Source organism: Fontimonas sp. SYSU GA230001 (genome assembly GCF_040066175.1).
Lineage (GTDB): Bacteria > Pseudomonadota > Gammaproteobacteria > Nevskiales > Nevskiaceae > Solimonas.
On sequence record NZ_JBEAAM010000001.1, the window covers coordinates 1 to 55,403 of the forward strand.

Sequence of the window (55,403 nt, forward strand, 5' to 3'; positions counted from 1 at the left end):
ACAATGACGCCGCCCGACGCCTCAATCAGGCTCGGGATCAGTTGTTCCTTTCCATCAGCAAAGCCCAGCGTCCCGCCGCCTGACAGCCCCTCACTCAGATCCGCCCTTCAGGCTCATCTCTGGATTGGAAAGGACTGGCGGGAGACCCGCGCAGCCAGCGCCGCGGCGCCACGAGCCCGGCAGCGTCGGATTCGGCGAGTCCGAGAAGCCTCCCGTCCTCATCGAGCACCGCCAGGCGCGCGTTGCGTGCCGCCCCGGCGACCCGGACCGGCTGCCCTTGGGCCAGATAGGCGGCCCGGACCGGATCGACACGCAGCCGCGGCCAGTGGGCGAGTCCCGCTGCCGGATCGAGCAGCAGTGCGTCGATCGCCGCCAACCCGCCGTCGTGCAAGCTTTGTTCGAGCTGGTCGAGCGTGTACAGCCTCGACTCCGCGAAGGGCGCGACTTCCGTGCGCCGCAGGGCGGTCAGATGGGCACACTGGCCTGCCGCGCGGGCGATGTCCTCGACCAGCGTGCGGATGTAAGTGCCCTTCGAGCAGCGCACGAACAGGCGAAACCGATCCGGCGCGAAGTCTTCCAGTTCCAGCGCGTGGATGGTCACGTCGCGCGCTTCGCGCACGACCTCGGTGCCCTGGCGCGCCAGGACATACAGGCGCTGGCCCTGGTGCTTGAGCGCCGAGTACATCGGCGGCACCTGCCGGATCGGCCCGCGAAATCGGGGCAGGACCGCCAGCAGCGCGGCGCGCTCCAGCCTGCCGCTGGAGGTTTCGACGACCTCACCCTCCAGGTCGCCGGTGGACGTCCGTGTGCCGACCGCCGCATCGGCCCGGTAACTCTTGTCGGCATCCAGCAGCACGCCGGACAGCTTGGTGGCCTCGCCCAGGCAGATCGGCAGCACGCCGGTGGCCAGCGGATCGAGACTGCCGGTATGCCCGGCCTTGTCGGCCTGATACCAGCGCTTGACCTGCTGCAGCGCCTGGTTGGACGTGATGCCGGCGGGCTTGTCCAGCAGCAGGATGCCGGTGACCGACCGGCGCGGGCGTCTGACCGTGCTCATGTGCCGCACGCGGTCAGTCGTTGGACGGATCGTGATGTTCGGCGTCGCGGCGCACCGCGTCGCGGATCAGGGCGTTGAGCCGGTCGCCTTCCCGCAGGCCGACGTCTGCGGCGAAGCGCAGTTGCGGCACGTAGCGCAGGCTCAGGCGTCGCCCCAGCACGCCACGCAAGCGGCCGGCCGCATGCTGCAGGCCCTCAACGGCGTCCGCCAGACGCTGGTCATCACCGAGCAGGCTGACGAGCACGCGCGCATTGCGCAGATCCGGCGAGACATCGACCGACGTGATGGTGACATCCGCGACACGGGGATCCGACAGCTCGTCCCGCACCAGCGCTGCCAACTCGCTGTGAATCTGCGCACCGATGCGGAGCTTGCGTGGATAGTCCTTCATTCAGCCTCGGCCGGCGCGGCCGCACTCACGCGGCCGCGGATACCGTGCGGCGCACTTCGACGCGCTGGAAGCACTCGATCTGGTCGCCGGCCTTGACATCGTTGTAGTCCTTCACGCCGATGCCGCATTCCGTGCCGGCCTCGACCTTCTGCACGTCGTCCTTGAATCGACGCAGTGATTCGAGCACGCCTTCGAAAATGACCGTGTTGTTGCGCAGCACGCGGATCGGCAGGTTGCGCTGGACCGAGCCCTCGATCACGAGGCAGCCGGCGATGTTGCCCAGCTTGGAGCTGCGGAACACCTCGCGCACCTGGGCGATGCCGACGATCTGCTCGCGCGTCTCGGTGCCCAGCAGGCCAGAAATCGCGTCGGACACGTCGTCCAGGATCTCGTAGATGATCGAGTAGTAGCGCACGTCCACACCGGTGTCCTGGATGTGCTTGCGCGCCGCCGCGTCGGCACGGACGTTGAAGCCGATGATGATCGCCTTCGAGGCCAGCGCCAGATCGATGTCGGACTCGTTGATGCCGCCGATCGCGGTCGACAGCACGTTGACCTTGACCTCGCCGCTGGGCAGCTTGCGCAGCGCCTCGGCGATGGCCTCCGCCGAACCCTGCACGTCGGCCTTGACCATCAGATTGAGCTGCTTGACCTCGCCCTCGCCCATCTTGGCGAAGATCTGGTCCATGCGCACCGCCTGCGACTGCGCCATGCGCTGCTCGCGCAGTTTCTGCTCGCGCACGATCGCCAGCTCGCGCGCCTTGCGCTCGTCGGCGACGACGACGACATCATCGCCGGCATCCGGCGCGCCGGACAGACCCAGGACCTGCACCGGAATCGACGGACCGGCTTCCTTCACCGGACGCCCGTTCTCATCGAACATCGCGCGCACACGGCCGAAATGCGGTCCGCTGAGGATGACATCGCCCTGCTTGAGTGTTCCGGCGCGAACGAGCACGGTCGCGACCGGGCCGCGCCCCTTCTCGACGGACGATTCGAGGATGTTGCCGCGCGCGAGCGCCTCGACCGGCGCCGTCAGTTCGAGGATCTCCGCCTGCACGAGAATCGCGTCGAGCAGCGCATCGATGCCTTCGCCGGTGAAAGCCGAGACTCCGACCACCTGCGTGTCGCCGCCCCATTCCTCGGGGACGATCTCGTACTTGGTCAGCTCGTTCTTGACGCGGTCGATGTCCGCTTCGGGCTTGTCGATCTTGGTGATCGCCACGATCAGGGGCGCCTTGGCCGACTTGGCATGCTGGATCGCCTCGACCGTCTGCGGCATCACACCATCATCAGCGGCGACGACGAGAATGACGATATCGGTGACCTGCGCGCCGCGTGCGCGCATCTTCGTGAATGCCGCGTGGCCCGGCGTGTCCAGGAACGTGATGATGCCCTTGGGCGTCTGCACGTGATACGCGCCGATGTGCTGGGTGATGCCGCCGGCCTCACCAGCCGCCACACGTGTCTTGCGGATGTGGTCGAGCAACGAGGTCTTGCCGTGGTCGACGTGACCCATGATGGTGACCACGGGCGGGCGCAGTACGCGTTCGACATCGGCCTCGCTGCCGGCAACCGCCTGTTCCAGGCTTTCCTCGAAATCGGTGGCCTTGACCGCGCGTGCCTTGTGGCCCATCTCCTCCACCATCAGCAACGCGGTGTCCTGATCGAGCGTCTGGTTGATCGTCGCCATGATGCCGTTCTTCATCATGACCTTGATCAGCTCGGTGGCCTTGACCGCCATGCGGTTGGCCAGCTCGCCGACCGTGATCGCCTCCGGCACTTCGACCTCGCGGACGATCGGCGCTACCGGTTTCTCGAAGACGTGGACATTCTCGACCCGCACGCGGCCGGACGGCTTCTTCGCCTTCTTTTCGCGGCGCCCACCCTTGCCCTCGGCCAGATGCAGTTCGGTCCGGTGCTGGCGGTCTCCGGCGCCGCGCTCGCGGGCGACGCGTTCGGGCGCCTTCTTCGCCGGGGCCGGCACCGCGCCGGCCGCCGGAGCGGCCGGTACGACGGCTGCGGGCTGCGCCGCCAAAGCACGCGCCGCCTCGGCGGCGCGCCTGACGTTCTCGGCCGCACGCATCCGCGCACGCTCGGCCTCCCACTTGGCCCGATAAAGCGGATCCTCCGCCAGCGCGCGCTCATGCTGCTCCTTCGCACGCTGGACCTCGGCCTCCTGCTCCGCGCGCTGCCGCGCTTCTTCCTCGACGCGGAGCTTGCGCTCGAGCTCCTCCTGGTGCCGACGGGCGTCGGCCTCGGCTGCTGCACGGGCCGCCGCCTCACGCTCGGCCTCCGCGCGCGCAGCGAGCTCGTCGGCTTCGCGGGTCGCCTGCTCGTCGAGCGCGGGGGCGCCTTCTTCGGGCTTGACGTAGGTGCGCTTCTTTCGCACCTCGATGCTGACGGTCTTGGCCGGCGCCCCGCGTCCGCCACCGAGGCGAAGTTCCGTCGTCTCACGACGCTTGAGCGTGATCCGGCGCGGCTCACCCGCGGTGGCCGTACCCGTTTTCTGCTTGAGGTAATTCAACAGCGCGATCTTGTCTTCCGCTGTCACCGCGGCATCGGCCTTCGACACGGACACGCCAGCCTCGCGGAACTGCTCCAGCAGCTCCTCGACAGGCCGTCCCAGCTCTTTAGCGAAATCCTGAACGGTTAGCGTTGACATCTGAATCGTTCCCCGAAAATCGACAGCGGTGGTGCGCCGATCAGGCGTATGCCTTGGCGCGCGCAGCCATGATCAGCGCCGACGCACGTTGCTCGCCCACATCGGGCAGCAGTTCCAGCAGCTCATCCGTCGCGAGGTCGGCCAGCGCCTCGCAGGTGCTCACGCCCGCTTCGGCCAGCTGGTAGGCGGTGTCCTCGTCCATGCCGTCGAGCGTGACGAGATCGTCCGCCGGATGCGCATGCGCACGCTGCTCGGCCTTGGCGATGGCCTTGGTCAGCAACACGTCGCGCGCGCGGTTGCGCAGCTCCTCGATGATGCCTTCGTCGAACTCCTCGATCTTTGCCAGCTCCTGCGCCGGCACGTAGGCAATCTCTTCGAGCGTCGTGAAACCCTCCTGCACGAGGATGCTTGCGACCTCCTCATCGACATCGAGGTATTCCATGAAGTTGCGCAGAACCGACTGGTTCTCCTCTTCCTTCTTGGCTTCCGCATCGGCAGTGGTCATGACATTGAGCACCCAGCCGGTCAGCTCGGATGCCAGACGCACGTTCTGACCGCCACGGCCGATCGCCTGCGCCAGCTTCTCTTCCGAGACGCCGATCGTCATCGAATGCGACTCTTCGTCCACGACGATGGTTTCGACCTCCGCGGGCGCCATCGCATTGATCACGAACTGCGCGATGTTCTCGTCCCACGGCACGATATCGACACGCTCGCCGGCCAGCTCGTTGGACACGCTCTGCACGCGCGATCCGCGCATGCCGACACAGGCGCCGACCGGATCGATGCGGCGGTCCTTGGCCTGCACCGCGATCTTCGCGCGCAGACCCGGATCGCGCGCCGCGCCCTTGAGCTCGATCAGTCCCTGGGCGATCTCCGGCACCTCGAGCTTGAACAGTTCCATCAGGAACTTCGGCGACGTGCGCGACAGGAACAACTGCGGCCCCCGCACCTGCGGGCTGACCTCGTAGAGGTAGCCACGGATCCGATCGCCTGGGCGCACCGGCTCCCGCGGGATCATCTGATCGCGCAGGATGATCGCCTCGGCATTGCCGCCCAGATCGACGATGACGTTGCCGCGTTCGAGACGCTTGACCTGGCCGCTGATCAGCTCACCGACACGGCCGCGGTAAGCTTCGACCACGAGCGCCCGCTCGGCCTCACGCACTTTCTGCACGATGACCTGCTTCGCCTTCTGCGCGCCGATACGGCCGAAGTCCACGGACTCGACCTTGTGCTCGATCACGTCGCCGGGCTTCGCATCCGGCTTTTCCTTGAGCGCGTAGGACAGCTTGATCTGCCGCTCCGGGAACTCAAACTCCTCGCTGTCGTCCTCGAGGACGGTCCAGCGACGGAATGTCTCGTACTCACCCGTCTCGCGGTCGATGGCCACGCGCAGATCCGACTCGTCGCCGTACTGCTCCTTGCCGGCCGACGCCAGCGCGGCTTCGAGAGCCTGGAAGATCAGTTCCTTCTCGACGCCCTTCTCGTTGGAGACGACGTCCACCATCAACAGGATGTTCTTGTTCATGATCAGTTACTCTCGATCGTAATCTGGCACGAGGCGCGCACGGTCGATGTCCGCGAGCGGAATCTCGACCGCGCCTTCCTTGGTTTCCAGGTTCAACCTTCCGTCACGCACCCCGCGGATCCAGCCGACGAACCTGCGCCGACCACCGAGTGGCGCCAGCAGCTGCACGCGCGCCTGTTCGTTCACGAAGCGTTCGAAGTGAGCGGGCTTGACCAGCGGACGGTCCAGGCCGGGCGACGAAACCTCCAGCCGGTATCCGCTGCTGATCGGATCCTCGACGTCGAGCACGGCCGCGACCTCGCGGCTGACCCGCTCGCAGTCGTCGATCGTGATCCCGCCCGGACTCTCGCCCGGACCAGCCTCCGCACGATCGATGTACAGCCGCAGCAGCCCGCTCTTGGTGCTCGGCGCAAACTCGAGCAGCAACAGCTCATAGCCCAGGGCTTCCACCACCGGCTCGAGCATCTGCTGCAATCGCTCACGCAATACCGTCATTCCAGACTCGCACGCACTCGCACAGGCAAATCGACCAATAAAAAAGGCCCTCGCGGGGCCTTGTCGGGACCAAAATATTGGTAGCGGGGGCAGGATTTGAACCTGCGACCTTCGGGTTATGAGCCCGACGAGCTGCCAGACTGCTCCACCCCGCACCAGACAGACAATAAGTATAGCTTCTGCACCGTTGCGAAGCAACAAAACCGGTGCCGCCGCCGCCCCGAAAATCGAACCGAAAAGCCCCGAAACGGATCGTGTTTCCGAGACGGCTTCCTCGCTGGTGCCCACGGAGAGACTCGAACTCCCACGGCTTTCGCCACTACCACCTCAAGGTAGCGTGTCTACCAATTCCACCACGTGGGCCACGCAAGGGGCGCGAAGTTTACCGCCCAGAACCGCGCTTGTCTCTAGCCGGATGCCGGGCGGAGAAAAAATTACTCGGGAACCGCCGGCGCCTGAGGCTCGGGCGCGGCGCCGGTGTCGGCGGGCGCGGCCTGCTCGGCCGCGGCCGGCACGCGATCGACGATGGACTCGGCCTTGCGCTCGCCATGCACCCAGTAAGCCAGGGCCAGACTGGCGGCGAAGAACACCGTCGCCAGCCAGCCCGTGGTCCGCGACAGGAAATTGGCCGAACCGCGAGCGCCGAACACGGTGCCGGACGCACCGCTGCCGAACGCCGCGCCGGCATCGGCACCCTTGCCGTGCTGCAGCAGAATCAGCCCGATCAGGGCAACCGCGGCCAGAACTTGAACGATGACCAGAACCGTGTACATGCCAGACTCACTTGCTCCGCGATTGTGCGGCGGCACAGATCGCCATGAATTCACCCGACTTCAGCGACGCACCGCCGATGAGGCCGCCATCGACGTCGGGGCAGTTGAACAGGGACTCCGCATTGTCGGCCTTGACGCTGCCGCCGTAGAGGATGCGAAGCGAATTGGAAATTCTAGCATCGGCGCCGGCAAGCTGGCCACGGATGAACGCATGCGCGTCCTGTGCCTGGTCCGGTGTCGCGGTACGGCCGGTACCGATCGCCCACACCGGCTCGTAGGCGACGACCGCCTGCTTGAATGCCGCGATACCGCAGGCGTCCAGAACGGACTTGATCTGCCGTGCGAGCACGGCCTCGGTCTGGCCGGACTCGCGCTCCTGCAAGGTTTCGCCCACGCACAGGATCGGTGTCAGTCCGCAGGACTGGGCCGCACGAAACTTGGCGGCGACGACGGCATCGGTCTCGCCATAGAAGGCCCGCCGCTCCGAATGACCAACGATCACGTACGAACAACCGACGTCGCGCAGCATGCTGCCGTGGAGTTCACCCGTGTAGGCTCCCTGCTTCTCCTGTTCGGACAGGTTCTGGCCACCGAGCTGCACCGGACTGCCGTCCAACTGGCGGCCGACGGACTCGATGTAGATGGCCGGTGGGCAGACCAGTACGTCCACGTCCGGATATTTCCGGACCTCCAGAAGGATGTCGTGGATCAGGTGCGCATTGCTGTCGCGCGAACCGTTCATCTTCCAGTTGCCCGCCACCAGTGCCCGTCGCTGCATCGTTCTGCTCCCCGTCATCGCCTTCGTCGCGTTCGTCATCGGCACACCTCCCTCACGCAGTTCGCCAGATACTCCGCTGCGCGCCGGGTCTCGTCCGGATCTTCCGCCTCGACCATGACACGGATCAGCGGCTCGGTCCCGGACGCGCGCAACAGCACGCGGCCGCGGCCGCGCAGTTGCGCCTCGACCTCCGCGCGGGCCGCGGCCACGGCCGGCGCCTTGAGGGCCTGGTCGGCCGCGCCGGACACCGGCACATTGATCAGCACCTGCGGATACTTGTTCATTCCCGCCGCGGCGTCGGCGAGGCCGCGGCCTTCACGGACCAGCACCGTCAGCACCTGCAACGCCGTGACGATGCCATCCCCGGTGGTCGTCTTGTCCAGGCAGATGGTGTGGCCGGACGTCTCGCCACCGAGCACGCCGCCGTGTGCCTTGAGCATCTCCATGACGTAGCGATCGCCCACCTTGGCGCGCAACAGCGGCGCGCCCAGTCGCCCGAGCGCATGCTCCAGTCCGAGATTGGACATCTGCGTCCCGACCACCGGCCCGGCGAGCCCGCCATTGGCGACGCGGGAGCGCGCGATGATGTAGAGAATCTGGTCGCCATCGACCTCGTTGCCATGCTCATCGACCATCAGGCAACGATCCGCGTCGCCGTCCAGGGCGATGCCGAGCTGCGCGCCGCTGTCCCGGACGCGCGCGCGCAGCAGGTCCATATGCGTCGAGCCGCAGCCGAGATTGATGTTCAATCCGTCCGGTTGCACCCCGAGGGCGACGACGCTCGCACCGAGTTCCTCGAACACCGCCGGACCGACGCGATACGCCGCCCCGTTGGCACAATCGACCACGAGCCGCATTCCGTTGAGGCTGCGCTCGCCGAAGGTACCCTTGCAGAACTCGATATACCGCCCGGCGGCGTCGTCGATGCGCTTGGCGCGGCCGAGATCCTCGGGCGCAACGCAGGCCATCGGGACATCGAGCATCGCCTCGATCTCCTGCTCGACGGCATCGCTCAACTTGCCACCGTCGGCGCCGAAGAACTTCACGCCATTGTCGTGATGCGGATTGTGCGAGGCCGAGATGACGACACCCGCCTGCGCGCGCAACGCGCGGGTCAGGTAAGCGACTCCAGGCGTCGGCAAGGGCCCGAGCAGGTCCGATTCCACCCCCGCCGCCGCGAATCCGGCCTCCAGCGCCGACTCGAAGAGATAGCCCGAACGCCGGGTGTCCTTGCCGATCAGCACACGCGTGCCGGAACCGCCGCCGAGCACGCGCCCTGCGGCCCAGCCGAGCTTGAGCGCGAAGTCCGGGGTCATCGGCGACTGGCCGACACGTCCGCGGACGCCATCGGTACCGAAGTACTTGCGACTCACGATGGCGTCCTCCTCATTCTGATCTGGTATGCCGTGCGCACCGCATCCACCGTCTGCACGACGTCGTGGGCGCGCACTATAGCGGCCCCCTGCCAAACCGCAAGCGCCGCGCCGGCCAGTCCGCCGGCCAGACGATCCTGAACAGCGCGTCCGAGCAGGCTGCCGAACAGCGACTTGCGCGACAGCCCGATCAGCACCGGACGGTCGTCCATGGACAGCCGGTCCAGATGCGCCAGCAGCCGCAGATTGTGCTCGACGGTCTTGCCGAAACCGATCCCGGGATCGAGCACGATGCGACTGCCGGCGATACCGGCGGCGTGACAAACACGCACGCGCTGGTCGAGAAAGCCGCGCACCTCGTCGAGCACGTCGTCGTAGACCGGCGCCAGCTGCATGGTGCGCGGTTCGCCCTGCATGTGCATCAGGCAGACCGCGGCTCCCGCGGCGACGACCGCCTCGATCGCGCCGGGGATGCGCAGCGCGTACACGTCGTTGACGATCTCGGCGCCGGCGGCGCAGGCGGCGCGCATCACTGCAGGCTTCGAGGTATCGACGGAGATCACCACGTCCGAACGCTCGCGCAGCCGCTCGATGACCGGCACGACGCGATCGAGTTCCTCCTGCTCGTCCACGGGCGCTGCCCCGGGACGCGTCGATTCTCCGCCGACGTCGATGATCGCGGCACCCTCGTCCACCATCGCCAAGGCGCGCGCCAGCGCCGCCTCGACACCTCGGTAACGCCCGCCGTCGGAGAAGGAATCCGGCGTCACGTTGAGCACGCCCATGACGCAGGGCACGCTCAAGTCCAGTCTCCGGGCGGGCAGTTGCAGGTACACGGCGGCAACGCAGAAGGGCCGGCGTATGCCGGCCCTTCTAGTCTAGGTCAGCGGGTCAGGTCTGGCTTGCAGGCTTCGACGACGGCCCCGGCTTGGGCGCGGCCTCCGCGGCCGGCTTCGGCGTACCGCCGGATGGACGACTGCCGTCCGTCCAGCTTTCGGGCGGCCCCGGATTCTGGCCGGCCATGATGCGGCGCAACTGCTCGGCGTCGATCGTTTCGTACTTGATCAGCGCCTCGGCCATCACGTGCAGCTTGTCGAGATTGTCCTCGAGGATCTTCTTGGCGCGCTGGTAGTTCGACTCGATCACCTGGCGCACTTCCTCGTCGATCGCATGCGCGGTGTCATCGGAGACGTGCTTGGTCTGCGTCACGCTCTTGCCGAGGAAGACCTCGCCGTTGTCCTCGCTGTAGGCAAGCGGGCCGAGGCGGTCCGACATACCGTACTTGGTGACCATGTTGCGCGCGATTTCGGTCGCGCGTTCGATGTCGTTGGATGCGCCGGTCGTGACCTTGTCGGGTCCGAAGATGATCTCCTCGGCCAGGCGCCCGCCGAACAGCGAGCAGATCTGCGAGTTCAGCCGCTGCTTGGTGTAGCTGTAACGGTCCTCTTCCGGCAGGAACATCGTCACGCCCAGCGCACGGCCGCGCGGAATGATCGTGACCTTGTACACCGGATCGTGCTCGGGCACCGACAGTCCGACGATCGCGTGACCCGCCTCGTGATAGGCGGTGAGTTTCTTCTCGTCCTCGGACATCACCATCGACCGGCGCTCGGCGCCCATCATGATCTTGTCCTTGGCGCGCTCGAAGTCGTCGTGATCGACCAGGCGCTTGTTGGCACGCGCGGCGAACAGCGCGGCCTCGTTGACCAGATTGGCGAGATCGGCACCGGAGAAGCCCGGCGTCGCGCGCGCGATGATCTCCGGCTTGACGTTTTCGGCCAGCGGGACGGCGCGGATGTGCACCTTGAGGATCTGCTCGCGGCCGCGCACGTCCGGCAGCGGCACGACGACCTGGCGGTCGAAGCGGCCCGGACGCAGCAGCGCCGGATCGAGCACGTCCGGACGGTTGGTCGCGGCGATGACGATCACACCTTCGTTGCCCTCGAAACCGTCCATCTCGACCAGCAGCTGGTTGAGTGTCTGCTCGCGCTCGTCGTGACCGCCGCCCAGGCCGGCGCCACGATGACGGCCGACGGCGTCGATCTCGTCGATGAAGATGATGCACGGCGCATGCTTCTTGGCTTGCTCGAACATGTCGCGCACGCGTGAGGCGCCGACGCCGACGAACATCTCGACGAAATCGGAACCCGAGATCGTGAAGAACGGCACGCCGGCCTCGCCGGCGATCGCCTTGGCGAGCAGGGTCTTGCCGGTGCCGGGCGAGCCGACCATCAGCACGCCACGCGGAATCTTGCCGCCCAGCTTCTGGAACTTGGCCGGGTCCTTGAGGAAGTCGACCAGTTCGGCGACCTCCTGCTTGGCCTCCTCGCAACCGGCAACGTCATTGAACGTGATCTTCACCTGGTCGGCGTTGAGCATGCGTGCGCGGCTCTTGCCGAAGGACAGCGCACCGCGGCCGCCGCCGCCGCCCTGCATCTGGCGCATGAAATAGACCCAGACCGCGATCAGCAGCAGGATCGGGAAGGCGTTGAACAGCAGCTGTAGGATCCACGGCGTTTCCTTGGGCAGCTCGCCGCTGAACTTGACTTTGTTCTGCAGCAGGCTGCCGATCATCGCCCGGTTGTCCGTCTCGGGGCTGATGGTCACGAAGCGCGATCCGCCGCGGAGTTCGCCGCGGATCAGGGGGCCGTTGATGGCCACTTCGGCGACGTTGCCCTGCTCGACCTGGTTCATGAACTCGGAATACGCCAGCTCCGGCTGGCTGCGCGAGCGCGACGAGAAGCTCTGGAAGACACTCATCAGGACGACGAGGATCACCACCCAGAGCAGCAGATTCTTGGCCAGATCGTTCAATTCAGTTCCTCGATGGCCGCGCCTTCGAACGCGGATCCTGCACGCTGCGCACCCGGTCGGGTGCTCCCAGCTATCAGAACACTACACCGCATGAAAGTTGCGCGCCAGCAGATAAACCTCGCTGCTGCGCGGACGGGAGGCCTTCGGCTTGCGGATATGGACCGTCTCGAACGAGGCACGCAGCGTCTTGACATAGGGCTCGAAGCCCTCGCCCTGGAACGCCTTCACCAGCAGCGTGCCGCGCGGCTTGAGATGCGCCTTGGCGAACTCCAGCGCCAGCTCGCACAGATAGATCGAGCCGGCCTGGTCGGCCGCCTCCACGCCGCTGATGTTGGGCGCCATGTCGCTCATCACGACATCGACCATCTGGTCGCCCACGCGAGCCTCCAGCCGGTGCAGCACCGCGTCCTCGCGGAAGTCGCCGATGAGAATATCGACGCCGGGAATCGGCTCGAACGGCAGGATGTCCAGAGCGAACAGCTGCCCGCGGCTGCCCAGCAAGGGCCGTGCGACCTGGCTCCAGCCACCGGGCGCCGCGCCCAGATCGACGACGATCTGGCCCGGCTTGAGGATGCGGTCCTTTTCCTGGATTTCCTTGAGCTTGAACGCCGCGCGCGAGCGCAGACCGAGCCGCCGCGCTTCCTGGACGTAAGGATCGGTTTCATGTTCGGCCAACCATCGGGCCGAGCTGGGGCGGCGTTTCTGAGTCATCCGGTACGACGTGACGGGCCGGTCACGGTTAAAGAGCGGCAGGACGGGACTGCCCGCCGCCCGCTCGCTGCTATATGTAGTGCACCTTGACGATTTCAAGCTCGCGCGCCCCGGCCGGGGTCATCACCTGCACGATGTCGCCCTCGTTCTTGCCGATCAAGGCCCGGGCGATCGGAGAATTCACCGAGATCAGGCCGCTCTTGGCATCCGCCTCGTCCTCGCCGACGATCTGGTAGCGCATCTCGTCACCAGAGTCGGCGTCGGCCAGATCGACCGTCACGCCGAACACGATCCGGCCGGAGGCCGGCATCTGCGATACGTCGATGACCTGCGCGGAACCGAGCTTGGACTCGATTTCCTGGATACGCCCTTCGTTGAAGCCGTGCTGCTCGCGCGCCGCATGGTACTCCGCGTTCTCACGCAGGTCGCCCTGCTTGCGCGCCTCCTCGATCGCCGCGATGATCTTCGGACGCAGTTCGCCCTTGCGGTACTTCAGTTCTTCGCGCAGCTTGTCGGCGCCGCGGGCCGTCATCGGAATCTTGCTCATGAGTCGTTGTGGCGTGATTTGAAAGTCGTGGCCAGTGAGGCGGATCAGGAAACAGTCCAGTGAACTGTTTCCCCGCCGAACGGCCACGGCTTGCGCAGGACGCGCACCCAAAGGAATGCCCGCCGCGCCGGCGCGGCAGGCCCTATCGAATGGTGCCGCGAATGGTACCTATTGAATCGACGCGTGCAAACCCTGCAGGCGGTTGACATCCAGGCGGTCCAGGTGGTCCATGGCCGCCGCCGCCGCCAGCGCACCGGCGATCGTCGTGAAGTAGCAGACCTTGCCCTGGATCGCGGAAGCTCGGATCGAGCGGGACTCCTCGATCGACTGCTTGCCCTCGGTGGTATTGGCGATGAAGTGGATTTCGCCGTTCTTGATCATGTCCACGCAATGCGGGCGGCCTTCCTTGACCTTATTGACGCCTTCGCAGGGCACACCTGCTTTCTGGATCGCCGCGGCCGTCCCGTGTGTCGCGTACACCTTGAAACCCCTGCCGGCGAGGATGCGCGCGAGCTCGACCGCCTTCTTCTTGTCCTGATCGCGGACCGATATGAACGCGTTCCCCTTGCGGGGGATGTCCATGCCCGCGGCGAGGATCGCCTTGTGGAAGGCCTCGCCGAAGTGCGCGCCGGTGCCCATGACCTCGCCGGTGGAGCGCATCTCCGGCCCGAGCAGCGGATCGACCGCCGGGAACTTGCTGAACGGGAACACGGATTCCTTCACCGAGAAGTACGGCGGCAGAATCTCCTTGGTCACGCCCTGCGCCTTGAGCGACTGGCCGACCATGCAACGCGCTGCGATCTTCGCCAGCGGCCGGCCGGTGGCCTTGGACACGAACGGCGAGGTGCGCGACGCACGCGGATTGACCTCGAGCAGGAACACCTTGCCGTCCTGCACCGCGAACTGCGTGTTCATGAGCCCGACGACGTCCAGGGCCTTGGCCAGCTTGACGATCTGCCTGCGGATCTCGTCCTGGACCTTCTTCGGCAATGAATGCGCGGGCAGCGAGCAGGCCGAGTCGCCGGAATGCACGCCGGCCTCCTCGATGTGCTCCATGATGCCGCCGATGATGACGTCGCTGCCGTCGGCCAGCGCGTCCACATCGACCTCGATCGCATCGTTGAGGAAGCGGTCGAGCAGCACCGGCGAATCGTTCGACACCTGCACGGCCTCGCGCATGTAGCGCAGCAGGTCGGCATCGTCATAGACGATCTCCATCGCGCGGCCACCGAGCACGTAGGACGGGCGCACCACCAGCGGGTAGCCGACCTTCTTGGCCACCGCGAGCGCCTGCTTCTCGGAAGTCGCGGTGCCGTTGGGCGGCTGCAGCAGGCCGAGCTTGTCCACCAGCTTCTGGAAGCGCTCGCGGTCCTCGGCGAGGTCGATCGCATCCGGTGTCGTGCCGATGATCGGCGCGCCGGCGGCTTCGAGCTTCTGCGCCAGCTTCAACGGCGTCTGTCCGCCGAACTGCACGATCACGCCCTTGGGCTTTTCGAGCTCGATGATCTCCATCACGTCCTCGAACGTCAGCGGCTCGAAATACAGCCGATCCGAGGTGTCGTAGTCGGTGGACACCGTCTCCGGATTGCAGTTGACCATGATGGTCTCGTAGCCATCCTCGCGCAGCGCCAGCGCGGCGTGCACGCAGCAGTAGTCGAACTCGATGCCCTGGCCGATGCGGTTCGGGCCGCCGCCGAGGATCACGATCTTGTCACGCTGCGACGGCTGCGCTTCGCACTCCTCGTCGTAGGACGAGTACAGATAGGCCGTCGCCGTCGGAAACTCGGCGGCGCAGGTATCGACACGCTTGTACACGGGACGGACGCCGAGCTTGTGACGCGCCCGGCGCACGGAGTCTTCCTTGACCCCCATCAGCCGTGCCAGGCGGGCGTCCGAGAAACCCAGCCGCTTGTAGCGGCGCAGATCGACCGCCTCGAGCGTGCCGAGCTTCTGGCCGGCCACCTCGCGCTCGGTCCTGATCAGTTCCTCGATCTGTTCGAGGAACCAGGGATCGATCTTCGACGCCTGATGGACGTCATCGACGCTCATGCCGGCACGGAAGGCGTCGCCGACATACCAGAGACGTTTCGCGCGCGGGATCGCGAGCTCGGTGCGGATGCGGTTCAGCGACTCGCCCGTGTAAACGCCCTGCTCCGGCGCCACCTGCGGGTCGAAGCCGTCGGAGCTGACCTCGAGACCGCGCATCGCCTTCTGCAGCGACTCCTGGAAGTTGCGGCCGATCGCCATGACCTCGCCGACTGACTTCATCTGCGTCGTCAGCCGTGAATCCGCCTGCGGAAATTTCTCGAAGGTGAAACGCGGAATCTTGGTGACGACGTAGTCGATGCTCGGCTCGAACGAGGCCGGGGTGGCACCGCCGGTGATGTCGTTCTTCAGCTCGTCGAGCGTGTAGCCAACCGCCAGCTTGGCCGCGATCTTGGCGATCGGAAAGCCCGTGGCCTTCGACGCCAGTGCCGAGGAACGCGACACGCGCGGGTTCATCTCGATCACGATCATGCGCCCGTCCCTGGGGTTGATCGCGAACTGCACGTTCGAGCCGCCGGTATCGACACCGATCTTGCGCAGCACCGCGATGCTCGCGTTGCGCATGATCTGGTATTCCTTGTCGGTGAGCGTCTGCGCCGGCGCGACCGTGATCGAGTCGCCGGTGTGCACGCCCATCGGATCGAAGTTCTCGATCGAGCAGACGATGATGCAGTTGTCCTTGCGGTCGCGGACGACCTCCATCTCGTACTCTTTCCAGCCGAGCAGCGACTCCTCGATCAGCACCTCGGTGGTCGGCGACAGGTCGAGGCCGCGCGTGACGATCTCCTCGAACTCATCGACGTTGTAGGCGACACCACCGCCGGTGCCGCCGAGCGTGAAGCTCGGCCGGATGATCACCGGGAAACCGATGTCCGCCTGGATCCTGCGCGCCTGCTCCATCGTGTGCGCGACGCCGGACCGTGCCGACCCCAGCCCGATCTCGGTCATCGCGTCGCGGAACTTCTGCCGGTCTTCGGCGACGTCGATCGCGCGCTCCTTGGCGCCGATCAGCTCGACGCCGAATTTCTCGAGCACGCCGTGCTTGGCCAGGTCGAGCGCGCAGTTGAGCGCGGTCTGTCCGCCCATCGTCGGCAGCAGCGCGTCGGGGCGTTCCTTCTCGATGATCTTCTTGATCGCCTGCCAGCGGATCGGCTCGATGTAGGTCGCATCGGCCATCTCCGGGTCGGTCATGATCGTCGCCGGATTCGAATTGACCAGGATGACGCGATAGCCCTCCTGGCGCAGCGCCTTGCACGCCTGCGCGCCCGAGTAGTCGAACTCGCAGGCCTGGCCGATGACGATCGGTCCGGCGCCGATGATCAGGATGCTCTTGATGTCGGTACGTTTTGGCATGTCTTCGCTGCGGCTCAGTCGGCCATCATCTCGATGAAGCGGTCGAACAGTTCACCGACGTCGTGTGGGCCGGGACTCGCCTCGGGATGCCCCTGGAAGCTGAACGCCGGCGCATCCTTGACGCGCAAACCCTGCAGCGATCCATCGAACAGCGAGCGGTGCGTGGCAACGACGTTGCCGGGCAGCGTCGCCTCGTCCACCGCGAACCCGTGGTTCTGGCTGGTGATCATCACGCGGCCGGATTCCAGGTCCTGCACCGGATGATTGGCGCCGTGGTGGCCGAACTTCATCTTGATCGTGCGTGCGCCGACGGCCAGGCCGAGGATCTGGTGCCCCAGGCAGATGCCGAACAGCGGCAGCTTGCGCTGCATGAACGCGCGCGCGGCGGCGATCGCGTAATCACAGGGCTCGGGATCGCCGGGGCCGTTCGACAGCATGACGCCGTCCGGCTTGAGCTGGAGCACCTCGGCAGCCGGGGTCCGTGCCGGAACGACGGTCACGCTGCAGCCACGATCCACCAGCATGCGCAGGATGTTGCGCTTGACGCCGAAGTCATAGACGACGACGTGGCGATCGCCGCGCCCCGGTTCGGTCTCGCGGTTCGTGGCCAGTTCCCAGCTGCCCCGGGTCCAGCGGTAGGCATCCTTGACGCTCACGACCTTGGCCAGATCCATGCCCTTGAGGCCCGGAAATGCGCGTGCGGCGTCCAGCGCCTTCTTCTCGCTGATGCGTCCGCCGGCGACGATACAGCCGTTCTGCGCGCCCTTGTCGCGCAGGATGCGCGTCAGCCGGCGCGTGTCGATGCCGGCGATGGCGACGACCCGGTTGGCTTTCAGGTACTCGCGGAAGTCCTGCGTCGAGCGGAAATTGCTCGGCCGCCGCGGCACCTCGCGCAGCACCAGTCCGGCGATGTTGACGCGGTCGGACTCGGCATCCTCGGCATTGACGCCGACGTTCCCGATATGCGGATAGGTCAGCGTGACGATCTGCTCGCGGTACGAGGGATCGGTGAGGATCTCCTGGTAGCCGGTCATCGCGGTGTTGAACACCACTTCGCCGACCGTCTGGCCGTCGGCGCCGATCGAAACACCCTTGAATATGGAGCCGTCCGCGAGCGCGAGCAGGGCCGGTTTGAGTTCTGGCATGGGTGTCGTTCTAATCCGAGCGTTGCACACTAAAACGGGGGCATGCGCCCCCGTTCAGGATTAGGCGGGCATTATATTGGTGCAGCGCGTCATCGTCCACGTTTTTTTGGTCTTTTTCTTCAGATCTCCAGGCCGAGCTGGTCGCCGCTGCGCGGCGGCACGCGGAAGTGCGCAGTGGACAGGCCGGAGAAGCGCTCGGTGTTGAGCCCCAGCCGCCGGCAGGCGGCGCGGAAGCGCTGCGCGATGACGTCCGCCAGAACGCCCTGCCCGCGCATGCGCGTGGCGTAATCGCTGTCGTAATCCCGGCCGCCGCGCGTCTGCCGGACCAGACTCATGACGTGATCGGCGCGCAGCGGCAGATGGGTCTGCAGCCAGTCGCGGAACAGGTCCCTGACCTCGTAGGGCAGACGCAACATCGTGTAGCTGGCGTGCCGGGCGCCGGCGTCGCGCGCCGCTTCGAGCACCCGCTCCATCTCGGCATCGTTCACGGCCGGAATCACCGGCGAGAACATCACCATCACCGGCACACCGGCATCGGCGAGCCGACGCATCACGCGCAGGCGCGTCGCCGGCGCCGACTCGCGCGGTTCCAGCGTGCGCTTGAGTTCCGGATCGAGAGTCGTGATCGAGATCGCGACCATCACCAGCTGGTCGCGCGCCATCACGGCCAGCAGATCCAGATCGCGCTCGATGATCGCTGCGCCCTTGGTGACGATGCCGACCGGGTGACGGAAGCGCGCGAGCACTTCGAGAATGCCGCGCGTGATGCCGAGCCTGCGCTCGACCGGCTGCCAGGGGTCCGTATTGGCGCCCAGCGATATCCACTCGGGCCGGTAGCCGGGCTTGCGCAGCTCCTCTTCCAGCAGCGCTGCGGCATCGGGCTTGTAGAACAGCTTGGTCTCGAAATCGAGGCCCGGCGAGAGATTCAGATACGCGTGCGCCGGCCGCGCGTAGCAGTACACGCAGCCATGCTCGCAGCCCCGGTAGGGATTGACCGATTGCGTGAACGGAATGTCGGGCGAATCGTTGCGGGTGATGATCGTGCGCGCATGGTCGATGAAGAGTTCGGTCGTTGGCGGCGGCGCATCCTCGTCGTGCGGCCAGTCCTCGTCGAAGTCCTCGCGCCGGCGGCTCTCGAAGCGACCTTCGGGATTGAGGCGCGTCCCGCGCCCGCGGATGGGCTTTTCCGGGTCGCTCACGCCGACCTCAGCGCCGCTCCGCGGCCAGCGCACGCAGGGCGTCACCGCTGACGCGGTGCATGATCCAGTCCGTGAGCGGCCGTGCGCCCAGGCGTTGATAGAACGCGATCGCCGGGGCGTTCCAGTCGAGCACGGCCCATTCGAAACGACCGCAGCCGCGTTCGACCGCGACCGCAGCCACGGCAGACAGCAGCCGGCGCCCCAGTCCGCGGCCGCGGTGCTCCGGTCGCACGAACAGATCCTCCAGGTAGAGGCCCGGCTTGCCGAGGAAGGTCGAGTAGTTGTGGAAGTACAGCGCAAAGCCCAGTGCCTGCCCGCCTTCCCACGCAATCAGCGCCTCCGCGTAGCGGCGCTCGTCGAACAAGGACTGGCGCAACGCGTCTTCTGTGGCCGTGACCTCGTCGAGCAGCTTCTCGTACTCGGCCAGTGCGCGGATCAGCTCCAGCAGCACCGGCACGTCGGCCGCCGTCGCGGCGCGGATATCCACGGCCATCGTCACAGGCCCAGCACGTCGCGCATCGAGTACAGGCCCGGCGCACGACCCTTCAGCCAGGCCGCCGCACGCACCGCACCGCGGGCGAAATTCTGGCGGCTGCTGGCCTTGTGCGCAATCTCGACACGCTCGCCCTCGCCCAAAAACATCACCGTGTGGTCGCCGACGACGTCGCCGCCGCGCACGGTCGCGAAGCCGATGGCGCCCTTCGCGCGGGCGCCGGTGTGGCCCTCGCGGGCATAGACCGCATGCGCCTTGAGATCGATGCCGGCGCCGCGCGCGACCGCCTCGCCCATCGCCAGAGCCGTGCCCGAAGGCGCATCGACCTTTTGGCGATGATGGGCCTCGACGATCTCGATGTCGAAGTCGTCGGCGAGAACGCGCGCCGCCTCTTCGAGCAATTTCAGGCACAGATTGACGCCGACACTGAAATTGGCGGCGAGCACGATCGGGATGCGTTCGGCCGCCCTCTCGACCTGCGCCTTCTGCTCGGGGCTGAAGCCGGTCGTGCCGATGACCATCGCCTTGCCCGCCGCCGTGCAGACCTGCAGCGCGGCGAGTGTGCCATCCGGGCGGGTGAAGTCGATCAGCACGTCGAAGTCGGCCGCGCAGGCCGCCAGATCGTCGCGGATGGCTACTCCGGCGGGTGCGAGCCCCGCCAGCGCCGCCGCGTCGCGGCCCAGTTCGGAATGACCCGCCCGCTCGAACGCCACGCCCAGCCGTACCGCAGGGTTCTGCGCCGCGGCCTCGATCACGGATCGGCCCATGCGCCCGGTGGCACCGAGTACGGCGATACGAGTAGGCATGCGCGCTCCAGCTGGACGGGGGCGCATAGCTTACCCGCTGTCGGGCCAGCTACAGCTCGACTTCGTGCGGCTCCGCAGCGAACGCAAACGCCAGCGCGCCCTCGCCGACGTTGGCGCCGCCGGTGATGCTCATGATGCTCTCGAACACCTCGACGTTCTTGCGCCGGCAGGTGCGGATCAGCTCGTCGTAGCCGGGCAGCTTGCGCATGTCCGCGAGATCGCCGCCGTAGCACAGCGACACCGTGGGCGTCATCAGCCCCGCCGTCACCCGCTTCTCGATGTAGCCGAAGGCCTTCTGTGCCGCATCGTCGAAATGCCGCAGCTTGGCCACGGGACCGGTTTCGTTGCGGTAGGCACGCAGCAGCGGCTTGATGTCCAGCGCGGTGCCGAGCATCGCCCCGACCAGGCCGATACTGCGATCGCCGCGCTTCTGCGCCCGTTTGCGCAGGTGGTTCAGATCGCGCGGGATCATGTAGCCGTAGGTGTTCTGGATCAGCTGGTCGAGCCGCTCGCGGATCTTGTTCGGGTTGCCGACGCCGTCCTGGATCATGCGCACCGTCTCGACGGCCGTGATCGCCTGGCCGGCGAACAGGTTCTGCGAATCGATCACGCGCAGCGAGAACGGACCCGCGACGCCGGCAGCCGACCGCACCGGCTTGTATTCGCTCAGGATCGCGAACGACGCCTTCACCGCGTTCTCGTAGATCGGACTGCGGCTGCTGGCGATCGTCAGGCAGACGACGAAGTCGTACTGCGTGACCAAATCATTGAGGAAGAACTCCTTGATCTGCTCGGGCGAGAACGCCGACGTGCCCGCGTCCGCCGCGGCACTCATGTGGTTGCGGTAGAAGTCGAGCGTCGCCTCCGGCTCGCGCCGATCGACGAAATCGCGCCCCTCCAGATGGATCGTGATCGGCAGGATGCCGATGCGATGCTGCTCGATGTAGTCGCGCGGCAGATCACAGGCCGAATCGACGACGAGTCCAATGCGCATGCTTTCCCCCTCCTGCCCCGCCGGCGCCCCCGCACCGGCTCGATCTCGCGCCCGGATGCCGGGCGCTCAGAGTGCACCTTGCTTTTCGAGACGCTTGGCATCCTGCCAGAGCGCCTCCATTGCATCCAGGCGCCGCGCGTCCCCGATCGGCGGCAACGCTCCCAGCCGTGCCGTGATGTAGGCGAAGCGCCGGCTGAATTTTGCATTCGTCCGCGCCAAGGCCGATACCGGGTCAACCCTCAGGTGGCGCGCCAGGTTGACTGCCATGAACAACAGGTCGCCGAGCTCGTCCTCGGCTTCGTCACGGCTGCCGCATGCGGCCTGCTGCAACTCGCCGACCTCTTCGGCGAGCTTGTCCCACAGTTCGTCGAGATGGCGCCAGTCGAATCCCAGCGCCGCGGCGTCCCGCTGCAGGTCCATGGCCTCCTTCAGCGGCTCGTGCCCGCTCACCGGCGCGCGACCTTCTGCGCCAGATTCCACAACATGCCGGCGGTGGCACCCCAGATGCGGTGGCCCTGCCAGTTCAGCTCGAAGAACGGCACATTCAGGCCGTCGCGCGACAGCAGCCTGCGTTCGTAGCTGGCCGGATCGAGCAGGAACGACAGCGGCGCCTCGAATACCTCGGCCACTTCGTTTGCGTCGATGTGCAACTCCGGTTCGCCCTCGATCAGACCGACGACCGGGGTCACGACGTAGCGCGTCAGCGTCGGGTAATCGTCGAGATAACCGATGACCTCGACCCGCGCCGGATCGATGCCGACCTCCTCGCGCGCCTCGCGCAGCGCGTTGTCCACGGCGTCGCGGTCGGCGTCGTCGCGGCCGCCGCCCGGAAAACTGATCTGCCCGCTGTGCGCGCGCAGGTGGCGCGCGCGCACCGTGAACAGCATCGACAGTTCGCCGCGACGGCGGATCACCGGAGCGAGCACCGCCGCCGGGCGCAGGCTGCCGAGCACGGCCGGCGCCAGCAGCCGGTCGAGCTTGAACGGCAACTCCAGACCCGACAGCGGCCGCGGCGCTTCGAGCCCGGTACCCGCGAGCGCGCCGCGCAGGCGGCGCTCGATGTCGGTACTCGTGATTACCGGCAAGGTGGATGTCATGCCGCGAGTTTAGCGGATACGGCCCGGCGTTCCTTACAATCGCGCCATGGCCACGCCCACGTTCCACGACATCCTGCGCCGCCACTTCGTCGATGCGACCCCGCACGTCGCCGCCTGCGGAATGCAGATTACCCGGCTCGATGCCAGCGGGGCCGAGGTCCGGCTGCCGTTCCGCGAGGACTGGATCGGCGACGCCGAACGCGGCCTGATCCATCCGGGCATCGTCACGACGCTGGTCGATTCCGCCTGCGGTGCCGCAGTGATGGCGCGCATCGAACGCCTGGAGCCGATCGCGACCCTGGATCTGCGCATGGACTACCTGCGCGCCGGCCGTCGCGGACTCGACGTCCATTGCCTCGCGCAGTGTTACCGGCTGACCGCCAGCATCGCCTTTGCGCGCGCCACGGTCTGGCAGGACGATCGCAGCGAACCGATCGCCGTTTCACAGTCGGTCTTCATGCGCACGCAGCGGCGGCCCGCGCCCGAGGCACCGCGGTGAGCGCCGCGGCCCAGGCGCGGCGTGCGGCGCGCGAACACCACGATTGCGACGGACTGGTGGCACTGGTGCCGTATGCCCGCTTTCTCGGCGTACGCGTCGAACTGCACGACGGCGTGCTGCGTTCGCACCTGCCTTTTCGTCCGGGCCTGATCGGCAATCCCCGACTTCCCGCCGTCCACGGCGGCGTGACCGCCGCGTTCATGGAGAACGCCGCGATCCTGCAACTGCTGCTGCAGATCGACCAGGACCGCATCCCCAAGAGCATCGACTTCGCCATCGACTATCTCCTGCCGAACCGACCGGAGGACTCGTATGCGGAATGCGTGATTTCCCGCGCCGGGCTGCGCGTCGCGCAGACCATGATCCGCTGCTGGCAGAAGGACCCGGACCATCCCATCGCGATCGCGCGCGCCCATTTCCTGCTGGCGACACCGGCATGACGGCCGCAGCGGACTGGCTCGGCCTGCGCGAGATCGACGCCGCCGCGGGCACCTCCAAGGGCGCGGCATTCCGCGCGTTCAAGGCTCTGCAGGCGCAATTCACGGAAGGCCGCGACTATGTCGTCCTGCACGCCGAACGCGATCGCGCGACGATCGAGCAACTGCGCGCGAGCGGACGCATCTATCGCGGCAGCATCAACGTGATCCTGCTCAGCCCGGCCGCGGCCCGGCGCATCGGCTGCGCACTGCACATCGACGCACCGGTTCGGTAACGGTCGTTTCCACCGGCCTCCGCGACAGTTGCCCGTGGTGAGGGCGCTCGCTAGGATGCCGGACTCATCCTTCAGTTCACGACCCGGAGACTCCGATGTCCGCCGCAGCGTTTCTCAGCAAGCTGTCCACCGCCTTCAACCCGAACGAAGCTTCCGGCACGAACTGCACGATCCAGTTCATGTGCTCGACGCCGATGCACGCCGTGATCAAGGACGGCACCTGCGCCGTGAACAGCGGTCAGTCGCCCAGCGCCGATGTCACCATCACGATGGAAGACGACGATCTGGTCGCGCTGCTCAAGGGCGAGCTCAACGGCATGACCGCGTTCATGACCGGCAAGCTGCAGATCGAGGGCGACCTGATGCTCGCCCAGCGCATGGCGAGCTTCTTCGACGCCAGCAAGCTCTGAACTTGACCGCGTCGCACTCCGAAACCCCGGGCAGCGATGCCCGGGGTTTTTCGTTCGCGCTGGTCGAAGGCGACGGCGGCCTGCAACTGGTCGCCCGGCATCATCCGCGCTACGCGCCGCTGATCCTCGACTGGACCGGCGCGGCGATCCGCCGTCGCATCGGAGCAGGACGCGGCCAACTGCTCGGCCGCGCGATCGGATTGCACAAGATGTCGGCACCGCGCGTGCTCGATGCCACGGCCGGCCTGGGCCGCGACGGCTTCACGCTGGCCGCGCTGGGCGCAGAGGTGACGCTGGTCGAGCGCCAGCCGCTGCTCGCCGCGCTGCTGCGCGACGCGCTCGCAAGCCTGCACGGAGATCCCGCCTGGGCAGACGTGGCCGGCCGGCTGCGGCTCGTCGAGGCCGAGGCCCGGCAGGTCCTGCGCAGCGGAGAACGCTGGGATGTCGTGCATCTGGATCCGATGTACCCGCATCGCGGCAAGGACGCCCTGCCGCAGAAGGAAATGCAGATCCTGCGCGAACTGTGCGGCGCCGACGCGGACGCCCATGGATTGCTCGCGCCCGCACTGGCGGCGTGCCGGCAGCGCGTCGTCGTCAAGCGCCCGCTGCACGCCGAGTTTCTCGACGGCCGCGCACCGGCGTTCCAGCTCAGGGGCAAGCAGGCGCGCTACGATGTGTACGTCCCGGCGACCGCGGCAGAGGGCCAGACGACCGACCGGGCACAGCCGTCGGATCCACCATGCGCCTGCTGACTCTCGTGCGCCACGCCAAGTCATCCTGGGACTTCCCCGCGCTCGATGACTTCGACCGACCGTTGAACGAACGCGGCCAGCGCGACGCCCCGCGCATGGCGGAACTGGTCAAGCGCGCCGTGGGTGTACCCGACCGCCTGGTCTCCAGCCCCGCCACACGTGCAATCACGACCGCCCGGATCTTCGCCGAAGCGTTCGGCATCGCGGCGGGTGACATCCAAGAACGGGCGCGCATCTACGACGCCTCGCCGGAAACGCTGCTCGATCTGGTGCGGCTGCTCGACGACCGCGACCGCCACGTCATGCTGTTCGGTCACAATCCCGGCCTGACCGAACTGGCGCACCGCCTGGCGCGCTGCAGCTTCGACGACCTGCCGACCTGCGCCGTCGTGCAAATCGGTTTTGGCGCCGCCTCGTGGGGCGATGTGGACGAACGCGCCGGCACGCAGCGCTTCTACGCCTGCCCCAGGCAGTTCAGGCAGAAGACTTGAAGCCGGCGCGGTAGCGCGCGGCGTTGGCGACATAGTGCTGACCCATGCCGGCGATCATCTGCTTCTCCGCCGCGGTCAGTTCGCGCACGACCTTGGCCGGTGTGCCCATGATCAGAACACCGTCCGGGAACTGCTTGCCCTCGGTCACCAGCGAACGCGCGCCGACGATGGACTGCGCACCGATGCGCGCCCCGTTGAGCACCACCGCACCGATGCCGACCAGACTGCCGTCCCCGATCTCGCAGCCGTGCAGCATCACCATGTGGCCGACCGTGCAGCCCCGTCCGACGCGCAGCACGATCCCCGGATCGGTGTGCAGCACCGAACCGTCCTGGACGTTGCTGCCTTCGCCGACGACGATACGGTCGGTGTCGCCGCGCAGTACGCAGTTGAACCAGACGCTGGCGCCGGCCGCCAGCGTCACGTCGCCGATGACCGTGGCATTGGGCGCCACCCACGCCTCTTCCGCGATCCGTGGCATACGATCTTCGAGCGAGTGCAGCATGGGCAGAGGTCCGTCATGAGAGAGCGCGGCAGTGTGCCGTCACGGTTCGGCTGGCGGCAAGCCATCGTGGCCTTCGTCGTGGTCGCCGGCCTGATCGGCTGCAGAGACACGACGCCCCGGCTGCCGCGCCTGGACAGCGAGGCCGTGATCCTCGCCTTTGGCGACAGCCTGACCGCCGGGACCGGCGCGACGCCCGATCGTGCCTATCCGGCACGGCTGCAGGCGCTGGTCGGCCGGCGCGTGATCAATGCCGGGGTCCCCGGCGAAACCACGGCCGCCGGACTCCGCCGACTGCCCGACGTGCTCGACGCGACCTCACCGGATCTCGTGATCCTGTGCCTCGGCGGCAACGACATGCTGCGCCAGCAGGACCGCGGCACGATGCGCGCCAACCTCGCCGAGATGATCCGCGAGATCCGCAGCCGCGGCATCCCGGTCGTGCTGCTCGGAGTCCCGGAACCCCGGCTGCTCGGGCTGCGCGCAGAACCGGCTTACGGCGAACTCGCGGCCGAGTTCCGCATTCCGCTGGAGGCGCGGGTGATTCCCGAGGTCCTCGGCCAGCGCGGACTCAAGTCGGATCAGATCCACCCCAACGCGCAGGGCTATCAGCGGATCGCCCAAGCCGTCGCGCAGCTGCTCAAGGATGCCGGCGCCATCTAGGCGAACTCGGCCAGCCGCGGCCGCTCCGCCATGCCGAAGCCATGGCCGTGATCGAGCAGATACTCCAGCCACTTGTTGAGCATCAGGTTGCGCCGCCACTGCGCCGACAGGTACTGGTGAGCCGCCGGGTCGGCCTCGTCGATGGCCAGCCACGGCGGCCGTTCGTTGCATTCCAGGGCCTCGGCGACTGCGGCGTCGCGATACAGCCGCACCCACAAATCCGGCTGACGACGCACGCCGGCTTCGTCGGTGAACTCGTAGCTCAGGCGCAGGGTCACGGTGTAGCGGTCGCGCTCGGCGATCTGCAGATGCAGCGGACAGTCGCTCGGGCTGCGCGACACCGCCTCGCGGTACGGCGCATCGAGTTCGGGCACCAGACGCTGCAGGAGACGGTAGTTCTGCTCGTAGAGTTCGACGAGATGCGCGATGCGGCGCGGTTTGCCGCAGCAGGGACACAGATGCGTGTTGGCCAACATGGGCCGACTATAAGATAGGCTTCGACAGCTCCACAACGAGAAGTGGCCGACGATGAGCATCCGCGAGATCACGACCAAGCCTTATCTCGATCAGAAACCCGGTACCGCCGGCCTGCGCAAGAAAGTCGCGGTATTCCAGCAGCCGCACTACCTCGAGAACTTCCTGCAGTCGATCTTCGACTGCGTGCCCGAGCTGAAGGGCGCAACGGTCGTCATGGGCGGCGATGGCCGCTATCACAACCGTGATGCGATCCGTGCGGCGATCGGCATCGCCGCCGCCAACGGCGTCGCCCGCGTCGTCGTCGGCCAGGGCGGCCTGCTGTCCACGCCGGCGGCGGCGCATCTGATCCGCAAGCTCGGCGCCGCCGGCGGCTTCCTGTTCACCGCCAGCCACAACCCCGCCGGGCCCGACGGTGATTTCGGCATCAAGTTCAACGTCGCCGGCGGTGGCCAGGCCGGCGAAGGTCTGACCGAGCGCATCTACGGAGCCAGCAAGCGCATCACGCGCTATCGCAGCATCGACGAAGTCGAGATCGACCTGGACCGGCGCACGACCCAGCAGGTCGGGCCCATGCAGGTCGAGGTCGTCGATTGCGTCGAGGACTACGCGCAGCTGATGCAGAGCCTGTTCGATTTCGACCGCATGCGCGACTGGATCAAGCGCGGCAATGGCCTGCGGTTCGACGCGATGCACGCAGCCACCGGTCCCTACGCACAGCGCATACTCGTCGAGCAACTCGGCGCGCCACCTGCCGCAGTGCTCAACGGCAGTCCGCTGGAGGACTTCGGCGGCGGCCATCCGGACCCGAATCTCGTCCACGGCCAGCACCTGGTCGAGCTGGCCTTCGGAGAGGGCGCGCCGCAGCTGGTGGCCGCCAGCGACGGCGACGGCGACCGCAACATGATCCTCGGCCGCGGGATCTTCGTCTCGCCGGGCGACTCGCTCGCCATCCTCGCCGCTCACCTGCCCCGGCTGCCGGGCTACCGCGACGGCCTCAAGGGCATCGCGCGCTCGATGCCGACCTCGCGGGCGGCCGACCGCGTCGCCGCCGCGATGAACGTCCCCCTGTTCGAGACGCCGACCGGCTGGAAGTTCTTCTGCAACCTGCTCGATTCGGGGCAGGTGACGATCTGCGGCGAGGAAAGTTTCGGCACCAGCTCGGCGCATGCGCGCGAAAAGGACGGCCTGTGGGCGGTGCTGGCCTGGCTCAACGTGCTCGCACTGACCGGCAAAACCGTCGCGGAGATCGCCGACGAGCACTGGCGCCGTCATGGCCGCCACTATTTCCAGCGACTCGACTACGAAGAACTGGCCGGCCCCGCGGCCGAGGCCGTCATGCAGGCCTTCTCGGGCTCGCTGGCGAATCTGCAGGGACGCACGCTGGCGGATTTCGAGGTCACACTCGCCGACGAGTTTGGCTACCACGACAGGATCGACGGCAGCGTGGCGGTCGGCCAGGGACTGCGCGTCGTGTGCGGTGATCAGGCGCGCATCGTCATGCGTCTGTCCGGCACCGGCACCAAGGGCGCGACACTGCGCGTCTATCTGGAGCGTTACGAGCGCGACCCGACCGCACTGCACTGGCGGCCGGAGGACGCGCTCGCGCCGCTGGCCGCCGCGGCGGAAAAGCTCGGCCGCATCGGCGAACTGACCGGCCGACGTGCGCCGACGCTGGTGACGTGAGGTTCGCCCCGTCCGGCTTGGACAACGCCGTCCATGGCGGGACCCTGCTCCATTGCGCGGCCGGCGAATGTCCGCCGAATAGCCGTCAGCCCAGGCCCGCAAACCCCGGCGGCAGCTGCATGCCCGCCGTCGCCTGCGCCATCTTCGCCTTGCTGGCTTCTTCGAGCTTCTGCGCGGCATCGTTGATCGCCGCGGCGATCAGGTCTTCCAGGAACTCCCTGCCTTCCTGCATGGCCTCGGCGGCGATCTCGACGCGACGTGCCTGGTGCTTGCCGGACAGCGTGACCTTGACCAGACCGGCGCCGGACTCGCCGGTGATCTCCATCTGCGCGATCTGATCCTGCACGCGCTTGAGGTTCTCCTGCATCTGCTGAGCCTGGCGCATGATCTGGCCGAGGGCGCTTTTCATGGTGAGTTCTCCAAAGGCCCGCCGCGCCGGTCAGCTGTCGAGCGGGTGAATACTGCCGGTGCGCAGCTGCGCACCAAACTGTTCGCGGAAGGCGCGCACGACCGGGTCGGCGAGAATCGCCTCCTCCGCGGCACGCTGGCGTTCGGCTTCGCGCTGCTGCGCGAGTTGCGCCGGCGAATCGAGCGGTGCGGCATCGTCGGCCAGCTCGATGCGCAGGCGCACCGCCTCCCCGAGCTGCTCCGACAAGGCCTCTTCGAGCGCTGCACGCCGCTCTTCGAGCAACAGGTGCCGCGCCTTGGGATCGAGGCTCAGGCGCAGCGTCGCTCCGTCACGGTCGATCCACGCGCAGTGCCGGGCGAGCTGGCGCGTGAAGCCTTCGACGCGCAGCGCCTCGACGCGCTGCATCCAGGGTGCATCGGACGGCAGATGCGTCGTCGCGCCGCTGCGCGATGCGGCCGGCGCAGCGACCGCCGGACCACCGGCTGCGGCGGGGCCGGCATTCGTCCTGCGCGCCCCGCCCCCGCTCGCCGGCGGCGCATCCGGCGCCGGGTCCGGGTCCGGCACGAAGGCGAACATGCGCAGCAGCGTCATCTCGAAACCCAGGCGCGGATCCGGCGCCCACGGCAGGTCACGCCGACCCTGCACGGCGATCTGGTAGTGGAGCTGCACGTCTTCGGGCGTGAATCGTTCGCGCAGAGCGAGCAGCGCCGGGTCATCGTCCTCGGTCGATGCGGAGGGCAGGATCTGCAGCACGGCCAGGCGCTGCAGGTACGCGGCGAGATCGTTGAGCAGCGCCGCATAGTCCGGCGCCTGCGCCTCGAGACGCTGCAGGCACGAGAGCAGGACGTCGCCGCTGCGCGTGGCCAGCGCGCCGAGCAGTTCGAACAGGAGCTGGCGACCGCTGGTGCCGAGCATCTCGGCGACGGCGTCGCGCCTGAGCGCGTCACCGCCGGCGAACGCGATGGCCTGATCGACCAGAGACAAGCCGTCGCGCATCGAGCCGTCGGCGGCGCGCGCGATCTCGGCGATCGCGCCGGCGTCGTAGCCGACGCACTCGGCATCCAGCACCTTGGCGAGCTGATCGCGGATCACCGCGACGGGCAGACGCTTGAGATTGAACTGCAGGCAGCGCGACAGCACCGTCACCAGCAGCTTCTGCGGATCGGTGGTGGCGAGAATGAACTTCACGTGGGGCGGCGGCTCCTCCAGCGTCTTCAGCAGCGCGTTGAAGGCATTCTTCGACAGCATGTGGACTTCGTCGATCAGATAGACCTTGTAGCGGCCGCGCGCCGGCGCGTACTGGGCGTTGTCGATGAGCTGGCGCACGTCGTCCACGCCGGTGTTCGACGCGGCGTCGATCTCCAGCAGATCGACGAAACGGCCCTGGTCCACCTCGTTGCAGGCCGCACACTTGCCGCAGGGCTCGGCGCTGACACCCGTTTCGCAGTTGAGGCACTTGGCGACGATGCGCGCCAAGGTCGTCTTGCCGACGCCGCGGGTGCCGGTCAGCAGGATCGCCGGATGCAACCGGTCGGCAGACAGCGAATGCGATAAAGCCTTGACCACGTGGTCCTGCCCCATCACGTCGGCGAAGCGGCGCGGTCGGTACTTGCGGGCGAGTGCGAGATAGCTCATACGCATCAGTTTCCGGTTTCCGGTCCCCGCTTTCCAGTCACGCGGCGCCTTCGCCTCGTCTGGGGACCGGGCGCTCCCAACTGGAAACCGCGATTGGGCGGCGGCCCGTACCAGCGGTCTCCGGCACCCGGCATCACCGTTACCGTTGCTCCCTTCCGGGCCTGGCGGGGTTCACGGCTTGCCGTCGCGGAGGGCCGGCACGGGCCACCATGGACGTTCGCGGAACACGCCGTCCGCGCAAGGACGCGCAGTGTGCCCGATTCGGCGCCGCTACTCCAGCGCCCGCGTCAGCGCTGGCGCAGCGCGCGCTGCTCGTCGATCGTCAGGGCGATCTTGTCGCGCAGGTACGCAGGCACCAGCGCGCTCGCCGGTATGCCGCGCCCGGCGCGCAGCACAGGCAGGCCCAGCGCCAGGCCGTGCTCGGCTTGGGGCCAGGCGCCGTGCTCGACGGCAAGCAGTGCCGCGCCCGTCGCCGTGCGCAACTGCGACTCGTAGCGATCCCATCCGCTGCCGACGCCGACCCACGTCCCCGGCTCCGCCGCCGGCGCGTGGCCCGGGTCACAGGCGCGTTCCGCGCCGCGCGCTTCCGGCAGACCGTCGCGCCCGCAGGCGTAGTGACCGACATAGACCTCGTTCACCCGCGCATCGATCGCCGCAATCACCTGAGGATGTCCGCGGTGGATGACCGGCAGCGCCAACATCGCCAGAGACGACACGCCGACGACGGGACGATCCACCGCCAAGGCCAGTCCCTTGACGTAGCCGACGCCGATGCGCACACCGGCGAAACTGCCCGGCCCGACCCCGCAGACATAGCCGTCGAGCTGTGCGAAGTCCAGTCCGGCCTCGGCCATCAGGCCCAACACCATCGGCATCAAGCGCTCGCCGTGCGTGCGGCCGACCCGCTCGAACCGCGCCAGCACATGACCACCGACGGACAGTGCCGCCGAGCAGGCTTCGGTCGCGGTATCGACTGCAAGGACGTTCATCGGGCCGCTATTCTCCGCGAACTCCGCGTCGGCCGGCCATAGCTGGGAGCCCCGGCCGCGCTGCGGCAATGCCGCTCAAGACGCCGACGGCGCGCAGGTCCGCGCCCAGGCGCACGCCGCATCCCGTTCGCGCAGCACCGGCATGTCCGGCAGCGCGGCGAGCACGCGCCGGCCGTAGGGCTTTGCCGTCAGGCGTGGATCGCAGATCACCAGCAGCCCGCGATCCGCCGGATCGCGGATCAGCCGGCCGATCCCCTGACGCAGACTGACGATCGCCTCCGGCAGTTGCAGCTCGGTGAACGGCGCAGCGCCGCGGGCGCGGATGGCGGCGAGCTTGGCCTCATAGACGGGATCGCCGGGCGCGGTGAACGGCAGGCGGTCGATGATGACCATGCGCAGCGCCTGGCCACGCACGTCCACGCCTTCCCAGAAGCTGCTGGTGCCGACGAGCACGGCGTTGCCGTCGGCGACGAACCGGTCCAGCAGCGCAGAACGCGCCGCCTCGCCCTGCACCAGCACGTGCAGGCGCAGCCGGGCACGCAGACGCTCGGCAATGATGCGCACGGCACGATGACTGGTGCACAGCACGAAGGTGCCGCCGCCGCCGGCCTCGATCAACGGTTGCACTTCGTCCGCCACCGCTTCGGCATAGCCCGCGACGTTGGGATCGGGCAGACCGCGCGGCAGGTACAGGCGCGCCTGCCGCGCATAGTCGAAAGGGCTGTCGAACCGCTCGGTACGCGCCTCGCTCAGGCCCATCTCGCGCAGGTAGTGGCTGAAGTCGTCACCGGCCGCCAGCGTCGCCGACGTGAAGATCCACGCCCCCGGATAGGTCGCGCGCATGCGCTGGAACCCGCCGGCGAGATCGATCGGCGTCGAGTTGAGCGTACCGCCGCGTTGCAGCCCCTCGGCCCAGCGCACTTCGCGCTCGGGCTGCGCATCGGCCACCGGCGCGACGTCGAGGATGTGCTGCCAGCGTTCGCGCAGCGTGTGCGTGCGTTCGAGCGCGGCCGCGAGCTCCGCGTTGCGCTCCTCCAGCGGTCGCAGGAACTGGTAGATCTCATCGAGCGACTGGCCGACCCGCTCGATCGCCCACCGCGCAGCCTGACCGTCGCGGAACTGCGCCAGGGTCATGCGGCCCGGCGCAGTGTCGAAACACTGTTCGAGCCCGGTGACGTCACCGGACAGGCGTTGCGCGCATTCGACCAGCGCCGGCAGGTCGCCGCAGTTCTGCGCCTCGACCTGCACGTCGCGCGCCAGCTCCTGCAGCTGACGCGTGGATACGCGGCTGCCGAAGAACTGCGCCGCCAGTTCCGGCAGCTGATGGGCCTCGTCGATGATCACCGCGTCGGCGCCGGACAGGATCTGCCCGAAGCCCTGGTCCTTGAGCGTGAAATCGGCGAACAGCAGGTGGTGGTTGACGACGACCAGATCCGCCGCCTGCGCCTGGCGCCGCGCGCGTGCCACGAAACATCGCTCGAAATCCGCGCAGCGGCTGCCCAGGCAGTTGTCCGCGGTCGAGGTGACCTGCCGCGTCAGTGGCTGATCTTCGCGGAATTCGCCCAGTTCGGAGAGTTCACCGGCATCCGTGGAACGCGCCCAGTCCTCGATGCGGCGCAGTTCGTCGAAGGATCCGCGCAGCGCCGGCAGCGTGCGCGCACGCTTCATGCGGTACAAGCACAGATAGTTCGCACGCCCCTTGAGCAGGGCGATGCGCGCCGGCACGGCCAGCGCGTCGCGCACGCGCGGCAGGTCGCGGTGGAACAGCTGGTCCTGCAGGGTGCGCGTGCCGGTGGACACGACCACGCGCAGGCCCGACATCAAGGCCGGAACGAGATACGCGTAAGTCTTGCCGGTGCCGGTCCCCGCTTCGACGACCAGCGCCGCACCATCGGCGAGCGCGTGTCCGACCGCGTCCGCCATGAGCTGCTGCGGACGGCGCGCTGCGAATCCGGTGACTCCCCGCGACAGCGGCCCGGCGGGGCCCAGCAGGTCTGCCGCCGGGCCGGCCTGAGCGCGCGCACCGGCACTCACTGCGGCGCGCGCTCCGCCAGCCAGCGCTCCAGCTCCTGGGCGCGCGACGAGGCGTCCTCGGCGCCGGCCGCGTCGCCCTGCGCCTGCCGCGCCGCGGCGATCGTGCGCCAGTTCTCCAGTTCGACGTACACGTTGCCGCGTGCCAGCGCATTGGACTTGCCGGCGACGCTGTCGGCCTGAGCGTAATTGCCCTGGGTCAGATGAGTCTTCGCCAGCAGGGACCAGACGAAGTAGTTGCGCGGCTCGATGCGCAAGGCGCGTTCCAGAGCCGAAGCCGCCTGCGCAGGCTGCCCGGCATCCAGGGCGCTGCGCGCCTGCCGCATGAGCGCGGTGACGGCGCTGCCGCTGACCTCCTCGGCGCTGCGCGGAAAGTCCGGCAGGGGCTGCACGCCCGGCTGCGGTTGCGGCTGCTCGACAATCGGCCCGGCTTCGAGCGGACGTGGGCTCGGTGTGGGCCGCACCGATCCCTGGGATTCGGGCGGTGACCAGACACGGCGTTGCCCGGAGGTGGACGCACAGCCGGCCAGAGCCAGCACCACGGCGCAGAGCGCGGCGACGGTGGCGCCGCGCGGTTCGAACGTGTTCTTGTTCACCACGCTAGTGTAGCGGGTTGGCCGACGACTTCCGGCAGTCGTCGGCACGCGGGCGGAAATCAGCCGAAGATGTCGCGCAGCCACTGCAGCGGACCGGAAGGACTCGCTGCGCATGGCGCCCAGTCGGCCGGCGCCCAGCCCCGCAGGTACGGCATCGACACCGCGCCGGGGCAGTTGTCGTCGGCGCGCAGCCCGGTCTGCGGATCGACGAGCACCATCTCGATATCGGCGGGCTCGACCGGATCGAAGCTCTGCACGCCGAGATCGCGCATCACGCGCGCCCAGATCGGCAACGCACCCGTCGAGCCAGACAGGCCGGTGGGCTGGTTGTCGTCGCGGCCGACCCACACCACCGTCACACGATCCGCCGAGAAGCCCGCGAACCAGCTGTCGCGGTAGTCGTCCGTGGTGCCGGTCTTGCCGGCGACCACGACGTCCGCTGGCAGGCTCGCATAGACGCCACGCCCGGTGCCCTGCGCGACCACTTGGCGCAGCCCCCAGTCCACCAGGTACACCGGCCCTTCCGGCAAGGACTGCTTGACCTGGATCGGGAAGCGCGACAGGGGCTCGCCGTCCTTGGTCTGCACCTCGCGGATCGCCGACAGCGGCGCCTGGAATCCGCCGGCCGCCAGCGTCGCATACATCTGTGCGACCTTGAGCGGCGCCATGCCGATCGCACCGAGGAACATCGATGGCAGCGCCTGCGCGTCGCCGTCGTAGCCGGCGCGCCGCAGAGTGCGCAGCACCTGCTCGGGGCCGAGTTGCAGGCCGACGTGCACGGTCGGCAGGTTCAGCGACTGCGCCAGTGCCCGATACAGCGGTTGCGGCCCGTGCAACTGCTTGTCGTAGTTGTTCGGCGACCAGAGCTGACCGTGCGGCATGCGCAGCTCGATCGGCTCGTCGGGCAGGATCGTGGACAGCGCGAACTCGCCCGGCCGCTCCAACGCGGCCAGATAGACGAACGGCTTGACCAGCGAGCCGATCGGCCGCTGCGTATCGAGGGCGCGGTTGTAGCCGGGATAGCGGACATCACGGCCCCCGACCAGCGCCAGCACTTCACCGCCGTCCACGCTGGTGATCACGCCGGCACCTTCGAGCGTGCCGGGCCTGAGCTTGCGTGCCTTCTCCAGCTCGGGGAGCGTGTCCACCAGATTGCGTTCCAGCGCCTCCTGCGCGCGCGGGTCCAAGGTCGTGAAGATGCGCAGACCTTCGTCGGTCAGATCCTGGTCACGGTACTGCCCACGCAGCTGGCGCCGGACCAGATCGACGAAGGCAGGATAGCGCTCGACGCCGCCGACGCGACCCGCATCGACCCCCAGCGGCGCGGCCAGGGCCTGCTGATAGGTGGCCTCGTCGATCAGACCTTCGTCGCGGAACACGCCGAGCACCAGGTCGCGGCGCTCCTTGGCGCGCTGCGGATGCTTGCGCGGGTTGTAGAACGAGGTGCCCTTGACCAGACCGACCAGCAGCGCGATCTCGTGCGTCTGCAGTTCGGAAACCGGCTTGTTGAAATAGAACTGCGCGCCCAGACCGAAGCCATGCACGGCACGGTTGCCGTCCTGGCCGAGATGGACTTCGTTGAGATAGGCCTCGAGGATCTCGTCCTTGCGGTAATGACGCTCCAGCAGCAGCGCCATCAGTGCCTCGTCCGCCTTGCGCCGCCAGGTCTGCCGACTGCTCAGGAAAAAATTCTTGACCAGCTGCTGGGTGATCGTGCTGCCGCCCTGCACGACGTGACCGGCGCGCAGATTGGCCAGCGACGCACGCAGGATCGCGCGCAGGCTGATCCCGCGATGAGAATAGAAATGACGATCCTCGACCGCGACCAGTCCCGCCGGCAGCAGGGACGGCACTTCGCCGAGACGCACGAGCACACGGTCCTCGCCCTGGCTCGGGTAGATGCTGCCGATGAGCATCGGATCCAGGCGCACGATGTCCGCACTCTCGCCGCGGTCGAGTCTCCGGATGGACACGATCGCGCCGCGATCGAAGCCCACGGCGAGCGTCTGCTCCGGCTGCGCGCCGTCCCAGAACCGGAACGGACGCACGCGCACATCGATGCGGTCGCGCAGCGGCCGGTAGGTGCCAGTGCCGGACAGGTGGGGATCCTCGCGGTAGCCGAGCCGGCCCAGTTCGTGGATCAGGTCGATCGTTCCCAGCTTCGACCCGGCATAGAGCTCCAACGGCGCCGCGTACACCTGTGCCGGCAGCGCCCAGCGCGCACCGGCGAAGCGGTTGCGGATCTCGCGGTCGAGGCCGAGAAGGTGGACGCTGAGCAATGCGAGCCCGGCGCTGAGCACGAGGATCAGCACGGACAGCACGAGGGTCCGGAAAGGAAATCGGCGGCGGTGCGGCATGAGGGCGCGAAGTGTAGTGCAACGGCAGCCATACCGGACATGAACGCGGTCTCGATCCCGCAGGAAGCTGGTTTTGAACGTCGGGGCCAGGGATGGCCCCGGCTTGCGCAGGATGCGTGAAAAAAAGCCCGGCACTGGGCCGGGCTCCTGGCGTTTCACTACAGCTTGTTGTTGCGGCTCAGAAGCTGAACACCAGTCCGAGACCGATCGCGTCGGTCGTCAGGTCATCACCACCGCCGACGGCTTCATCGGTGTAGCTGTTGTAGTAGGCCTGCGTGACGAAGGCCTTGCTGAGCTTGTAATCGACACCGACCGACAGGCTCTTGCGCTTCTTGTCGGTCTGGTCGCCCTCGGTCTGGCCGTACTGGCCCTTGAACTTCCATGCATCCATCGTGTAGCCGGCGGACAACAGCCAGCTGGTGTCCTTGAGATCGGAGAACTTGGTCGTGCCGTCGGTCTGGTCCTGCTCGACCGCTTCGGCGGTCTGGACCAGCACACCCAGTTCCAGATCCTTGATCGGCTTGACCATCGCGGTCAGGCGCAGAATGTCGATACCGACCGGCTTGCCGTCGAGCTTGAGCGAGGCGTGCTCATTGCCGGCGTAGGCAAGGCCCACGTCCACGTACTGGCTCTCGAACATCGCGGCGGCATAGAACGTGTCGCCGATGCTCTTTTCGTTGTCCGCGGCGTCATCCGAGGCGGTGCGGTTTTCGCCGGCCTGCGCGGTCAGCGAGAAGCTGAACATGTCGGCGAACTTCGGTGAGATGTACTGGACCAGGTTCTTGTTGCGCGTTTCGCCCGCCATGAACACCGTGATGTCGCCATAGGTGTAGTCGTTGAACTGATCGACCTTGGCACCGATATCCTTGACCGGCGTGTCATAGAAACCGAACTTGAGCGTGCCGAAGCCGCCTTCCAGGCCCACGAAGGTGTTGCGCTCGGAAAACGGACGGGACAGCTTCTCGGTGCCCGCGGTCTCGTCGCCGAACGGATCGATGCCCAGTTCGACCTGGTAGATCGCGTTGAGATCGCCCAGACCCAGCTCTTCGCTGCCCTTGAAACCCAGGCGCGAGGCGTTGTTGGCATCATTGAACTGCACGACGCTATCGGCGTCGGTGGACGCCGCGCCGATTTCATCGGTCACGCTTTCGACGCCGAGCATGAACTTGCCATAGACCTTCGGTGCGGCGAACGCAGCCGCCGGCGCCATGAACGTCGCCCCCACAGCGATCGCAAGCAGAGTCTTCTTCACAAAAACACTCCTAGACAGTTAGGTAGAGAGATACGGATGGATCGCAGCGCGCGGCACCCCTGCGGATCTCCCGCTGCCGGCGCGCCGCATCAACGAGCGTTGTGCAACCGGCGCGAAGTATGTGCAGGCGTCGTGACGTTTGTTTGTCGCGCAGATGACGCTTGCGTGACAGCCGGCTCGCGTGTCCGGAGAGGGCGCAGCTCACTCGCCGGCACTGGCCGGCCGCTGCCCGATCCAGCGCAGGAATTCCCGCCGTTCCTCGGCGCTGGCCTGATTCCACCAGCCCTTCATCAGGGGTAACCAGTCGCCTTCCGAATGAACGGCAGGCGACTCGGTGGCAGCGGGGCCGGTCACCGCCGGCGCGGTGCGCACCAGGCTGCTGTCACCGGTCAGGCCGGCGACCAGCCCTTTCCGGAACTCGAGGCCGCTGGCGCGGGACTCGACGCGCAGTCCGGTCGCCTCGTCCTCGACCCAGCCCTGGAACTGCCGGCTGAGCGCCAGGGCTTCCTCATAGCGCCGCGGGCGAACGTAGTCGAGGCGATAGCGGCGCCCGGCCGTCGCGTCGAACACGAACAGTGCGGGATCGGACCTGAGCGTGTCGTGCTCACCCCCGCGCTGCCAGATCTCGCGATAGAACACCAGCAGCTCATGCCGCCCCGGCAGCAGTTCGAGCCGAAGCTCGCCACCGCGCATCAGGCCGCTGGCGCCGCGGACTTCGCGACCGTCGATCGCCGCCACTTCCAGCGCTTCCGGCACGAGAACCGTCGCGACCTCGGCGGCCGGTCGCGGCGCACCGTCGTAGTGACGGACCGGTGTCCTCGCGCAGGCACCGACGAGGACAGCCACGATCACGACGCCGCACAGGCCGAGGAACTTCACCGTCTGCCCCGATGCCAGCCGATCAGCCGTGGATCTCCTTTTCGGCAGCCTCGATGGACAGGTGACGCACATCCTTGCCCATCACGAAATAAATCGTGTACTCGGAAATGTTCTTCGCGTGATCGCCGATGCGCTCAAGCGAGCGCACGCACCAGATGATGTCCATGACGCGGCGGATCGTGCGCGGATCCTCCATCATGAACGTGATGCACTGGCGGATCAGCGCTTCGTATTCCCGATCCACGTCACGGTCCTGCCTGGCAACGGCGAGGGCCGCGTCGGCATCCATGCGGGCGAACGCGTCGAGCGCGCCATGCACCATCGCCGTCACCTGACGCGACAGGTGCTGCACCTCGCGGAACTGCTCGTGCATACGTTCCTGCGAAGCCAGGTCGCTGGCCATGCGCGCGATCTTGCGCGCCTCGTCGCCGATGCGTTCGAGGTCGGTGATGGTCTTGATCACCGAGTACACCAGACGCAGGTCGCTGGCCGTGGGCTGCCGGCGCGCGAGGATGCGCGAGCACTCCTCGTCGATCGACACTTCGAACTGATTGATGCGATGATCGTTGGTGATCACGCGCTCGGCCATGTCGGCGTCGAGCGACATCAGCGCCTCGGTGGCATCGACGATCTGCTGCTCGACTGCGCCTCCCATCGCCAAGACCCTCTGACGGACGTCCTCCAGTTCGGCGTTGAACTGACTGGAGATGTGCTGACGCAGACTCTGCTTGTCCATGACGATCGTCGATTCCTCGCAGTATCGGCCGTGCGGGCCGAGGATTGTCGAAACTATGACAGTTTGCCGGCCCGCTTCCAATCGGCAGAGCACGCCGGCCTGACGGTGAGGCCGGCTGCGAGCCTGTGCCAAGATGATGACCGTTGCATGACATCTCCATGACCGTTCGCTGACGATGAGCCGGCGCGGACGGGCGGCACCCTTGCAACGAAACTGCAAAGTGATTCCCCTAAGCTCGCCACCCGTTGTGACCTCATGACTCAGGAGAACCCAGTGTCCATCTTCCGCAACACCCTCGTGCGCGCCGTTTCGGCGGCCACCCTGGCCGCGTGCGCCACCGGCGCCTTCGCCGCCGACATCTCCGGCGCGGGCGCGACCTTTCCGTACCCGATCTATTCCAAGTGGGCCGACGCCTACAAGAAGGAAACCGGTATCGGCCTCAATTACCAGTCGATCGGTTCCGGCGGCGGCATCAAGCAGATCAAGGAAAAGACCGTGACCTTCGGCGCCTCGGACAAGCCGCTGCCGCCCAAGGAACTCGTCGAGAATGGCCTGACGCAGTTCCCGATGGTGATGGGTGCGATCGTGCCGGTGGTCAACCTCGATGGCATCGGCCCCGACCAGCTGGTGCTGGACGGCCCGACGCTGGCCGACATCTTCTACGGCAAGATCAGCAAGTGGAATGACGAGCGCATCGCCAAGCTCAACCCGGGCGTGAACCTGCCCAAGGCCCCGATCGCCGTCGTCCACCGCTCGGACGGCTCGGGCACCACCTACAACTTCACCTACTACCTCGGCCTGGTCAGCAACAACTGGCGCGTCAACGTCGGCGTCGAGGCCTCGGTGCAGTGGCCAGTCGGCATCGGCGCCAAGGGCAACGAGGGCGTCGCCAACATGGTCACCCAGACCAAGGGCGCGATCGGCTACGTCGAGTATGCCTACGCCAAGCAGAACAAGATGACGTACACGCGGATGGTCAACAAGGACGGCAAGATCGTCAGCCCGTCGATGGCGACCTTCCAGGCCGCGGCCGCGAACGCCGACTGGTCGAAGGCTCCGGGCTATGCCCTGGTGCTCGCCGACCAGCCGGGCGCCGAGAGCTGGCCGATGACCGCCGCGACCTTCATCCTCGTGCACAAGCAGCCGAAGAATCCGGCCGACCTGCTGGCCGCGCTCAAGTTCTTCGCGTGGGCCTACGAGAAGGGCGGCCCGATGGCCGAGGAACTGGTTTACATCCCGATGCCGCAGTCGGTCGTCGCGATGGTCGAGAAGACCTGGGCCAACGAGATCAAGGACGCGTCGGGCAACCCGATCTGGAAGTAAGCTGTTGATCGCCGGGACAGGAAACGGGCCATCGCGCCCGTTTCCTGTTCAGGGGCACTTGCGAATACCATACCGACTACTGCAACGCTGCGGGGGATTGCTTGAACGCTGCCGTTGACACCCTGACGTCCCTGGCCGACTCGTCCGTCGTGCGCCGCAATCGCGTACTCGACGCGGTGCTGCGCTCCTTGACCCGCATCGCCGCGATCGCCGTCCTGGTGCTGCTCGGCGGCGTGATCGTGGCGCTGATCGAGGGCGCCTGGCCGGCGCTCAAGACCTTCGGCCTGCCCTTCCTGTACACCGAATCCTGGAATCCGGTCACCGAGACGTTCGGTGCCGCCGCGCCAATCTACGGCACCATCGTAACCTCGCTGATCGCGATGCTGATCGGCGTGCCGCTGAGTATCGGCATCGCCATCTTCCTGACCGAACTCTGCCCGCGTCCGCTCAAGCGGCCGATCGGCATCGCCGTCGAGCTGCTCGCCGGCATTCCCAGTATCATCTACGGCATCTGGGGCCTGTTCGTGCTGGCGCCGATCCTGCAGCAATGGATCCAGCCTGCCCTGATCCAGCTCACCGACGGCATCCCGGTCCTCGAAACCCTGTTCGCCGGACCGCCCTACGGCATCGGCGTGCTCACCGCCGGCCTGATCCTGAGCATCATGGTGCTGCCCTTCATCACCGCGATCACGCGCGACGTGTTCGAGACCGTGCCGCCGATGCTCAAGGAGTCCGCCTACGGCCTGGGCTGCACCACCTGGGAGGTCGTGCGCTACGTCGTGCTGCCCTACACCCGCACCGGCGTGATCGGCGGAGTGATGCTCGGCCTGGGCCGCGCGCTGGGCGAAACCATGGCGGTGACCTTCGTCATCGGCAACGCACACCGCATCAAGTCCTCGCTGCTCGCTCCCGGCACGACGATCTCGGCCAGCATCGCCAACGAGTTCACCGAGGCCGACGGCGTGCTGTACACCTCGTCGCTGATCGCGCTGGGCCTGATCCTGTTCATGATCACGTTCATCGTCCTTGCCGCCGCCCGCTATCTGCTGCTGCGACTCAAGCAGAGGGAGGGCAGCTGATGGACACCGCCATGTTGACGCTGTACGCGCGCCGCAAGCGCGCACACAAGGTGGCGATGGTTCTTTCGAGCATTGCCGCGCTCTCGGCGCTGGTCGCACTCACCTGGATCCTGGCGACGCTGTTCGTCAAGGGCTTCGGCGGCCTGACCACGCACGTCTTCACGCAGATGACGCCGCCGCCGGGCAGCGACGGCGGGCTGCTCAACGCCATCTCCGGCAGCCTGATCCAGACCATCGTCGGCACGCTGATCGGCACGCCGCTCGGCATCCTCGCCGGCACCTACATGGCCGAATACGGCCGCAACACCAAGCTGACCACCACCGTCCGCTTCATCAACGACGTGCTGCTGTCGGCGCCGTCGATCGTCGTCGGCCTGTTCGTGTACGAGATCATGGTCAAGCCGATGGGCCATTTCTCGGCCTGGGCCGGCTGCGTCGCCCTGGCGATCCTGGTGATGCCGGTGGTGGTGCGCACGACCGAGGACATGCTGCTGCTGGTGCCCGACAGCCTGCGCGAGGCGGCGTCTGCGCTCGGTGCGCCGCGCTGGCTCGTGATCCAGCAGGTGTGTTACCGCGCGGCACGGGCCGGCCTGATCACCGGCACGATCCTCGCGGTGGCACGCATCAGCGGCGAAACCGCGCCGCTGCTGTTCACCTCTCTGAACAACCAGTTCTGGAGCACCAACATGAATGCGCCGATGGCCAACCTGCCGGTGGTCATCTTCCAGTTCGCGCTGTCGCCCTACGAGGACTGGCAGCGGCTCGCCTGGGTCGGCGCGCTTCTGATCACGCTGACCGTACTGGCCCTCAACATCATTGCCCGATCGCTGTCCTCCGTGAAGGCCTCCGAGCGATGAACGAAATGCAAACCACCACGGCCAACGCCATGACCGCCATGAAAGAGCGCCCGACCCTGGACCTCGCCGACGCGATGAGCAGCGGCAACCGACCTGCCCAACTGCGCGAAAAGGTGTCGGTACGCAATCTGAATTTCTACTACGGCCAGCACCATGCGCTGAAGTCGATCTCGCTGCCGCTGCACGACCGCATGGTCACCGCGTTCATCGGTCCGTCCGGCTGCGGCAAGTCAACGCTGCTGCGCACGCTCAACCGAATGTACGACCTCTATCCCGGTCAGCGCGCCGAAGGCGAGGTCCTGCTCGACGGCCAGAACATCCTTGATCCCAAGTTCGACCTCAACCTGCTGCGCGCGCGTGTCGGCATGGTGTTCCAGAAGCCGACGCCGTTCCCGATGTCGATCTACGACAACATCGCCTTCGGCATCCGCCTGTACGAGAAGATCCCGAAGTCGGAAATGAGCGACCGCGTCGAAGACGCGCTCAAGCGCACCGCGCTGTGGGACGAAGTCAAGAACAAGCTCAATGCCAGCGGCCTGGGCTTGTCCGGCGGCCAGCAGCAGCGCCTGTGCATCGCGCGCTCGATCGCGGTGCGCCCGCAGGTCCTGCTGCTCGACGAACCGACCTCGGCGCTCGACCCGATCTCGACCGCCAAGATCGAGGAACTGATCTACCAGCTCAAGGCGGACTACACGATCGCGATCGTCACGCACAACATGCAGCAGGCAGCGCGCGCGTCCGATTACTCGGCGTTCATGTACCTCGGCGAGCTGATCGAGTTCGGCACCACCGACCAGGTCTTCACCAAGCCGCGGCAGTCGCAGACCGAGGACTACATCACGGGTCGTTTCGGCTGAAGGCCGCGGATGGTCGCTGCGGAGCCCCGGCACCGTCCGGGGCTTCCTATTTGTGCCGGCTCTCGTCCGATGCGGTTGCGACTTCGGCGCTGCGATTCATCCGGTGCACGGGGAACACGCAGCTGAACGTGCTGCCGACACCCAGTTCGCTGTCGATCTGCAGTTCGCTGTCGAAGGCCTCGAGCGCGTGCTTGACGATCGACAGGCCCAGGCCGGTGCCACCGCTGGCACGCGAACGGCCGACATCGACGCGGTAGAAGCGCTCGGTGATGCGCGGAATGTCGGCCGGCGCGATGCCGATGCCGCTGTCGGCCACGCTCAGGCAGACCCCCTCGCCGGGACGTTCCGCCCAGCTGACACGGATCACGCCGCCCGGCGCGGTATAGCGCACGGCGTTGCTGAGCAGATTGCCGACGATGCTCTGGAACTCGGTCTCGCCGCCGGTGAGCTGCAGGCGCTCGTCGATCTGCACCTCGAAGCGGTGCTGCCCCTTGGAGAGCTGCCGCGCATCCTCGACGGCACGCCGGATCAGCGCCGGCGCGTTGATTGCGTGATCGCGCATCTGCGTGCGCCCCGCCTCCAGCCGGGCGAGCTTGAGCATGTCGCTGACCAGCGACTCCATGCGCAGCGCCTGGCTGCGCATCTCCCCGATCGGCGCGGCCCAGGGCTTGAGCACGCCATTGCCCTGCGCATCCTGCTCCATCATGTCGAGATAGCCGCGCAGCACCGTCAGCGGCGTGCGCAGCTCGTGCGACGCGTTGGAGACAAAGTCGCGGCGTGCCGCATCGAGCAGCTGGCGCTCCGAGACATCGCGTGCGATGAGCAGCTTCTGCTCGCGGCCGTAGGGGATGATACGCAGCGCCAGGGTCTTGCCGCGATTGACCGGCGAAGGCACCTCGACCTCGCCGCCGAAATCGCCTTTTTCGAGATACTCGGAGAACGTCGGGTGGCGGATCAGGTTGGCGATGCGGATGCCGTAGTCCTGATGCGGCCGCAGGCCCAGCAGGGTGCGCGCCGCGCTGTTGAACCAGGAAATCTCGCCGCTCGGCGTCAGCACCACCGCACCGTCGGGCAGGGCTGCGGTGGAGGCCTGGAACTCCGCGAGCATCGCCGCGAGCTTCTTCTTCTTCTTGCGGTTCTTGCGCTGCAAGTCATGCAGGCCGTCGAAGACTTCGCCCCACAGACGGCCGGCGTCCGGGAGATGCAGGCTCTTGGGCCGCTGCAGCCACACGCGCAGCTGGATCAGCCGCCGGGTGTGTGCAAGCGCGTACAGACCGAAGGTCACCGCAAGGCCGCCGGCCGGCCGGTCGGCCAACCAGCCCAGACCGCCGCCGAGCATCGCCCAACCGGCCAGATGAATCAGCTCGCGCCGCCAGTAATACGCCCTGGATTCGAGTACCGGCGCGGGCGGCGGCGCTGCGGCCATCCCGACCGGCTGCACGGCGCGCTGCGGCCGGTCCGACATCGCGCTCAGACCTTGTCCGAGAACCGGTAGCCCGACCCGCGCACCGTCTGGATCATCGCGTCATAGCCGAACGGCTCCAGAGCCTTGCGCAGGCGGCGGATGTGCACGTCCACGGTGCGCTCCTCGACATAGACGTTCTGCCCCCAGACCCGGTCCAGCACCTGCTCGCGGGTATAGACGCGCTCGGGATGACTGACGAAGAAGTGCAGCAGGCGGTACTCGGTGGGTCCGAGCTTCACCGGCTGACCGCGCGCGGTGACACGCTGGCTCGCGGCATCGACCTCCAGACCGTTGATGGTCAGTCGTTCATCGGCGCCGCCCGGCAGCGCGCGACGCAGAACCGCCTGGATGCGTGCGATCAGTTCCGGGTAGGAGAACGGCTTGGAGACGTAGTCGTCGCAACCGATGTTGAGACCGCGCACCTTGTCCTCTTCCTCGGCACGCGCGGTGACCATGATCACCGGAATGTCGCGTGTCGCCGGCTGGGACTTCAGTTCGCGGGTGAACTCGACGCCGGACGTGCCCGGCATCATCCAGTCCATCAGGATCAGGTCGGGCCGTGCCTCGGCAATGCGCAGCCGCGCATCCTGGGCCGAGGACGCTTCCATGACCTGGAACTCCGCCCGGTTCAAGGCGAAGCGCAGCATCTCGCGGATCGGCGCCTCATCCTCGACGACGAGGATCAACTTGCCCTGCATCGACATGATCTCATTAGAAAACAGTGTGAGTGTATGAACAAGAGATGAAAACTGCGTGACAGCGCAACCCGTCGCGCAGGACTTCCAGCCATTGGGCGCGTCTATGGCCCGCATCAAGAAAAATGCTTTGACCTATCGAATCCGCCTTCGTAGGATGCACGCCGTTCGCAGGCCGGTGGTTCGCCTGCGCCGACATTCTCACACACGCAGTTCACACAGCCCCTTAGGAAATCACGATGAGCACTCTGGTCAACCGCGCCGCCCCCGACTTCAAGGCCACCGCCGTCATGGCCGACGGCAGCTTCAAGGACATCAAGCTGTCGGACTACAAGGGCAAGTACGTCCTGCTGTTCTTCTACCCGCTCGACTTCACCTTCGTCTGCCCGTCCGAGATCATCGCCCACGACCACCGCATCAAGGAGTTCGAGGCGCGCAACGTGCAGGTCATCGGCGTGTCGATCGACAGCCACTTCTCGCACTTCGCCTGGCGCAACACGCCGGTGAACAAGGGCGGCATCGGGCCGGTCCGGTTCCCGCTGGTCGCCGACGTCAACCACGAGATCACCCGCGCCTTCGGCGTCGAGCACCAGGACAGCGTCGCCTTCCGCGCGACGTTCCTGATCGACCAGAAGGGCATCGTGCAGCACGCGACCGTCAACAACCTGCCGCTGGGCCGCAACGTCGATGAGGCGCTGCGCCTGATCGACGCGCTGCAGTTCACCGAACAGCACGGCGAGGTCTGCCCGGCCGGCTGGAAGAAGGGCGATGCCGGCATGAAGGCCACGACCGAAGGCGTCGCCGAATATCTCGCCAAAAACGCAGAGAAGCTGTAAAGCTGTGAGACGCGAGGGGTGAGACGTGAGACGTCTCACTCCTCGCCCTCACGACGTCTCACGTCTCACGTCTCACGTCTCACGTCTCACGTCTCACGTCTCACGTCTCACGTCTCACGTCTCACGTCTCACGAAATCATGACCCACCACCGCCTGATCATTCTCGGCTCCGGCCCTGCCGGCTACACCGCTGCGGTCTATGCAGCGCGCGCCAATCTCAAGCCGGTGATGATCACCGGCCTGGAAGTCGGCGGGCAGCTGATGACGACCACCGAGGTCGATAACTGGCCCGGCGACGTGCACGGCCTGCTCGGACCGGACCTGATGGCGCGCATGCAGAAGCACGCCGAGCGCTTCGAGACGCAGTTCATCTACGACCACATCAACGCGGTCGATCTGAAGACCCGTCCGTTCCGCCTCAAGGGCGACCAGGGCGAGTACAGCTGCGATGCCCTGATCGTCGCCACCGGCGCCAGCGCGAAGTATCTGGGGCTGGAAAGCGAGACGGCCTTCCGCGGCAAGGGCGTGTCCGCCTGCGCGACCTGCGACGGCTTCTTCTACAAGGGCCAGGACGTGGCCGTGATCGGCGGCGGCAACACCGCGGTCGAGGAAGCGTTGTACCTGGCGAACATCGCCAACAAGGTCACCATCGTGCACCGCCGCGACAGGTTCAAGGGCGAGAAGATCCTGCACGACAAGCTGTTCAAGAAGGCGGCCGAGGGCAAGGTCGAGATCATCTGGGACTCGTCGCTCGACGAGGTACTCGGCGACGCCAGCGGCGTGACCGGCATGCGCGTGAAGAACCTCAAGACCGGCGCGACGCGCGAGATCGCGCTCAAGGGCGTGTTCATCGCCATCGGCCATTCGCCGAACACCGGCCTGTTCGAAGGCCAGCTGGAGATGAACGGCGGCTACCTGAAGGTGAAGTCCGGCACCGACGGCGACGCCACGGCAACCAGCGTCCCCGGCGTGTTCGCCGCCGGCGACGTGATGGATCACGTCTATCGTCAGGCGATCACCAGCGCCGGCACCGGCTGCCAGGCCGCGCTCGACGCCGAGCGTTATCTCGACAAACTCGCTGGCGTATAGGGCGAGTCATCTAAGGTCATTCCCGCGAAAGCGGGAATCCAGGAATGCTGCCAAGAAGACGGGATGCCCGCCTACGCGGGCATGACAGACTTTGAACCTGATCGGGGCTTGTCAGCGGCCGGCCATCCCGCCCGAATCAGCCAGAGACTGCTGGACAGCTGGCGCTGGCCTTCTGCCGCTCGATCTGTCCGAGCGTGAGGTCATGCAGCAACATGCCGGCCGCCATCGCCAGGAACACCAGCAGCGCGCCGCTGCTGAACGTGGACAGGGACGTCACCGCCGGACCGGGGCAATAACCGCCCAGGCCCCAACCGATGCCGAAAATCGCCGAGCCGCCGATCAGGCGCGCGTCCAGATCGGTCGCGGTCGGCAGCTGGAATCTTTCCGCGTACAGCGGCCAGGGCCGGCGGAAGACCAGCCGGTATCCGGGTGTCACCACCAGCAGGGCGGCACCCATCACGAAGGACAGAGAAGGATCCCAGGTCCCGGCAAGGTCGAGAAAGTTCTTGACCTTGTCCGGATCGGTCATGCCGGCGACGGCGAGACCGACGCCGAACAGGGTGCCCGACAACAGGGAAATGACGTCACGGCCGTTCATGGGCGCGGGCCTCACAGCAGATGGCGGACGACGAAGACCGTCACGAAGCCGCTGGCCATGAAACTCAGCGTCGCGACGATCGAGCGCGCCGAGAAGCGCGAGATGCCGCAGATGCCGTGACCGGACGTGCAGCCGTTGGCCATGCGCGTGCCGAAACCCACCAGCGCCGCACCGAGCATCGCCGGCCACAGCTGCTGCGCACCGGACAGCAGCGGACCGACCGGCCCCGCGAATGCCGAGTACAGCACGCCACCGAGGACGAGGCCGCCGAGGAAGTACAGCCGCCAGCTGCGGTCGCCGGCCGGCAGCCGGCCGAGCACGCAGCCGAGCATGCCGCTGACACCGGCGATGCGACCGGCGCCGAGCATCAGCAACAGCACCGATAGGCCGATGATCAGGCCGCCCAGCGCGGCCGGTATGGGTGTGAAATTGCCAATGCTCATCGTTTCCCCTGCGGGCCAGATCGTTTACTGTTGGATCCGGGCGCCGTCGCGGCGACCTCCGGAACGAAGCCGGCAGGCACCCGGCGGCTTCGAACTCTCCTCGATACCGGGGTTATCATACCCCTAGCGGTATCCACGCTGTCCACCTCGCCGCATGCCGTCCAAGGTGTCCCGATGAAAGCAGCCGCACTCGAACCGAGCAAGGAATCCAAGCAAGCCCTGATCGCGCGCCTGCGGCGCATCGAGGGGCAGCTGCGTGGCATCCAGGGCATGATCGAGCGCGAGGAAGGCTGCGAGCAGGTGCTGCAGCAGATGGCCGCTGCGCGCAAGGCACTCGAACGCGCGTTCTTCGCCACCGTGGCCTGCGCCTACGAGGTCGAAGCCTGTTCCGAGGACGTCAACGAGAAGGTCATCCGCAAGCTGCACTCGGTGTCGGACCTGCTGGTCAAGTATGGCTGAACGCACCTTCCACACCCTGCGGCGGCGGTCCGAACTGCCGCGCGAGAAATCCCTGCCCCTGTTCGAGGATGTAGTAGCGCAGCGCCTCGCTCGCCGGTGACAAGGTACGCGCGCGAATGTGCGCGACATGCCAGTGGCGCAGCGCCGGCAGACCCTCGACCGGCAGCAGTCGGAGCGTCCCCAGGCGTTGCTCCGTCGCCGTCGTGTGCAGCGACAGGAAGCCCAGCCCGAGATCCGCCATCACCGCCTGCTTGATCGTCTCGTTGCTGTTCAGGCGCATGACCACGGGCGGACTCAAGTGCCAGTGGGAGAAATATTCCTCCATGACCATGCGCGTACCCGATCCGCTTTCACGGACGATGAAGGGCTGATCCGCCAGCTGCGCCGGCTCCACTTGCTCGACCTGCGCCAGCCGGTGCTCGGGACTGGCGACGATGCCCAGCGGGTGCACGCCGAAGGGTTCGGCTCGGGTGTCCAGCTCGCGCGGCGGCCGGCCCATGATCGCCAGATCCAGCTCGTTGCGATGCAGCAGTTCGACGAGCTGCTGGCGGTTGCCCTCGATCAGCACCAGCTCCACGGCCGGATGCTCTTTCAGGAAGCCGGCCAGCAGCTGCGGCAGGAAATACTTCGCCGTGCCGAGCATGCCGACCTGGACGCGCCCGGCCTCGACGCGGCGCAGGCGCGCGACCAGGTTCTCGGCGTCCTTGAGCGAACCGAGCATGCGCCGCGCATGCACCAGCAGGTACTCGCCGGCCGTCGTCAGGCTGACATTGGCGCCGCTGCGGTCGAACACCTGCAGGCCCAGCTGGGATTCCAGCTGGCGGATCTGCATCGACACCGCCGGCGGCGTCAGGTGCAGCGCCTCGGCGGCGCGCGCGAAGCTCAGATGGCGCGCGACGGTCGCAAAGACCTGCAGCTGGCGGATGGTGACGTGCAGCATTAAGTAAACACTTAACTAGTGGGTCATAAATTCTGAATAGTCACTGAACTATACCCCCCATAGCATGGCCGCGCACCTCCTGTGAGACCCGCGCATGAACAAGCCCGACCTGCCGCGCCGCCGCTACGACGCCGGCGTCCTCAAGTACAAGCAGATGGGCTACTGGCAGCCCGACTACGAACCCAGGGACACGGACGTGATCTGCCTGTTCCGCATCACGCCGCAGGCCGGCGTGGACCCGGAAGAGGCCGCGGCGGCCGTCGCCGGCGAGTCCTCGACCGCGACCTGGACCGTGGTCTGGACCGACCGCCTGACCGCCTGCGACAGCTACCGCGCCAAGGCCTACCGCGTCGATCCGGTGCCGAACAACCCGGAGCAGTTTTTCGCCTTCATCGCCTACGACCTGATCCTGTTCGAGGAGGGCTCGATCGCCAACATGACCGCGAGCCTGATCGGCAACGTGTTCTCGTTCAAACCGCTCAAGGCCGCCCGGCTGGAGGACATCCGCATCCCGGTGGCCTACGTGAAGACCTTCAAGGGTCCGCCGACCGGGCTGATCGTCGAGCGCGAGCGTCTCGACAAGTTCGGCCGCCCGCTGCTGGGCGCGACGACCAAGCCCAAGCTGGGCCTGTCCGGCCGCAACTACGGCCGCGTGATCTACGAGGGCCTCAAGGGCGGTCTCGACTTCATGAAGGACGACGAGAACATCAACTCGCAGCCCTTCATGCACTGGCGCGACCGCTTCCTCTACGTGATGGACGCGGTGAACAAGGCATCCGCCGCGACCGGCGAGGTCAAGGGCAGCTATCTCAACGTCACCGCCGGCACGATGGAGGCGATGTACGAGCGCGCCGAGTTCGCCAAGCAGCTCGGCAGCGTCATCGTCATGGTCGATCTGGTGATCGGCTGGACGGCGATCCAGTCGATGGCCGAGTGGTGCCGCCGCAACGACATGCTGATGCACATGCACCGCGCCGGCCACGGCACCTACACGCGCCAGAAGAACCACGGCGTATCGTTCCGGGTGATCGCCAAGTGGCTGCGCCTGGCCGGCTGCGACCACCTGCACGCCGGCACCGCGGTTGGCAAGCTCGAAGGCGACCCGCTGACCGTGCAGGGCTACTACCACGTCTGCCGCGACAGCTACACGAAGATCGACCTGCCGCGCGGCCTGTACTTCGACATGGACTGGGCCGACACGAAGAAGGTGATGCCAGTCGCGTCCGGCGGCATCCACGCCGGCCAGATGCACCAGCTGCTCGACCTGTTCGGCGACGACGTGATCCTGCAGTTCGGCGGCGGCACGATCGGCCATCCGCAGGGCATCCAGGCCGGCGCGACCGCGAATCGCGTCGCGCTGGAGGCGATGGTCAAGGCGCGCAACGAAGGCCGCGACATCGCCCGCGAAGGCCCGGACATCCTGCAGCAGGCCGCGCGCTGGTGCGCGCCGCTCAGGGCCGCGCTCGATACCTGGGGCGAGATCAGCTTCAACTACACGCCGACCGATTCGAGCGACTACGTGCCGACCGCCACCGCCGCCTAGGAGACCAAAGCATGATGACCAATCCCGCCGGCCGCATCACCCAGGGCCAGTTCGGCTTCCTGCCGGACCTGAACGACGCCGAGATCCGCGCACAGATCGAATACGGCCTGCGCCAGGGCTATGCCTGGAGCGTCGAGCACACCGACGATCCGCATCCGCGCAACACCTACTGGGAAATGTTCGGCATGCCGATGTTCGATCTGAACGACGCCGCCGGCGTGCTGATGGAAGTGCGCAGCTGCCGCAAGACCTTCCCCCGGCACTACATCCGCCTGATGGCCTTCGACTCGACGCGCGGCGTCGAATCGATCGCGATGAGCTTCCTCGTCCAGCGCCCCGCGGAGGAACCGGGTTTCGGCCTGGTGCGCCAGGAAGTCGATGGCCGCAGCCTGCGCTACACGGTGCAGGGCTACGCCGCGGCGCGGCCCGAAGGCGAGCGCTACTGATGGCCGACGACCTCCCCACGACGTCCGCCGACGCACGGATCGACCTGCACGCGCTGCTGCGCGAGGCCGATGTGATGCCGGTGCTCGACCAGCTCGACCGCGAACTGATCGGCCTCGCGCCGGTCAAGCAGCGCATCCGCGAGATCGCCGCGCTGCTGCTGGTGTCCAAGGCGCGCAAGCAGCTCGGCCTCGACGCGCAGCCGCCATCCCTGCACATGTGCTTCACCGGCAATCCGGGTACCGGCAAGACCACGGTGGCGACGCGCATGGCAGACATCCTTCACCGCCTCGGCTACATCCGCAAAGGCCACCTGGTCACCGTCACGCGCGACGACCTCGTCGGCCAGTACATCGGGCACACCGCGCCCAAGACCAAGGAAGTGCTCAAGCGCGCGCTGGGCGGCGTGCTGTTCATCGACGAGGCGTACTACCTGTATCGCCCGGAGAACGAGCGCGACTATGGCCAGGAGGCGATCGAGATCCTGCTGCAGGTGATGGAGAATCAGCGCGACGACCTCGTCGTCATCCTCGCCGGCTACAAGGACCGCATGGACACCTTCTTCCGCTCGAACCCGGGCCTGTCCTCGCGCATCGCGCATCACATCGACTTCCCCGATTACGGCGACGACGAACTGTTCCAGATCGCGCAGACCATGCTCGGCCAGATGCACTACCGTCTCGACGCGCCCGGCGAAGCCGCGCTGCGCGAATACATCGGACTGCGCCGCCGACAGCCCCACTTCGCCAACGCGCGCTCGATCCGCAACGCGCTCGACCGCGCGCGCCTGCGCCAGGCCAATCGCCTGTTCGCACAGGCCGGCGCAGGCGCGACGCTGGACGCGCAGGCCCTGAGCCTGCTCGCCGAAAGCGACCTGCGCGCCTCGCGCGTGTTCTCTGCCGCAACCACCCATTGAAGGACTGACCATGGTCATGCGCATGCGCAGCGGTCGCACCACGCTCTCCAAGTTCCTGATCGACCAGCTGCACGGCCAGACGGACCAGGGCCAGCTCGCCGGCCTGCTGGTGGACATCGCAGCGGCGATCAAGGCCATCGCCGCAGCAACCGCCAAGGGCGCGCTCGAAGGGGGCCACGGCTACGCCGGCGGCGACAACGTGCACGGCGAGCGGCAGATGCAGCTCGACCTGCTCGCCGACACGCTGATGATCGAGCACTGCGAATGGGGCGGCCTGGTCGCCGGCATGGCGTCGGAGGAACACGCGCAGCCGATCGGGATTCCACCCGACGTACAGCGCGGCCCGTATCTGCTGGTATTCGATCCGCTCGACGGCTCGTCGAACGTCGCGATGAACGTCGCCGTCGGCACGATCTTCTCGGTGCTCAGGCATCCGCATGCGGACGCACCGACTCCGGCCGATTTCCTGCAGCCCGGCGCGCAGCAGGTCGCCGCCGGTTACGCGATCTATGGTCCCGCGACGATGCTGGTGCTGACCGTCGGCAAGGGCACGCACGGCTTCACGCTCGACCGCGAAGTCGGCAACTTCGTGCTCACGCACCCGGACATCCGCATCCCCGAGGACAGCAGCGAATTCGCGATCAACACCAGCAACGAGCGCTTCTGGGAGCCGCCGGTGCAGCGCTACGTCGCCGAGTGCAAGGCCGGCGCCAGCGGCATCCGCGGCCGCGATTTCAACATGCGCTGGATCGCGTCGATGGTCGCCGACATCCACCGCGTGCTGATGCGCGGCGGCGTATTCATGTACCCGCGCGACTACAAGGACCCGGGCAAGCCCGGCCGCCTGCGCCTGATGTACGAGGCCAGTCCGATCGCGCTCGTCGTCGAGCAGGCCGGCGGCGCGGCCACGACCGGACGGCAACGGCTGCTGGACGTGCGTCCGGAATCCCTGCACCAGCGTGTCCCGGTGATCCTCGGCTCCAGGCACGAAGTCGAACGCATCGCGCGCTATCACGCCGAATACGACAACGGCACCGACAAGCCGTACTTCTCGCCGCTGTTCCGCGACCGCTCGCTGTACCGCGCGCAGGCCTGAGGACGCGCCGATGTCCGTCAAGCATCCGATCGTCGCGGTGACCGGCTCGTCCGGCGCCGGCACATCCACGGTCATGCACAGCTTCGAGCACATCTTCCGCCGCGAGAAACTCAAGGCCACCGTCATCGAGGGCGATGCCTTTCATCGCTACGACCGCAAGGCGATGCGCACCGCGCAGAAGGACGCCGAGAAGAAGGGCCAGCGCCACTTCAGCCATTTCGGGCCCGAAGCGAACCTGATCGCTGAGCTGGAGCAGACCTTCGTCCAGTATGGCGAGAGCGGCCGCTGCAGGTTGCGCCACTATGTCCACAACGACGCCGAAGCGGCCGCCTCGGGCCAGGAGCCCGGCACGTTCACGCCCTGGCAGGACAACGAGCCGGGCACTGACCTGCTGTTCTACGAAGGCCTGCACGGCGGCTACGCGGATACACAGTACGACGTCGCCCGCCATGTCGATCTGCTGATCGGCGTCGTGCCGATCATCAATCTCGAATGGATCCAGAAACTGCACCGCGACAAGGGCGAGCGCGGCTATTCGCACGAGGCCGTCGTCGATACGATCCTGCGGCGCATGCCGGACTACGTGAACCACATCTGCCCGCAGTTCTCGCGCACGCACGTCAACTTCCAGCGCGTGCCGACGGTGGACACCTCCAACCCGTTCATCGCCAAGGACATCCCCAGTGCCGACGAGAGCATGGTGATCATCCGCTTCGCCGACCCTCATGGCATCGACTTTCCCTACCTGCTGTCGATGCTGCACGACTCGTGGATGAGCCGACCGAACTCGATCGTCGTGCCCGGGGGCAAGATGGGGCTGGCATTGCAGCTGATCCTGACACCGATGATCCTGCGCCTGATGGATCTCAAGCGGCGCGCCTGAGATGGACGACGTCGAACTGCTGATCTTCGATCTCGACGGCACGCTGGTCGATACCGCACCGGAGATCGCGGATACGGTCAACGACGTGCTCGCCGAAGCCGGACTGGCCGCGCGCGATCCGGCGCACATCCGCACCTGGATCGGACACGGCGCGCGCGCGACCCTGAAGCGCGCGCTGCTCGCCCAGCCCGGCGACTTCGCCGACCGGACCGACATCGACGCCCTGCTCGATCCGCTGATGCGGCGCTTCGACTTCTTCCATGGCCAGCGCTGCGGCACGACCGGCGAGCCGTTTCCCGGCGTGCGCGCGACGCTCGATGCACTGTGCGCACGCGGCCAGCGCATGGCCCTGCTGACCAACAAGGAGGCACGCTTCACCGCGCAGGTGCTGCGCCGCCACGACCTGCAGGGCTTCTTCGACCCGGTGATCTCGGGCGACTCGCTCGACGACCGCAAACCCAGCGCGAAACCGGTTCGGCACTGCCTCGCCTGGCACGGCACCACGGCCGGACGCACCGTGCTGGTCGGCGACTCCGGCG

General features: G+C 67.1%; 57 protein-coding genes, 2 tRNA genes and 1 other RNA gene (1 of these 60 running past the window's edge). 21 read left to right on the forward strand and 39 right to left on the reverse strand.

The genetic code is table 11. The annotated features are described in order from the left end of the window. Positions 1-94: 94 nt before the first annotated feature. From truB to AAG565_RS00110, 22 genes are all read right to left on the reverse strand, one after another. Positions 95-1,057 (reverse strand): tRNA pseudouridine(55) synthase TruB, encoded by a 963-nt coding sequence (truB, locus tag AAG565_RS00005; protein WP_348817476.1) that lies wholly within the window; start codon positions 1,055-1,057, stop codon positions 95-97. A 13-nt stretch (positions 1,058-1,070) separates the two neighbouring features. Next, positions 1,071-1,448, reverse strand: a complete 378-nt coding sequence (gene rbfA / locus AAG565_RS00010; protein ID WP_348817477.1) for a 30S ribosome-binding factor RbfA — start codon at positions 1,446-1,448, stop codon at positions 1,071-1,073. 25 nt (positions 1,449-1,473) lie between these two features. Continuing rightward, positions 1,474-4,113, reverse strand: coding sequence for a translation initiation factor IF-2 (gene infB / locus AAG565_RS00015; RefSeq protein ID WP_348817478.1), 2,640 nt, complete (start codon positions 4,111-4,113; stop codon positions 1,474-1,476). Positions 4,114-4,153: 40 nt separating this feature from the next. Continuing rightward, the gene (gene nusA / locus AAG565_RS00020) at positions 4,154-5,644 is read right to left on the reverse strand and encodes a transcription termination factor NusA (protein ID WP_348817479.1); all 1,491 of its coding nucleotides are present in this window, start codon (positions 5,642-5,644) and stop codon (positions 4,154-4,156) included. Between the two features lie 6 nt (positions 5,645-5,650). Continuing rightward, a complete protein-coding gene (gene rimP, locus AAG565_RS00025; RefSeq protein WP_348817480.1) occupies positions 5,651-6,139 on the reverse strand; it encodes a ribosome maturation factor RimP in 489 nt (162 codons plus the stop codon). A 78-nt stretch (positions 6,140-6,217) separates the two neighbouring features. After that, a tRNA-Met gene (locus AAG565_RS00030) sits at positions 6,218-6,294 on the reverse strand. 123 nt (positions 6,295-6,417) lie between these two features. After that, positions 6,418-6,502 (reverse strand) — tRNA-Leu (locus AAG565_RS00035). 71 nt (positions 6,503-6,573) lie between these two features. Beyond that, a complete protein-coding gene (gene secG / locus AAG565_RS00040; protein ID WP_348817481.1) occupies positions 6,574-6,912 on the reverse strand; it encodes a preprotein translocase subunit SecG in 339 nt (112 codons plus the stop codon). Positions 6,913-6,919: 7 nt separating this feature from the next. Then, entirely contained in the window at positions 6,920-7,690 is a 771-nt protein-coding gene (tpiA, locus tag AAG565_RS00045) for a triose-phosphate isomerase (protein ID WP_348817482.1), read from the reverse strand. Between the two features lie 35 nt (positions 7,691-7,725). Beyond that, entirely contained in the window at positions 7,726-9,066 is a 1,341-nt protein-coding gene (gene glmM, locus AAG565_RS00050) for a phosphoglucosamine mutase (protein ID WP_348817703.1), read from the reverse strand. Beyond that, positions 9,060-9,893 (reverse strand): dihydropteroate synthase, encoded by an 834-nt coding sequence (folP, locus tag AAG565_RS00055; protein ID WP_348817704.1) that lies wholly within the window; start codon positions 9,891-9,893, stop codon positions 9,060-9,062. Before folP ends, glmM begins: the two co-directional genes overlap by 7 nt. A gap of 61 nt (positions 9,894-9,954) precedes the next feature. After that, positions 9,955-11,877 carry an ATP-dependent zinc metalloprotease FtsH gene (gene ftsH, locus AAG565_RS00060; protein WP_348817483.1) on the reverse strand — a complete coding sequence of 641 codons (1,923 nt, stop codon included), beginning with the start codon at positions 11,875-11,877 and terminating at the stop codon, positions 9,955-9,957. Between the two features lie 81 nt (positions 11,878-11,958). Next, the gene (gene rlmE, locus AAG565_RS00065) at positions 11,959-12,588 is read right to left on the reverse strand and encodes a 23S rRNA (uridine(2552)-2'-O)-methyltransferase RlmE (RefSeq protein ID WP_348817484.1); all 630 of its coding nucleotides are present in this window, start codon (positions 12,586-12,588) and stop codon (positions 11,959-11,961) included. Between the two features lie 70 nt (positions 12,589-12,658). Beyond that, positions 12,659-13,135, reverse strand: a complete 477-nt coding sequence (gene greA / locus AAG565_RS00070; RefSeq protein ID WP_348817485.1) for a transcription elongation factor GreA — start codon at positions 13,133-13,135, stop codon at positions 12,659-12,661. A gap of 168 nt (positions 13,136-13,303) precedes the next feature. After that, positions 13,304-16,534, reverse strand: coding sequence for a carbamoyl-phosphate synthase large subunit (gene carB, locus AAG565_RS00075; protein WP_348817486.1), 3,231 nt, complete (start codon positions 16,532-16,534; stop codon positions 13,304-13,306). Positions 16,535-16,548: 14 nt separating this feature from the next. Next, positions 16,549-17,679, reverse strand: coding sequence for a glutamine-hydrolyzing carbamoyl-phosphate synthase small subunit (gene carA / locus AAG565_RS00080; protein ID WP_348817487.1), 1,131 nt, complete (start codon positions 17,677-17,679; stop codon positions 16,549-16,551). A 119-nt stretch (positions 17,680-17,798) separates the two neighbouring features. Continuing rightward, complete coding sequence (locus AAG565_RS00085; RefSeq protein ID WP_348817488.1) at positions 17,799-18,878, reverse strand: PA0069 family radical SAM protein; 1,080 nt, start codon at positions 18,876-18,878, stop codon at positions 17,799-17,801. A 7-nt stretch (positions 18,879-18,885) separates the two neighbouring features. Further along, the gene (locus AAG565_RS00090) at positions 18,886-19,371 is read right to left on the reverse strand and encodes a GNAT family N-acetyltransferase (protein ID WP_348817490.1); all 486 of its coding nucleotides are present in this window, start codon (positions 19,369-19,371) and stop codon (positions 18,886-18,888) included. Between the two features lie 2 nt (positions 19,372-19,373). Then, positions 19,374-20,177, reverse strand: coding sequence for a 4-hydroxy-tetrahydrodipicolinate reductase (gene dapB, locus AAG565_RS00095; RefSeq protein WP_348817491.1), 804 nt, complete (start codon positions 20,175-20,177; stop codon positions 19,374-19,376). 49 nt (positions 20,178-20,226) lie between these two features. Further along, positions 20,227-21,171, reverse strand: a complete 945-nt coding sequence (locus tag AAG565_RS00100; RefSeq protein WP_348817492.1) for a DegV family protein — start codon at positions 21,169-21,171, stop codon at positions 20,227-20,229. A gap of 66 nt (positions 21,172-21,237) precedes the next feature. Then, complete coding sequence (locus tag AAG565_RS00105; protein WP_348817493.1) at positions 21,238-21,621, reverse strand: MazG nucleotide pyrophosphohydrolase domain-containing protein; 384 nt, start codon at positions 21,619-21,621, stop codon at positions 21,238-21,240. After that, positions 21,618-22,268, reverse strand: a complete 651-nt coding sequence (locus AAG565_RS00110; RefSeq protein WP_348817494.1) for a CoA pyrophosphatase — start codon at positions 22,266-22,268, stop codon at positions 21,618-21,620. The genes AAG565_RS00105 and AAG565_RS00110 overlap by 4 nt, the downstream gene beginning before the upstream one ends. Before the next feature lie 46 nt (positions 22,269-22,314). Here AAG565_RS00110 and AAG565_RS00115 point away from each other — a divergent pair, with 46 nt between their 5' ends. The 6 genes from AAG565_RS00115 to AAG565_RS00140 all read left to right on the forward strand — a co-directional run bounded on the left by AAG565_RS00115 (position 22,315) and on the right by AAG565_RS00140 (position 25,132). Then, on the forward strand, positions 22,315-22,767 hold the full coding sequence (locus tag AAG565_RS00115; RefSeq protein WP_348817495.1) for a PaaI family thioesterase: 453 nt from the start codon (positions 22,315-22,317) through the stop codon (positions 22,765-22,767). Beyond that, positions 22,764-23,207: a PaaI family thioesterase gene (locus AAG565_RS00120; protein WP_348817496.1), complete on the forward strand. Its 444-nt coding sequence runs from the start codon at positions 22,764-22,766 to the stop codon at positions 23,205-23,207. Before AAG565_RS00115 ends, AAG565_RS00120 begins: the two co-directional genes overlap by 4 nt. Further along, on the forward strand, positions 23,204-23,479 hold the full coding sequence (locus tag AAG565_RS00125; RefSeq protein ID WP_348817497.1) for a hypothetical protein: 276 nt from the start codon (positions 23,204-23,206) through the stop codon (positions 23,477-23,479). Before AAG565_RS00120 ends, AAG565_RS00125 begins: the two co-directional genes overlap by 4 nt. Before the next feature lie 95 nt (positions 23,480-23,574). Further along, entirely contained in the window at positions 23,575-23,889 is a 315-nt protein-coding gene (locus AAG565_RS00130; protein WP_348817498.1) for an SCP2 sterol-binding domain-containing protein, read from the forward strand. A gap of 2 nt (positions 23,890-23,891) precedes the next feature. Continuing rightward, on the forward strand, positions 23,892-24,641 hold the full coding sequence (locus tag AAG565_RS00135; protein WP_348817499.1) for a class I SAM-dependent methyltransferase: 750 nt from the start codon (positions 23,892-23,894) through the stop codon (positions 24,639-24,641). Next, positions 24,629-25,132 (forward strand): histidine phosphatase family protein, encoded by a 504-nt coding sequence (locus AAG565_RS00140; RefSeq protein ID WP_348817500.1) that lies wholly within the window; start codon positions 24,629-24,631, stop codon positions 25,130-25,132. Before AAG565_RS00135 ends, AAG565_RS00140 begins: the two co-directional genes overlap by 13 nt. Here AAG565_RS00140 and AAG565_RS00145 read toward each other — a convergent pair. Beyond that, positions 25,116-25,637, reverse strand: a complete 522-nt coding sequence (locus AAG565_RS00145; protein ID WP_348817501.1) for a gamma carbonic anhydrase family protein — start codon at positions 25,635-25,637, stop codon at positions 25,116-25,118. The genes AAG565_RS00140 and AAG565_RS00145 overlap by 17 nt on opposite strands. Positions 25,638-25,652: 15 nt before the next feature. On the opposite strand from AAG565_RS00145, the gene AAG565_RS00150 reads away from it, so the two are divergent. Further along, a complete protein-coding gene (locus tag AAG565_RS00150; RefSeq protein ID WP_348817502.1) occupies positions 25,653-26,297 on the forward strand; it encodes an arylesterase in 645 nt (214 codons plus the stop codon). Here AAG565_RS00150 and AAG565_RS00155 read toward each other — a convergent pair. Next, the gene (locus AAG565_RS00155; RefSeq protein WP_348817503.1) at positions 26,294-26,773 is read right to left on the reverse strand and encodes a DUF1249 domain-containing protein; all 480 of its coding nucleotides are present in this window, start codon (positions 26,771-26,773) and stop codon (positions 26,294-26,296) included. The two genes, AAG565_RS00150 and AAG565_RS00155, sit on opposite strands and share 4 nt — an antisense overlap. A gap of 52 nt (positions 26,774-26,825) precedes the next feature. Between AAG565_RS00155 and AAG565_RS00160 the strand changes: the two genes are divergently transcribed. Beyond that, positions 26,826-28,457, forward strand: coding sequence for an alpha-D-glucose phosphate-specific phosphoglucomutase (locus AAG565_RS00160; RefSeq protein WP_348817504.1), 1,632 nt, complete (start codon positions 26,826-26,828; stop codon positions 28,455-28,457). Between the two features lie 85 nt (positions 28,458-28,542). Here AAG565_RS00160 and AAG565_RS00165 read toward each other — a convergent pair whose 3' ends face one another. From AAG565_RS00165 to phoU, 10 genes are all read right to left on the reverse strand, one after another. Then, positions 28,543-28,866, reverse strand: coding sequence for a YbaB/EbfC family nucleoid-associated protein (locus AAG565_RS00165; RefSeq protein WP_348817505.1), 324 nt, complete (start codon positions 28,864-28,866; stop codon positions 28,543-28,545). A 30-nt stretch (positions 28,867-28,896) separates the two neighbouring features. Beyond that, positions 28,897-30,501, reverse strand: a complete 1,605-nt coding sequence (gene dnaX / locus AAG565_RS00170) for a DNA polymerase III subunit gamma/tau (RefSeq protein ID WP_348817506.1) — start codon at positions 30,499-30,501, stop codon at positions 28,897-28,899. Positions 30,502-30,605: 104 nt separating this feature from the next. Beyond that, positions 30,606-30,702, reverse strand: an RNA gene (ffs, locus tag AAG565_RS00175) — signal recognition particle sRNA small type. Positions 30,703-30,788: 86 nt separating this feature from the next. Next, entirely contained in the window at positions 30,789-31,490 is a 702-nt protein-coding gene (tsaB, locus tag AAG565_RS00180) for a tRNA (adenosine(37)-N6)-threonylcarbamoyltransferase complex dimerization subunit type 1 TsaB (protein WP_348817507.1), read from the reverse strand. Positions 31,491-31,565: 75 nt separating this feature from the next. Next, a complete protein-coding gene (locus AAG565_RS00185; RefSeq protein WP_348817508.1) occupies positions 31,566-33,413 on the reverse strand; it encodes an ATP-dependent DNA helicase in 1,848 nt (615 codons plus the stop codon). Positions 33,414-33,520: 107 nt separating this feature from the next. After that, positions 33,521-34,117 carry a tetratricopeptide repeat protein gene (locus AAG565_RS00190; RefSeq protein ID WP_348817509.1) on the reverse strand — a complete coding sequence of 199 codons (597 nt, stop codon included), beginning with the start codon at positions 34,115-34,117 and terminating at the stop codon, positions 33,521-33,523. Between the two features lie 59 nt (positions 34,118-34,176). After that, a complete protein-coding gene (gene mrcB, locus AAG565_RS00195; protein ID WP_348817510.1) occupies positions 34,177-36,438 on the reverse strand; it encodes a penicillin-binding protein 1B in 2,262 nt (753 codons plus the stop codon). Positions 36,439-36,652: 214 nt separating this feature from the next. Further along, positions 36,653-37,726, reverse strand: coding sequence for a porin (locus AAG565_RS00200; RefSeq protein WP_348817512.1), 1,074 nt, complete (start codon positions 37,724-37,726; stop codon positions 36,653-36,655). Positions 37,727-37,927: 201 nt separating this feature from the next. Further along, positions 37,928-38,605 carry a DUF2057 family protein gene (locus tag AAG565_RS00205; RefSeq protein WP_348817513.1) on the reverse strand — a complete coding sequence of 226 codons (678 nt, stop codon included), beginning with the start codon at positions 38,603-38,605 and terminating at the stop codon, positions 37,928-37,930. Between the two features lie 22 nt (positions 38,606-38,627). Next, positions 38,628-39,341, reverse strand: a complete 714-nt coding sequence (gene phoU / locus AAG565_RS00210) for a phosphate signaling complex protein PhoU (protein WP_348817514.1) — start codon at positions 39,339-39,341, stop codon at positions 38,628-38,630. A 255-nt stretch (positions 39,342-39,596) separates the two neighbouring features. Here phoU and pstS point away from each other — a divergent pair, with 255 nt between their 5' ends. From pstS to pstB, 4 genes are all read left to right on the forward strand, one after another. Then, positions 39,597-40,664, forward strand: coding sequence for a phosphate ABC transporter substrate-binding protein PstS (gene pstS, locus AAG565_RS00215; protein ID WP_348817515.1), 1,068 nt, complete (start codon positions 39,597-39,599; stop codon positions 40,662-40,664). 101 nt (positions 40,665-40,765) lie between these two features. Then, complete coding sequence (gene pstC, locus AAG565_RS00220) at positions 40,766-41,743, forward strand: phosphate ABC transporter permease subunit PstC (protein ID WP_348817516.1); 978 nt, start codon at positions 40,766-40,768, stop codon at positions 41,741-41,743. Then, positions 41,743-42,600, forward strand: a complete 858-nt coding sequence (gene pstA / locus AAG565_RS00225) for a phosphate ABC transporter permease PstA (protein ID WP_348817517.1) — start codon at positions 41,743-41,745, stop codon at positions 42,598-42,600. The genes pstC and pstA overlap by 1 nt, the downstream gene beginning before the upstream one ends. A 74-nt stretch (positions 42,601-42,674) precedes the next feature. Continuing rightward, a complete protein-coding gene (gene pstB / locus AAG565_RS00230) occupies positions 42,675-43,457 on the forward strand; it encodes a phosphate ABC transporter ATP-binding protein PstB (protein ID WP_348817705.1) in 783 nt (260 codons plus the stop codon). A 46-nt stretch (positions 43,458-43,503) separates the two neighbouring features. Here pstB and phoR read toward each other — a convergent pair whose 3' ends face one another. Next, entirely contained in the window at positions 43,504-44,922 is a 1,419-nt protein-coding gene (gene phoR, locus AAG565_RS00235; RefSeq protein WP_348817518.1) for a phosphate regulon sensor histidine kinase PhoR, read from the reverse strand. 5 nt (positions 44,923-44,927) lie between these two features. Continuing rightward, on the reverse strand, positions 44,928-45,620 hold the full coding sequence (gene phoB / locus AAG565_RS00240) for a phosphate regulon transcriptional regulator PhoB (RefSeq protein WP_348817706.1): 693 nt from the start codon (positions 45,618-45,620) through the stop codon (positions 44,928-44,930). A 236-nt stretch (positions 45,621-45,856) separates the two neighbouring features. On the opposite strand from phoB, the gene AAG565_RS00245 reads away from it, so the two are divergent. Both AAG565_RS00245 and trxB read left to right on the forward strand, forming a co-directional pair. Then, positions 45,857-46,453: a peroxiredoxin gene (locus tag AAG565_RS00245; RefSeq protein WP_348817519.1), complete on the forward strand. Its 597-nt coding sequence runs from the start codon at positions 45,857-45,859 to the stop codon at positions 46,451-46,453. A gap of 138 nt (positions 46,454-46,591) precedes the next feature. Beyond that, positions 46,592-47,542 (forward strand): thioredoxin-disulfide reductase, encoded by a 951-nt coding sequence (gene trxB, locus AAG565_RS00250; RefSeq protein WP_348817520.1) that lies wholly within the window; start codon positions 46,592-46,594, stop codon positions 47,540-47,542. 136 nt (positions 47,543-47,678) lie between these two features. On the opposite strand, the gene AAG565_RS00255 is transcribed toward trxB, so the two are convergent. Both AAG565_RS00255 and AAG565_RS00260 read right to left on the reverse strand, forming a co-directional pair. After that, positions 47,679-48,140 (reverse strand): YeeE/YedE family protein, encoded by a 462-nt coding sequence (locus tag AAG565_RS00255; RefSeq protein WP_348817521.1) that lies wholly within the window; start codon positions 48,138-48,140, stop codon positions 47,679-47,681. An 11-nt stretch (positions 48,141-48,151) separates the two neighbouring features. Next, positions 48,152-48,583 carry a YeeE/YedE family protein gene (locus AAG565_RS00260; protein WP_348817522.1) on the reverse strand — a complete coding sequence of 144 codons (432 nt, stop codon included), beginning with the start codon at positions 48,581-48,583 and terminating at the stop codon, positions 48,152-48,154. 174 nt (positions 48,584-48,757) lie between these two features. On the opposite strand from AAG565_RS00260, the gene AAG565_RS00265 reads away from it, so the two are divergent. Further along, positions 48,758-49,042, forward strand: coding sequence for a metal-sensitive transcriptional regulator (locus AAG565_RS00265; protein WP_348817523.1), 285 nt, complete (start codon positions 48,758-48,760; stop codon positions 49,040-49,042). On the opposite strand, the gene AAG565_RS00270 is transcribed toward AAG565_RS00265, so the two are convergent. Further along, complete coding sequence (locus AAG565_RS00270; RefSeq protein ID WP_348817524.1) at positions 49,029-49,982, reverse strand: LysR family transcriptional regulator; 954 nt, start codon at positions 49,980-49,982, stop codon at positions 49,029-49,031. The genes AAG565_RS00265 and AAG565_RS00270 overlap by 14 nt on opposite strands. Before the next feature lie 94 nt (positions 49,983-50,076). Here AAG565_RS00270 and AAG565_RS00275 point away from each other — a divergent pair, with 94 nt between their 5' ends. The 6 genes in view from AAG565_RS00275 to AAG565_RS00300 are tightly spaced (at most 22 nt apart) and all read left to right on the forward strand, a layout consistent with a single transcriptional unit that may run on beyond the window. Beyond that, positions 50,077-51,525: a form I ribulose bisphosphate carboxylase large subunit gene (locus AAG565_RS00275; RefSeq protein WP_348817525.1), complete on the forward strand. Its 1,449-nt coding sequence runs from the start codon at positions 50,077-50,079 to the stop codon at positions 51,523-51,525. Positions 51,526-51,536: 11 nt separating this feature from the next. Beyond that, positions 51,537-51,971 (forward strand): ribulose bisphosphate carboxylase small subunit, encoded by a 435-nt coding sequence (locus AAG565_RS00280; protein WP_348817526.1) that lies wholly within the window; start codon positions 51,537-51,539, stop codon positions 51,969-51,971. Next, on the forward strand, positions 51,971-52,885 hold the full coding sequence (gene cbbX, locus AAG565_RS00285) for a CbbX protein (RefSeq protein WP_348817527.1): 915 nt from the start codon (positions 51,971-51,973) through the stop codon (positions 52,883-52,885). Before AAG565_RS00280 ends, cbbX begins: the two co-directional genes overlap by 1 nt. 22 nt (positions 52,886-52,907) lie before the next feature. Continuing rightward, positions 52,908-53,981: a class 1 fructose-bisphosphatase gene (locus AAG565_RS00290; RefSeq protein ID WP_348817707.1), complete on the forward strand. Its 1,074-nt coding sequence runs from the start codon at positions 52,908-52,910 to the stop codon at positions 53,979-53,981. A 10-nt stretch (positions 53,982-53,991) separates the two neighbouring features. Beyond that, complete coding sequence (locus AAG565_RS00295) at positions 53,992-54,864, forward strand: phosphoribulokinase (protein WP_348817528.1); 873 nt, start codon at positions 53,992-53,994, stop codon at positions 54,862-54,864. Between the two features lies 1 nt (position 54,865). Continuing rightward, positions 54,866-55,403 carry the 5' portion of an HAD hydrolase-like protein gene (locus AAG565_RS00300; protein ID WP_348817529.1) on the forward strand. It continues 182 nt past the right edge of the window, so 538 of the gene's 720 nt are visible here — the first part of the coding sequence; it begins with the start codon at positions 54,866-54,868; its stop codon lies off the right edge, out of view.

What these genes read in the sequence shown, in the direction of transcription:
- AAG565_RS00185 (WP_348817508.1), bottom strand. Translation starts at nt 33,413, where the DNA reads ATGGCGGACGCGGTCGGACACGCGCTCGCCGATGGTGCGGCGCTGGTC.
- AAG565_RS00275 (WP_348817525.1), top strand. Translation starts at nt 50,077, where the DNA reads ATGAACAAGCCCGACCTGCCGCGCCGCCGCTACGACGCCGGCGTCCTC.
- truB (WP_348817476.1), bottom strand. Translation starts at nt 1,057, where the DNA reads ATGAGCACGGTCAGACGCCCGCGCCGGTCGGTCACCGGCATCCTGCTG.
- AAG565_RS00280 (WP_348817526.1), top strand. Translation starts at nt 51,537, where the DNA reads ATGATGACCAATCCCGCCGGCCGCATCACCCAGGGCCAGTTCGGCTTC.
- rbfA (WP_348817477.1), bottom strand. Translation starts at nt 1,448, where the DNA reads ATGAAGGACTATCCACGCAAGCTCCGCATCGGTGCGCAGATTCACAGC.
- AAG565_RS00110 (WP_348817494.1), bottom strand. Translation starts at nt 22,268, where the DNA reads ATGACATCCACCTTGCCGGTAATCACGAGTACCGACATCGAGCGCCGC.
- secG (WP_348817481.1), bottom strand. Translation starts at nt 6,912, where the DNA reads ATGTACACGGTTCTGGTCATCGTTCAAGTTCTGGCCGCGGTTGCCCTG.
- AAG565_RS00260 (WP_348817522.1), bottom strand. Translation starts at nt 48,583, where the DNA reads ATGAGCATTGGCAATTTCACACCCATACCGGCCGCGCTGGGCGGCCTG.
- tpiA (WP_348817482.1), bottom strand. Translation starts at nt 7,690, where the DNA reads ATGCAGCGACGGGCACTGGTGGCGGGCAACTGGAAGATGAACGGTTCG.
- AAG565_RS00270 (WP_348817524.1), bottom strand. Translation starts at nt 49,982, where the DNA reads ATGCTGCACGTCACCATCCGCCAGCTGCAGGTCTTTGCGACCGTCGCG.
- AAG565_RS00130 (WP_348817498.1), top strand. Translation starts at nt 23,575, where the DNA reads ATGTCCGCCGCAGCGTTTCTCAGCAAGCTGTCCACCGCCTTCAACCCG.
- phoU (WP_348817514.1), bottom strand. Translation starts at nt 39,341, where the DNA reads ATGGACAAGCAGAGTCTGCGTCAGCACATCTCCAGTCAGTTCAACGCC.
- tsaB (WP_348817507.1), bottom strand. Translation starts at nt 31,490, where the DNA reads ATGAACGTCCTTGCAGTCGATACCGCGACCGAAGCCTGCTCGGCGGCA.
- AAG565_RS00145 (WP_348817501.1), bottom strand. Translation starts at nt 25,637, where the DNA reads ATGCTGCACTCGCTCGAAGATCGTATGCCACGGATCGCGGAAGAGGCG.
- AAG565_RS00115 (WP_348817495.1), top strand. Translation starts at nt 22,315, where the DNA reads ATGGCCACGCCCACGTTCCACGACATCCTGCGCCGCCACTTCGTCGAT.
- cbbX (WP_348817527.1), top strand. Translation starts at nt 51,971, where the DNA reads ATGGCCGACGACCTCCCCACGACGTCCGCCGACGCACGGATCGACCTG.
- carA (WP_348817487.1), bottom strand. Translation starts at nt 17,679, where the DNA reads ATGCCAGAACTCAAACCGGCCCTGCTCGCGCTCGCGGACGGCTCCATA.
- AAG565_RS00265 (WP_348817523.1), top strand. Translation starts at nt 48,758, where the DNA reads ATGAAAGCAGCCGCACTCGAACCGAGCAAGGAATCCAAGCAAGCCCTG.
- AAG565_RS00140 (WP_348817500.1), top strand. Translation starts at nt 24,629, where the DNA reads ATGCGCCTGCTGACTCTCGTGCGCCACGCCAAGTCATCCTGGGACTTC.
- AAG565_RS00160 (WP_348817504.1), top strand. Translation starts at nt 26,826, where the DNA reads ATGAGCATCCGCGAGATCACGACCAAGCCTTATCTCGATCAGAAACCC.
- AAG565_RS00090 (WP_348817490.1), bottom strand. Translation starts at nt 19,371, where the DNA reads ATGGCCGTGGATATCCGCGCCGCGACGGCGGCCGACGTGCCGGTGCTG.
- trxB (WP_348817520.1), top strand. Translation starts at nt 46,592, where the DNA reads ATGACCCACCACCGCCTGATCATTCTCGGCTCCGGCCCTGCCGGCTAC.
- dapB (WP_348817491.1), bottom strand. Translation starts at nt 20,177, where the DNA reads ATGCCTACTCGTATCGCCGTACTCGGTGCCACCGGGCGCATGGGCCGA.
- carB (WP_348817486.1), bottom strand. Translation starts at nt 16,534, where the DNA reads ATGCCAAAACGTACCGACATCAAGAGCATCCTGATCATCGGCGCCGGA.
- AAG565_RS00125 (WP_348817497.1), top strand. Translation starts at nt 23,204, where the DNA reads ATGACGGCCGCAGCGGACTGGCTCGGCCTGCGCGAGATCGACGCCGCC.
- rimP (WP_348817480.1), bottom strand. Translation starts at nt 6,139, where the DNA reads ATGACGGTATTGCGTGAGCGATTGCAGCAGATGCTCGAGCCGGTGGTG.
- AAG565_RS00290 (WP_348817707.1), top strand. Translation starts at nt 52,908, where the DNA reads ATGCGCAGCGGTCGCACCACGCTCTCCAAGTTCCTGATCGACCAGCTG.
- rlmE (WP_348817484.1), bottom strand. Translation starts at nt 12,588, where the DNA reads ATGACTCAGAAACGCCGCCCCAGCTCGGCCCGATGGTTGGCCGAACAT.
- phoR (WP_348817518.1), bottom strand. Translation starts at nt 44,922, where the DNA reads ATGTCGGACCGGCCGCAGCGCGCCGTGCAGCCGGTCGGGATGGCCGCA.
- AAG565_RS00100 (WP_348817492.1), bottom strand. Translation starts at nt 21,171, where the DNA reads ATGCGCATTGGACTCGTCGTCGATTCGGCCTGTGATCTGCCGCGCGAC.
- phoB (WP_348817706.1), bottom strand. Translation starts at nt 45,620, where the DNA reads ATGCAGGGCAAGTTGATCCTCGTCGTCGAGGATGAGGCGCCGATCCGC.
- AAG565_RS00155 (WP_348817503.1), bottom strand. Translation starts at nt 26,773, where the DNA reads ATGTTGGCCAACACGCATCTGTGTCCCTGCTGCGGCAAACCGCGCCGC.
- dnaX (WP_348817506.1), bottom strand. Translation starts at nt 30,501, where the DNA reads ATGAGCTATCTCGCACTCGCCCGCAAGTACCGACCGCGCCGCTTCGCC.
- AAG565_RS00245 (WP_348817519.1), top strand. Translation starts at nt 45,857, where the DNA reads ATGAGCACTCTGGTCAACCGCGCCGCCCCCGACTTCAAGGCCACCGCC.
- pstS (WP_348817515.1), top strand. Translation starts at nt 39,597, where the DNA reads ATGACTCAGGAGAACCCAGTGTCCATCTTCCGCAACACCCTCGTGCGC.
- pstB (WP_348817705.1), top strand. Translation starts at nt 42,675, where the DNA reads ATGAGCAGCGGCAACCGACCTGCCCAACTGCGCGAAAAGGTGTCGGTA.
- infB (WP_348817478.1), bottom strand. Translation starts at nt 4,113, where the DNA reads ATGTCAACGCTAACCGTTCAGGATTTCGCTAAAGAGCTGGGACGGCCT.
- AAG565_RS00165 (WP_348817505.1), bottom strand. Translation starts at nt 28,866, where the DNA reads ATGAAAAGCGCCCTCGGCCAGATCATGCGCCAGGCTCAGCAGATGCAG.
- greA (WP_348817485.1), bottom strand. Translation starts at nt 13,135, where the DNA reads ATGAGCAAGATTCCGATGACGGCCCGCGGCGCCGACAAGCTGCGCGAA.
- nusA (WP_348817479.1), bottom strand. Translation starts at nt 5,644, where the DNA reads ATGAACAAGAACATCCTGTTGATGGTGGACGTCGTCTCCAACGAGAAG.
- AAG565_RS00255 (WP_348817521.1), bottom strand. Translation starts at nt 48,140, where the DNA reads ATGAACGGCCGTGACGTCATTTCCCTGTTGTCGGGCACCCTGTTCGGC.
- AAG565_RS00295 (WP_348817528.1), top strand. Translation starts at nt 53,992, where the DNA reads ATGTCCGTCAAGCATCCGATCGTCGCGGTGACCGGCTCGTCCGGCGCC.
- AAG565_RS00150 (WP_348817502.1), top strand. Translation starts at nt 25,653, where the DNA reads ATGAGAGAGCGCGGCAGTGTGCCGTCACGGTTCGGCTGGCGGCAAGCC.
- pstA (WP_348817517.1), top strand. Translation starts at nt 41,743, where the DNA reads ATGGACACCGCCATGTTGACGCTGTACGCGCGCCGCAAGCGCGCACAC.